Annotated in this window: 54 protein-coding genes and 15 pseudogenes (2 of these 69 cut by a window edge); 31 read left to right on the forward strand and 38 right to left on the reverse strand. The window is 70.0% G+C overall.

The features are described from left to right. Positions 1–1,166, reverse strand: the 5' portion of a protein-coding gene (locus LP418_RS17830; RefSeq protein ID WP_257953077.1) for a lipase family protein. The gene continues 28 nt to the left of window position 1, outside the view; 1,166 of the gene's 1,194 nt are visible here — the first part of the coding sequence; it begins with the start codon at positions 1,164–1,166; its stop codon lies beyond the left edge, outside the window. A 175-nt stretch (positions 1,167–1,341) separates the two neighbouring features. Continuing rightward, positions 1,342–2,390, reverse strand: a pseudogene (trpS, locus tag LP418_RS17835) (tryptophan--tRNA ligase). 76 nt (positions 2,391–2,466) lie between these two features. Here trpS and LP418_RS17840 point away from each other — a divergent pair. From LP418_RS17840 to LP418_RS17860, 5 genes are all read left to right on the forward strand, one after another. Further along, positions 2,467–2,961, forward strand: coding sequence for a 2'-5' RNA ligase family protein (locus tag LP418_RS17840; protein WP_257953078.1), 495 nt, complete (start codon positions 2,467–2,469; stop codon positions 2,959–2,961). Continuing rightward, complete coding sequence (locus tag LP418_RS17845; protein WP_257953079.1) at positions 2,961–4,001, forward strand: YihY/virulence factor BrkB family protein; 1,041 nt, start codon at positions 2,961–2,963, stop codon at positions 3,999–4,001. Before LP418_RS17840 ends, LP418_RS17845 begins: the two co-directional genes overlap by 1 nt. Positions 4,002–4,009: 8 nt before the next feature. Further along, positions 4,010–4,255 (forward strand): SCO4848 family membrane protein, encoded by a 246-nt coding sequence (locus LP418_RS17850; protein WP_257953080.1) that lies wholly within the window; start codon positions 4,010–4,012, stop codon positions 4,253–4,255. 228 nt (positions 4,256–4,483) lie between these two features. After that, positions 4,484–4,774: a hypothetical protein gene (locus LP418_RS17855; protein ID WP_257953081.1), complete on the forward strand. Its 291-nt coding sequence runs from the start codon at positions 4,484–4,486 to the stop codon at positions 4,772–4,774. After that, positions 4,750–5,541, forward strand: coding sequence for a hypothetical protein (locus tag LP418_RS17860; protein ID WP_257953082.1), 792 nt, complete (start codon positions 4,750–4,752; stop codon positions 5,539–5,541). The genes LP418_RS17855 and LP418_RS17860 overlap by 25 nt, the downstream gene beginning before the upstream one ends. Before the next feature lie 46 nt (positions 5,542–5,587). On the opposite strand, the pseudogene LP418_RS17865 reads toward LP418_RS17860, so the two are convergent. From LP418_RS17865 to LP418_RS17875, 3 genes and pseudogenes are all read right to left on the reverse strand, one after another. Then, a pseudogene (locus LP418_RS17865) lies at positions 5,588–6,332 on the reverse strand (succinate dehydrogenase/fumarate reductase iron-sulfur subunit). Positions 6,333–6,346: 14 nt separating this feature from the next. Beyond that, positions 6,347–8,314: a fumarate reductase/succinate dehydrogenase flavoprotein subunit gene (locus LP418_RS17870; protein ID WP_257957081.1), complete on the reverse strand. Its 1,968-nt coding sequence runs from the start codon at positions 8,312–8,314 to the stop codon at positions 6,347–6,349. A gap of 72 nt (positions 8,315–8,386) precedes the next feature. Beyond that, a complete protein-coding gene (locus LP418_RS17875) occupies positions 8,387–9,142 on the reverse strand; it encodes a succinate dehydrogenase cytochrome b subunit (RefSeq protein WP_257953083.1) in 756 nt (251 codons plus the stop codon). A gap of 184 nt (positions 9,143–9,326) precedes the next feature. Here LP418_RS17875 and LP418_RS17880 point away from each other — a divergent pair, with 184 nt between their 5' ends. From LP418_RS17880 to LP418_RS17900, 5 genes and pseudogenes are all read left to right on the forward strand, one after another. Beyond that, on the forward strand, positions 9,327–9,668 hold the full coding sequence (locus LP418_RS17880; protein WP_257953084.1) for a hypothetical protein: 342 nt from the start codon (positions 9,327–9,329) through the stop codon (positions 9,666–9,668). 11 nt (positions 9,669–9,679) lie between these two features. Next, positions 9,680–10,045 carry a hypothetical protein gene (locus tag LP418_RS17885; RefSeq protein ID WP_257953085.1) on the forward strand — a complete coding sequence of 122 codons (366 nt, stop codon included), beginning with the start codon at positions 9,680–9,682 and terminating at the stop codon, positions 10,043–10,045. Positions 10,046–10,112: 67 nt separating this feature from the next. Continuing rightward, positions 10,113–11,210: pseudogene (locus tag LP418_RS17890) on the forward strand (FAD-dependent oxidoreductase); the annotation flags it as partial. An 85-nt stretch (positions 11,211–11,295) separates the two neighbouring features. Then, positions 11,296–11,799 (forward strand): annotated as a pseudogene (locus LP418_RS17895) (fumarate reductase/succinate dehydrogenase flavoprotein subunit); the annotation flags it as partial. Positions 11,800–11,897: 98 nt separating this feature from the next. Next, a complete protein-coding gene (locus LP418_RS17900; protein WP_257953086.1) occupies positions 11,898–12,677 on the forward strand; it encodes a succinate dehydrogenase/fumarate reductase iron-sulfur subunit in 780 nt (259 codons plus the stop codon). Here LP418_RS17900 and LP418_RS17905 read toward each other — a convergent pair. Then, positions 12,653–13,732, reverse strand: a complete 1,080-nt coding sequence (locus tag LP418_RS17905) for a glycosyltransferase (protein WP_257953087.1) — start codon at positions 13,730–13,732, stop codon at positions 12,653–12,655. The genes LP418_RS17900 and LP418_RS17905 overlap by 25 nt on opposite strands. Before the next feature lie 69 nt (positions 13,733–13,801). After that, entirely contained in the window at positions 13,802–15,097 is a 1,296-nt protein-coding gene (locus LP418_RS17910; RefSeq protein WP_257953088.1) for a cyclic nucleotide-binding domain-containing protein, read from the reverse strand. 554 nt (positions 15,098–15,651) lie between these two features. Here LP418_RS17910 and LP418_RS17915 point away from each other — a divergent pair. The 10 genes and pseudogenes from LP418_RS17915 (at position 15,652) to LP418_RS17960 (ending at position 23,061) form a co-directional block, all read left to right on the forward strand. Then, complete coding sequence (locus LP418_RS17915) at positions 15,652–15,879, forward strand: hypothetical protein (protein WP_257953089.1); 228 nt, start codon at positions 15,652–15,654, stop codon at positions 15,877–15,879. A 58-nt stretch (positions 15,880–15,937) separates the two neighbouring features. Next, positions 15,938–16,195 (forward strand): hypothetical protein, encoded by a 258-nt coding sequence (locus LP418_RS17920; RefSeq protein ID WP_257953090.1) that lies wholly within the window; start codon positions 15,938–15,940, stop codon positions 16,193–16,195. A gap of 202 nt (positions 16,196–16,397) precedes the next feature. Beyond that, a pseudogene (locus tag LP418_RS17925) lies at positions 16,398–17,165 on the forward strand (methylmalonyl-CoA mutase family protein); the annotation flags it as partial. Positions 17,166–17,244: 79 nt separating this feature from the next. Beyond that, positions 17,245–17,691 (forward strand): annotated as a pseudogene (locus LP418_RS17930) (methylmalonyl-CoA mutase family protein); the annotation flags it as partial. 79 nt (positions 17,692–17,770) lie between these two features. Continuing rightward, positions 17,771–18,175, forward strand: a complete 405-nt coding sequence (locus LP418_RS17935; RefSeq protein WP_257953091.1) for a hypothetical protein — start codon at positions 17,771–17,773, stop codon at positions 18,173–18,175. Beyond that, positions 18,172–20,340 carry a methylmalonyl-CoA mutase gene (scpA, locus tag LP418_RS17940; RefSeq protein WP_257953092.1) on the forward strand — a complete coding sequence of 723 codons (2,169 nt, stop codon included), beginning with the start codon at positions 18,172–18,174 and terminating at the stop codon, positions 20,338–20,340. The genes LP418_RS17935 and scpA overlap by 4 nt, the downstream gene beginning before the upstream one ends. After that, positions 20,330–21,298 (forward strand): annotated as a pseudogene (gene meaB, locus LP418_RS33770) (methylmalonyl Co-A mutase-associated GTPase MeaB). The gene scpA and the pseudogene meaB overlap by 11 nt, the downstream one beginning before the upstream one ends. 41 nt (positions 21,299–21,339) lie before the next feature. Next, positions 21,340–21,777, forward strand: coding sequence for a hypothetical protein (locus LP418_RS17950; RefSeq protein ID WP_257953093.1), 438 nt, complete (start codon positions 21,340–21,342; stop codon positions 21,775–21,777). Between the two features lie 55 nt (positions 21,778–21,832). Continuing rightward, positions 21,833–22,294 (forward strand): annotated as a pseudogene (locus tag LP418_RS17955) (M20/M25/M40 family metallo-hydrolase); the annotation flags it as partial. Between the two features lie 38 nt (positions 22,295–22,332). After that, complete coding sequence (locus LP418_RS17960; protein ID WP_257953094.1) at positions 22,333–23,061, forward strand: M20/M25/M40 family metallo-hydrolase; 729 nt, start codon at positions 22,333–22,335, stop codon at positions 23,059–23,061. On the opposite strand, the gene LP418_RS17965 is transcribed toward LP418_RS17960, so the two are convergent. From LP418_RS17965 to LP418_RS17985, 6 genes and pseudogenes are all read right to left on the reverse strand, one after another. Next, a complete protein-coding gene (locus LP418_RS17965; protein ID WP_257953095.1) occupies positions 23,046–23,459 on the reverse strand; it encodes an ABC transporter permease in 414 nt (137 codons plus the stop codon). The genes LP418_RS17960 and LP418_RS17965 overlap by 16 nt on opposite strands. A gap of 67 nt (positions 23,460–23,526) precedes the next feature. Beyond that, positions 23,527–24,009, reverse strand: a pseudogene (locus LP418_RS33775) (ABC transporter permease subunit); the annotation flags it as partial. A gap of 334 nt (positions 24,010–24,343) precedes the next feature. Beyond that, a complete protein-coding gene (locus LP418_RS17970) occupies positions 24,344–24,781 on the reverse strand; it encodes an ABC transporter permease (protein WP_257953096.1) in 438 nt (145 codons plus the stop codon). Then, positions 24,682–25,443: an ABC transporter permease subunit gene (locus LP418_RS17975; protein ID WP_257953097.1), complete on the reverse strand. Its 762-nt coding sequence runs from the start codon at positions 25,441–25,443 to the stop codon at positions 24,682–24,684. Before LP418_RS17975 ends, LP418_RS17970 begins: the two co-directional genes overlap by 100 nt. A gap of 138 nt (positions 25,444–25,581) precedes the next feature. Continuing rightward, a complete protein-coding gene (locus tag LP418_RS17980) occupies positions 25,582–27,096 on the reverse strand; it encodes an ABC transporter ATP-binding protein (RefSeq protein WP_257953098.1) in 1,515 nt (504 codons plus the stop codon). 116 nt (positions 27,097–27,212) lie between these two features. Next, positions 27,213–28,307: a BMP family lipoprotein gene (locus LP418_RS17985; protein ID WP_257953099.1), complete on the reverse strand. Its 1,095-nt coding sequence runs from the start codon at positions 28,305–28,307 to the stop codon at positions 27,213–27,215. Positions 28,308–28,490: 183 nt separating this feature from the next. On the opposite strand from LP418_RS17985, the pseudogene LP418_RS17990 reads away from it, so the two are divergent. Continuing rightward, positions 28,491–28,854 (forward strand): annotated as a pseudogene (locus LP418_RS17990) (cytidine deaminase). 1 nt (position 28,855) lies between these two features. After that, positions 28,856–30,151, forward strand: a pseudogene (locus LP418_RS17995) (thymidine phosphorylase). On the opposite strand, the gene LP418_RS18000 reads toward LP418_RS17995, so the two are convergent. Together LP418_RS18000 and LP418_RS18005 are read right to left on the reverse strand one after the other, a co-directional pair. Then, positions 30,121–30,975 (reverse strand): hypothetical protein, encoded by an 855-nt coding sequence (locus tag LP418_RS18000; protein ID WP_257953100.1) that lies wholly within the window; start codon positions 30,973–30,975, stop codon positions 30,121–30,123. The pseudogene LP418_RS17995 and the gene LP418_RS18000 overlap by 31 nt on opposite strands. 56 nt (positions 30,976–31,031) lie before the next feature. Continuing rightward, positions 31,032–31,241, reverse strand: coding sequence for a hypothetical protein (locus LP418_RS18005; RefSeq protein ID WP_257953101.1), 210 nt, complete (start codon positions 31,239–31,241; stop codon positions 31,032–31,034). Here LP418_RS18005 and LP418_RS18010 point away from each other — a divergent pair. Further along, a complete protein-coding gene (locus tag LP418_RS18010) occupies positions 31,240–31,374 on the forward strand; it encodes a hypothetical protein (protein ID WP_257953102.1) in 135 nt (44 codons plus the stop codon). The two genes, LP418_RS18005 and LP418_RS18010, sit on opposite strands and share 2 nt — an antisense overlap. A gap of 48 nt (positions 31,375–31,422) precedes the next feature. Here the strand turns inward: LP418_RS18010 and LP418_RS18015 are convergent, their stop codons facing one another. Beyond that, positions 31,423–31,875, reverse strand: a complete 453-nt coding sequence (locus LP418_RS18015) for a MaoC family dehydratase (protein ID WP_257953103.1) — start codon at positions 31,873–31,875, stop codon at positions 31,423–31,425. 18 nt (positions 31,876–31,893) lie between these two features. Here LP418_RS18015 and LP418_RS18020 point away from each other — a divergent pair, with 18 nt between their 5' ends. Further along, complete coding sequence (locus LP418_RS18020) at positions 31,894–32,973, forward strand: adenosine deaminase (RefSeq protein ID WP_257953104.1); 1,080 nt, start codon at positions 31,894–31,896, stop codon at positions 32,971–32,973. A 15-nt stretch (positions 32,974–32,988) separates the two neighbouring features. On the opposite strand, the gene LP418_RS18025 is transcribed toward LP418_RS18020, so the two are convergent. Next, the gene (locus LP418_RS18025; RefSeq protein ID WP_257953105.1) at positions 32,989–33,525 is read right to left on the reverse strand and encodes a hypothetical protein; all 537 of its coding nucleotides are present in this window, start codon (positions 33,523–33,525) and stop codon (positions 32,989–32,991) included. After that, a complete protein-coding gene (locus LP418_RS18030) occupies positions 33,522–34,109 on the reverse strand; it encodes an ATP-binding protein (protein WP_336276096.1) in 588 nt (195 codons plus the stop codon). Before LP418_RS18030 ends, LP418_RS18025 begins: the two co-directional genes overlap by 4 nt. Before the next feature lie 124 nt (positions 34,110–34,233). Between LP418_RS18030 and LP418_RS18035 the strand changes: the two genes are divergently transcribed. Both LP418_RS18035 and LP418_RS18040 read left to right on the forward strand, forming a co-directional pair. Next, the gene (locus LP418_RS18035; protein ID WP_257953107.1) at positions 34,234–35,493 is read left to right on the forward strand and encodes a substrate-binding domain-containing protein; all 1,260 of its coding nucleotides are present in this window, start codon (positions 34,234–34,236) and stop codon (positions 35,491–35,493) included. Then, positions 35,456–35,929 (forward strand): hypothetical protein, encoded by a 474-nt coding sequence (locus tag LP418_RS18040; protein ID WP_257953108.1) that lies wholly within the window; start codon positions 35,456–35,458, stop codon positions 35,927–35,929. Before LP418_RS18035 ends, LP418_RS18040 begins: the two co-directional genes overlap by 38 nt. Before the next feature lie 28 nt (positions 35,930–35,957). Here the strand turns inward: LP418_RS18040 and LP418_RS18045 are convergent, their stop codons facing one another. The 6 genes from LP418_RS18045 to deoC form a co-directional block, all read right to left on the reverse strand. After that, positions 35,958–36,401 carry an aldehyde dehydrogenase family protein gene (locus LP418_RS18045; RefSeq protein WP_257957082.1) on the reverse strand — a complete coding sequence of 148 codons (444 nt, stop codon included), beginning with the start codon at positions 36,399–36,401 and terminating at the stop codon, positions 35,958–35,960. Continuing rightward, entirely contained in the window at positions 36,287–36,820 is a 534-nt protein-coding gene (locus tag LP418_RS18050) for an aldehyde dehydrogenase family protein (protein WP_257953109.1), read from the reverse strand. Before LP418_RS18050 ends, LP418_RS18045 begins: the two co-directional genes overlap by 115 nt. Further along, positions 36,820–37,110, reverse strand: a complete 291-nt coding sequence (locus tag LP418_RS29935) for an aldehyde dehydrogenase family protein (protein ID WP_272496346.1) — start codon at positions 37,108–37,110, stop codon at positions 36,820–36,822. Before LP418_RS29935 ends, LP418_RS18050 begins: the two co-directional genes overlap by 1 nt. A 118-nt stretch (positions 37,111–37,228) precedes the next feature. Further along, positions 37,229–37,771 (reverse strand): aldehyde dehydrogenase family protein, encoded by a 543-nt coding sequence (locus LP418_RS29940; protein WP_272496277.1) that lies wholly within the window; start codon positions 37,769–37,771, stop codon positions 37,229–37,231. Beyond that, complete coding sequence (locus tag LP418_RS18060; protein WP_257953110.1) at positions 37,771–38,286, reverse strand: aldehyde dehydrogenase family protein; 516 nt, start codon at positions 38,284–38,286, stop codon at positions 37,771–37,773. The genes LP418_RS29940 and LP418_RS18060 overlap by 1 nt, the downstream gene beginning before the upstream one ends. A gap of 11 nt (positions 38,287–38,297) precedes the next feature. Then, a complete protein-coding gene (gene deoC, locus LP418_RS18065) occupies positions 38,298–39,263 on the reverse strand; it encodes a deoxyribose-phosphate aldolase (RefSeq protein WP_257953111.1) in 966 nt (321 codons plus the stop codon). Between the two features lie 229 nt (positions 39,264–39,492). On the opposite strand from deoC, the gene LP418_RS18070 reads away from it, so the two are divergent. Further along, positions 39,493–39,903, forward strand: a complete 411-nt coding sequence (locus tag LP418_RS18070; RefSeq protein WP_257953112.1) for a hypothetical protein — start codon at positions 39,493–39,495, stop codon at positions 39,901–39,903. Position 39,904: 1 nt separating this feature from the next. Here the strand turns inward: LP418_RS18070 and LP418_RS18075 are convergent, their stop codons facing one another. Further along, positions 39,905–41,476, reverse strand: coding sequence for a phospho-sugar mutase (locus tag LP418_RS18075; protein ID WP_442940279.1), 1,572 nt, complete (start codon positions 41,474–41,476; stop codon positions 39,905–39,907). Then, complete coding sequence (locus LP418_RS33780) at positions 41,439–41,576, reverse strand: hypothetical protein (protein ID WP_442939942.1); 138 nt, start codon at positions 41,574–41,576, stop codon at positions 41,439–41,441. Before LP418_RS33780 ends, LP418_RS18075 begins: the two co-directional genes overlap by 38 nt. Positions 41,577–41,613: 37 nt before the next feature. Between LP418_RS33780 and LP418_RS18080 the strand changes: the two genes are divergently transcribed. Beyond that, complete coding sequence (locus LP418_RS18080; protein WP_257953113.1) at positions 41,614–42,144, forward strand: SRPBCC family protein; 531 nt, start codon at positions 41,614–41,616, stop codon at positions 42,142–42,144. On the opposite strand, the gene LP418_RS18085 is transcribed toward LP418_RS18080, so the two are convergent. From LP418_RS18085 to LP418_RS18140, 11 genes and pseudogenes are all read right to left on the reverse strand, one after another. Beyond that, positions 42,051–42,620, reverse strand: a complete 570-nt coding sequence (locus LP418_RS18085) for an aldo/keto reductase (RefSeq protein WP_257953114.1) — start codon at positions 42,618–42,620, stop codon at positions 42,051–42,053. The two genes, LP418_RS18080 and LP418_RS18085, sit on opposite strands and share 94 nt — an antisense overlap. A 67-nt stretch (positions 42,621–42,687) precedes the next feature. Beyond that, a pseudogene (locus LP418_RS18090) lies at positions 42,688–42,897 on the reverse strand (aldo/keto reductase); the annotation flags it as partial. A gap of 147 nt (positions 42,898–43,044) precedes the next feature. Next, a complete protein-coding gene (locus LP418_RS18095) occupies positions 43,045–43,425 on the reverse strand; it encodes a MerR family transcriptional regulator (protein ID WP_272496278.1) in 381 nt (126 codons plus the stop codon). 4 nt (positions 43,426–43,429) lie between these two features. Continuing rightward, the gene (locus tag LP418_RS18100) at positions 43,430–44,272 is read right to left on the reverse strand and encodes an NAD-dependent epimerase/dehydratase family protein (RefSeq protein ID WP_257953115.1); all 843 of its coding nucleotides are present in this window, start codon (positions 44,270–44,272) and stop codon (positions 43,430–43,432) included. Positions 44,273–44,298: 26 nt separating this feature from the next. Beyond that, a pseudogene (locus LP418_RS33785) lies at positions 44,299–45,092 on the reverse strand (purine-nucleoside phosphorylase). A 10-nt stretch (positions 45,093–45,102) separates the two neighbouring features. After that, positions 45,103–45,531 carry a lysophospholipid acyltransferase family protein gene (locus LP418_RS18115; protein ID WP_257953117.1) on the reverse strand — a complete coding sequence of 143 codons (429 nt, stop codon included), beginning with the start codon at positions 45,529–45,531 and terminating at the stop codon, positions 45,103–45,105. Positions 45,532–45,780: 249 nt separating this feature from the next. Then, the gene (locus LP418_RS18120) at positions 45,781–48,573 is read right to left on the reverse strand and encodes a lactate racemase domain-containing protein (RefSeq protein ID WP_257957085.1); all 2,793 of its coding nucleotides are present in this window, start codon (positions 48,571–48,573) and stop codon (positions 45,781–45,783) included. After that, on the reverse strand, positions 48,492–49,796 hold the full coding sequence (locus LP418_RS18125; protein WP_336276098.1) for a haloacid dehalogenase-like hydrolase: 1,305 nt from the start codon (positions 49,794–49,796) through the stop codon (positions 48,492–48,494). Before LP418_RS18125 ends, LP418_RS18120 begins: the two co-directional genes overlap by 82 nt. Further along, positions 49,687–51,023 (reverse strand): annotated as a pseudogene (locus tag LP418_RS18130) (SDR family oxidoreductase). Before LP418_RS18130 ends, LP418_RS18125 begins: the two are co-directional and overlap by 110 nt. 171 nt (positions 51,024–51,194) lie before the next feature. Beyond that, complete coding sequence (locus tag LP418_RS18135; protein WP_257953118.1) at positions 51,195–52,283, reverse strand: YncE family protein; 1,089 nt, start codon at positions 52,281–52,283, stop codon at positions 51,195–51,197. Continuing rightward, the gene (locus tag LP418_RS18140) at positions 52,262–52,522 is read right to left on the reverse strand and encodes a hypothetical protein (RefSeq protein WP_257953119.1); all 261 of its coding nucleotides are present in this window, start codon (positions 52,520–52,522) and stop codon (positions 52,262–52,264) included. Before LP418_RS18140 ends, LP418_RS18135 begins: the two co-directional genes overlap by 22 nt. A 178-nt stretch (positions 52,523–52,700) precedes the next feature. Here LP418_RS18140 and LP418_RS18145 point away from each other — a divergent pair, with 178 nt between their 5' ends. Beyond that, complete coding sequence (locus tag LP418_RS18145; RefSeq protein WP_257953120.1) at positions 52,701–53,033, forward strand: NUDIX hydrolase; 333 nt, start codon at positions 52,701–52,703, stop codon at positions 53,031–53,033. 7 nt (positions 53,034–53,040) lie between these two features. Here the strand turns inward: LP418_RS18145 and LP418_RS18150 are convergent, their stop codons facing one another. Further along, positions 53,041–53,493, reverse strand: a complete 453-nt coding sequence (locus LP418_RS18150) for a gamma-glutamylcyclotransferase (RefSeq protein ID WP_257953121.1) — start codon at positions 53,491–53,493, stop codon at positions 53,041–53,043. Positions 53,494–53,538: 45 nt separating this feature from the next. Between LP418_RS18150 and lpdA the strand changes: the two genes are divergently transcribed. Together lpdA and LP418_RS18160 are read left to right on the forward strand one after the other, a co-directional pair. After that, on the forward strand, positions 53,539–54,942 hold the full coding sequence (gene lpdA, locus LP418_RS18155; protein WP_257953122.1) for a dihydrolipoyl dehydrogenase: 1,404 nt from the start codon (positions 53,539–53,541) through the stop codon (positions 54,940–54,942). Further along, positions 54,942–55,816, forward strand: a pseudogene (locus tag LP418_RS18160) (NAD(P)H-quinone dehydrogenase); it runs 517 nt beyond the window's last position. The gene lpdA and the pseudogene LP418_RS18160 overlap by 1 nt, the downstream one beginning before the upstream one ends.

Raw genomic sequence — 55,816 nt, forward strand, 5'->3', positions numbered from 1 at the left:
GGCAGGCCGGCGAAGCGGTTCTCGAAGAACATCGCCGCCTCGGCGATGACGGGTGTGTAGCCGCCGACATGGCCCGGCATCACATTGGGTGTGAAGCGCACGTTGGCGCCCTTGCCGCACCACGACTTCGCCATCGTCTTGCCCACGGCGAACGGGATGACGTCGTCGAGCGCGGAGTGGAGCACGAGCACCGGCATGCTCGGCTTGATGGTGCCGATCCGCTGGTCGGCGATGATGCCGGCGAACTGCGGCAGCGCCATCAGGTCGGACATGCCCTTGCCGTTGTAGCTCAGGGTCTCCGACTTCACGAACGAGTGTCCGAACAGGTCGAACACGCAGTCCTGCTCGACTTGCTGCATGGTCTTGACGCCCTCGGCGTTGAGGTAGGGCACCGTGTCGACGTCGTAGCTGGCGGCGAGACCGCGCAGGGCGAAGAAGGCGAAGGCGGAGTAGAGGCCACCGTCGAGGCCCACGGCCACGGCGTTGAGGTCGGCAGGAACGGCTCCGACCACGGCACCCTTGATCCGAAGCTCAGGGGCGTAGGTCGCGGCGAGCTCGGCGGCCGAGGCCGCGGCGCCACCGCCCTGCGAGTAGCCCTCGAGGCCCACGGGGCTGGTCGAGGAGAGACCGGTGCCCGAGATCCGCTGGGCGGCCCGGATGACGTCGAGGACGGCCCGGCCCTGTGAGACGCGGTCCATGTAGGTGTGGATGCCGGCGGTGCCGAGACCCTCGTAGTCGGTCAGGGCCACGGCGTAGCCCCGGGTTGAGCAGTGCCCGGATGCCAGCTGCTTCGTACTCAGAAGCCCTCGCTGTACTGCCGCGAGGGGGCGCAGACGTCGCCCATGCCCCGGGTGCCGGCCGCGTAGCCGATCACCGGGCGCGAGCCGAAGCCGATCCAGCTGGTCTTGGGGACCAGGGACGACACCGGAGACGGCGATCGCCTTGCCGGCGCGGTTGGTGGTCTTGTAGAGCACCCGCTTGGCGTTGGTGACCGGGCTGGTGGCGTCGAGCGGGTCGAGCAGGAAGCTCATGGGCTCCGTGCGGATCACCGCCCCGTTGGTGGCCGGCAGCGTGGCGGGCGCCTCGTAGAACGCCGGACGCGGCGCCTCCTCGACGACGGCGTGGGCCGTCGTCGGTGCGGAGACGACCACGATGGCCGACGCCATGAGTGTGGTGATGGACGCAACCAGTGTGCGTGCGCGTTTCATTCTTGTGTGCCCTCCCAAGCAACGTCCCCCGCGCCGGTCCTCCCGGCTGCGGTGATGTTACTCACGAGTTAGCGCACAACGCCATACTCATGAACAAAAAATCTACGCGAGCGTAGGTTTTGTCCGGGCTCGCTCAGGTGTAGACCATGCCCATCCGCTCGCGCACCTCGTCGAGGGTCGCCTCGGCAACCTCGTTGGCGCGGGCGTTGCCGGCACGCAGGATGTCCGAGACGTACGCCGGATCCTGCTCGAGCTCCAGCCGGCGGGCGCGCACCGGCGCGAGCTCGGTGTTGATCGCCTCGGTGAGCCGCTTCTTCAGTGCGCCACCGCCGCCGTCGCCGATCTCCTCGGCGACCAGCTCAGGCGCGGTGCCCTCGCACAGCGAGATGAGCAGCAGCAGGTTGGCGACCTCGGGGCGGGCGACCGGGTCGTAGGTGATCACCCGGTCGCTGTCGGTCTTGGCGCCCTTGAGCTTCTTGGCCGTCTCGTCGGCGGTCATCCGCAGCTCGATGACGTTGCCCTTGGACTTGCTCATCTTGGTGCCGTCGAGACCCGGGATGTTGGTTGCCTCCGACAGCAGCGCGTCGGGCTCGGGGAAGGTTGCGCCGTAGCGCTCGTTGAAGCGGCGCGCCACGACGCGGGTCTGCTCCGTGGGGGAGCTGGTCGCGGCCCACGGGCACGACGTTGGCCTTGCAGAAGAGGATGTCGGCCGCCCGGGTGCACGGGATAGGTGAGGAGCAGACCGCCGATGCTGGTGATGCCGGCGGTCTTGGCCTCGTCCTTGACCGTGGGGTTGCGCTGCAGCTCGGCGACGCTGACGAGGCTGAGGAACGGCAGCATCAGCTGGTTGAGCGCCGGCACGGCGGAGTGCGTGAAGATCGTGGCGCGCTCGGGATCGAGGCCGGCCGCGATGTTGTCGAGCGTCAGGCTGCGCACGCTGCCCCGGATGTCGCCGAGCATCTCCCGGTCGGTGATGACTCGGTAGTCGGCGATCAGCTGCCAGATCTCGGCGCCGCTGCGCTGGAGCCTGACGCGGTTCCTGATCGAGCCGAAGTAGTGGCCGATGTGCAGGGCGCCGGTCGGGCGGTCACCCGTCAGCATCCGCAAGCTCTCGGGATTCTCCTCCAGTCGCTTCTCGATCGCGGCGCTTCGCGCCGGGGCTGCCTGATAGGAGTCGCTCACGAGGAGCGATCCTACAAACCGCCTGCCCCGCTCCGCGAACCAGTTCGGTAGGGTCTCGGCGTGCCGACCATCGGAGTTGCCGTCGCGATTCCGGAGCCCCTGGGCCACCGAGCTCCGGGACTACCGGACCTCCGTCGGCGACCTCACGGCCACGCACATCCCCACGCACATCACCTTGATCCCGCCGGTGGACGTCTCGGCCGCGGACCCGGCAGTTGTCGAGTCACACCCGGCGGCCGTCGCACCCACGATCGAGGCGTTCCGCATCCACCTCCGCGGCACCGGCACCTTCCGGCCCGTCTCGCCGGTCGTCTTCGTCGCTGTGGTCGAGGGGATCTCCCAGTGCGAGCAGCTGGCCCGGGCGGTGCGCAGCGGGCCGCTGGACGTCGACCTCGGCTTCCCCTACCACCCGCACGTCACGATTGCCCATCACCTCGCCGACGCCCAGCTCGACCGGGCGTTCCGCGAGCTGGCCGACTTCGAGTGCGAGTTCGCGGCCGACCACTTCGCCCTCTACGTCCACGACGACGGCGCCGGCTGGCAACCCACCCGCGAGTTCGCGCTGCTCTGATGTCCATCGTCCAGACCGCGAAGCAGCGCTTGGGCGCGCTCCGGGAGCGACGGCCGTTCGTCGACCACGTGGTCCGGACGTTCCTGCACTACGGCAGCGTCAACGGCAACGGGCTCGCCGGTGCGGTGACGTTCTTCGGCTTCCTGTCCTTCTTCCCGATCATGGCGCTGGCGTTCTTCGTGGTCGGCCGGGTCTCACAGGTCTACGACGCCCGGGACCAGCTGATCGACGCCATCAACGGGGTCCTCCCGGGCATGGTCAGCGCCGACGGGGCCGGCGGGACGATCTCGCTCGAACAGGTGCAGAGCGCCGCCGCCGCGGCCGCAGGCATCGGGGTCGTCGGCGTCCTCTACTCCGGCCTCGGCTGGCTCTCGGGCATGCGCGAGGCCCTGATGGCCGTCTTCGAGATGCCGAAGCGGGAGAAGCCCAACTTCGTCGTCGGCAAGGTCAAGGACCTCCTGAGCCTCGCGACGATCGGCCCGGTGCTGATCGTCAGCGTGGCGATCGCCGGCGCGGTGACCGGTTTCTCCGACGCCATCCTCGACTGGGTGGGGCTCGACTCCGAGCTCGGCTGGGCGCTCGGGATCCTCGCTGTCGTCATCGGGCTGCTGGCCAACATGCTGCTGTTCTTCGTCATGTTCAAGCTGCTCGCCGATCCGCACACCCCGACCCGCTCCCTGTGGTCGGGCGCCCTGCTCGGCGCCCTCGGCTTCGAGGTGCTCAAGCAGCTCTCGACCTACCTGATGTCCACCACCAAGGAGCAGCCCGCCTTCCGGGCGTTCGGCATCGCGCTGATCCTCGTCGTGTGGATCAACTACTTCTCCCGCGTGGTCATGTACGCCGCGGCGTGGGCGCACACGTCTGCCTCGGCCCGTGCCCTGCTCACGGTCCCGCCCGCGGAGGGGCTCGTCCACGGGCCGCAGGTCTCGCTCGCGGCCGCCTCTCCTGCTCCTGCGCCGTCCTCGACCAAGGGCGCCTTTGCGGCGGGCGCGGGCGTGATGCTCGCGCTGGTCGCCGTACTCCGACGAAAGAAGAAGTGAAGATGCAGATGCAGCGCAAGCACGGACTGTTCCTGCTCGGCGTCGCCGTGTGGAACTTCATCACGTGGGGGATGTTCACCAAGAACCTCTACGCCGCGCACAGCGCCGGTGAGGACCGCCCGGCCGGCTACTGGATCGCGCACACCGTGCTGATCGTGATCAACCCGGTCCCGGGTGGCGTCTTCGCGGCCCTGGGGTGCGAAGGTGCTCCGCTCCCCGCGAGCTCCCCAGCGGTGAGTGAGCCACATTCCTGACGAGGATTTTGTGGGTGTGCCACCCGTGGTCGGCGTGGCCACATGCGATTCTGCCCAGTAGCGGTGAGTGAGCCACATTCCTGACGAGGATTTTGTGGGTGTGCCACCGCCGAGGGGAGTACCGGAGGCTGGCCGCAACGCGTGCACAGGGGCTGTTGGGCGGCCTCCATCCACAGGCATCGGGGGTACGGCGACGCGCTGGCCGGCGAATCGTGGCGCAATCGATCCATGTTCGTCGTCCCCGACATCTTCCGCTCACGTCCGTTCTCCCGCGGTGAGGCGCTCGAGGCCGGGATCACCGCCCGGGTGCTCGAAGGCGTCCAGTTCACGCGCCTGCACGACGGGGTCTACTGCCATCGTGACCACGTGCTCACGTTCGCCGATCGGATCGAGGCCGCGAGGTCGGCGCTGCCCGCGGAAGCGAGGACGACTGGCATCACGAGGATCCGGGGAGCTCGGCCCTGGACTACGGTCCGTCCGAGCCGCTGCACTTCGTGGTGGCGGTCGACCACCACCTGACGATCCCGGGGATCTTCCTGCATCGCACGGTGTCGATGCCCTCCGCTGGCGACGAAGGGGTGGATGTCGAGGCAGCTTTCGTCGCCTACTGCGCAGAGGCAAGGGTGATCGACGCGATCAAGGTGGGCTCGATGCTGCTGCACCTCGAGCAGCTGGACCTCGAGGCGTTGCAGAGGCTGCTGGTCGAACAGCCCCGGCGTCGCGGCGTGCTCGAGGCGCGGTGGGTGCTGGAGCACTCGGAGGGTCGCTGCCGGTCGTTGCCCGAGGCAGAGCTGCTCACGCTGGTGCGTTTCAGTGGGCTGCCCGAGCCAGACGTGAATCCCGAGCTCAGGACCGACGACGGAACGTTGGTGATCCCGGACCTGTGGTGGGCACCGTGGCGTCAGGCGGTCGAGTACGAGGGCGGCCACCACCGGGAGGACCGCAGCCAGTACATCGCGGACATCGATCGCTACCTGATCTTCCGGCGGATTCAGGCGGCATACCTCCAGATCACCAAGGAGCGCCTGAGACGACCCCGGGTGGCGATCAGGCTCGTCTTCCGGGCTCTCGCCGAGGCCGGCTACGAGGGGCCCGAGCCTGAGTTCGGGGAGCTCTGGGGAAGCCTCTTCCGTCCGCTTCGAGACGTCGTACGCCCTGCGGCCGCTGATCCAGCGGTGCGTAGACCACATTCCTCGGCCGGAAATGTGGCTGACGCACCGCTGTGGGCGTGCGGACGTGTGGGCGTGGGGGCAGGTGGAGCGGCGGGCGGACGAGCGCCCGAATGACCGCTGGCCCGCCCGGACGAGTCGTCCGGACGGGCCAGCGAAGTGCTCAGTGACCGTGGGCCAGCGCGGTGCGCAGGTCCTTGTTCAGCTGCGAGATCACGTCGAGCGGGATCTCCTTGGGGCAGGCGGCGGTGCACTCGCCGATGTTGGTGCAACCACCGAAGCCCTCGTGGTCGTGCTGGGCGACCATGTTGACGACGCGGGAGTCGCGCTCGGGCTGGCCCCGGGGGAGCTCGCCGAGGTGGGTGATCTTGGCACCCATGAACAGCGAGGCCGAGCCGTTGGGGCAGGCCGCCACGCAGGCGCCACAGCCGATGCAGGTGGCCACGCTGAAGGCGCGCATCGCGTCGTCGCGGGGGACCGGCACGGAGTGGGCCTCGGGCGCGGAACCCGTGTTGACCGAGATGTAGCCACCCTGCTGGATGATCCGGTCGAAGGCGCTGCGGTCGACGACGAGGTCCTTGATCACCGGGAAAGCGGTGGCGCGCCACGGCTCGATGGTGATGGTCTCGCCGTCGGTGAAGGAACGCATGTGCAGCTGGCACGTGGTGGTGACCTCGGGACCGTGCGCGTCACCGTTGATCATCAGGCCACACATGCCGCAGATGCCCTCGCGACAGTCGGAGTCGAACGCGATCGGGTCCTCGCCCTTCGCGTTCAGCTGCTCGTTGAGGACGTCGAGCATCTCCGGGGAACGACATGTCCGGGGACACGTCGTCGAGCTGGTAGGTATGCATCGCGCCGGCCGAGACGGCATCGGGCTGACGCCAGATCTTGAGCGTCAGGCTCATGTTGCTGTTGCTGCTCACTTGTAGCTCCGCTGCTTCATCTCGATGGCTGTGTAGGTGAGTTCTTCCTTGTGCAGGACTGGCGCTTCACCGTCACCGGCGAACTCCCACGCTGCGACGTACGCGAAGAGGTCGTCGTGGCGCAGGGCCTCGCCGTCCTCGGTCTGCGACTCGCCACGGAAGTGGCCGCCGCAGGACTCGCGGCGGTTGAGGGCGTCGATGCACATGAGCTCACCGAGCTCGATGAAGTCGGCGACCCGACCGGCCTTCTCGAGCGACTGGTTGAGCGACTCGTTGGTGCCGAGCACCTTCACGTTGCGCCAGAAGTCGTCCTTGAGGGTGCGGATGAGGTCGATGGCCTTCTTCAGGCCGTCCTCGGTCCGCTCCATGCCGCAGTACTCCCACATGATGTTGCCGAGCTCGCGGTGGTAGGAGTCGACGCTGCGGGTGCCGTTGACGTTGAGGAAGTGGTTGATCCGCTCCTCGACCGAGGTACGGGCCTCCACGACGGCCGGGTGCGACTCGTCGACCTTCTCGAACGGCCCGTCCGCGAGGTAGTCGCGGATGGTGTGCGGCAGCACGAAGTAGCCGTCGGCCGGGCCCTGCATCAGCGCCGAGGCGCCGAGACGGTTGGCGCCGTGGTCGGAGAAGTTGGCCTCACCGGTCACGAACAGGCCGGGGATCGTCGACATCAGGTCGTAGTCGACCCACACGCCGCCCATGACGTAGTGCACGGCGGGGTAGATGCGCATCGGCATCTCGTAGGGGTTCTCACCCGTGATCCGCTCGTACATGTCCGGGAGGTTGTCGTACTTCTCCTCGATGCCGTCACGACCCGGGCGCTCGATGGCGGCGGCGAAGTCGAGGTAGACACCGCGACGGACACCGTCGACCTTCGGGCCGACACCGCGGCCCTCGTCGCAGACGTGCTTGGCCGCACGCGACGCGATGTCGCAGGGGACCAGGTTGCCGAAGGACGGGTAGATCCGCTCCGGGTAGTAGTCGCGGTCCTCCTCGGCGATGTCGCGCGGGTCCTTGTCGCAGTCGGCCTCGTTCTTCGGCACCCAGATGCGGCCGTCGTTGCGGAGCGACTCGCTCATCAGCGTCAGCTTGGACTGGTGCGAACCGGAGACCGGGATGCAGGTCGGGTGGATCTGCGTGTAGCAGGGGTTGGCCATGTAGGCGCCCTTGCGGTGCGCACGCCACGCGGCGGTGACGTTGCAGCCCATCGCGTTGGTGGAGAGGTAGAAGACGTTGCCGTAGCCGCCGCTGGCGAGCACGACGGTGTCGGCGAGGTGCGTCTCGATCGCGCCGGTGACCATGTCGCGGGCGATGATGCCGCGGGCCTTGCCGTCGACGACGATCAGCTCCAGCATCTCGTGCCGGGTGAAGGTCTCGACCGTGCCGGCCGCGACACGGCGCTCGAGGGCCCGGTAGGCGCCGATCAGCAGCTGCTGGCCGGTCTGGCCACGGGCGTAGAACGTCCGCGACACCTGTACGCCGCCGAACGAGCGGTTGTCCAGCAGACCGCCGTACTCCCGGGCGAACGGGACGCCCCGGGCGACGCACTGGTCGATGATGTTGGTGCTGACCTCGGCCGGGCGGTAGACGTTGGACTCGCGCGAGCGGTAGTCGCCGCCCTTGACCGTGTCGTAGAAGAGGCGGTGGACGGAGTCGCCGTCCTCCTTGTAGTTCTTCGCGGCGTTGATGCCGCCCTGCGCGGCGATCGAGTGGGCACGACGCGGGGAGTCCCGGTAGCAGAAGGACTTCACGTTGTAGCCGGCCTCGCCGAGCGTGGCGGCGGCCGAGGCGCCAGCCGGGCCGGTGCCGACGATGATGATGTCGAGCTTGCGGCGGTTGGACGGGTTGACGAGGCGAGCCTCGAACTTGCGGTCCTGCCAGCGGTCGGCGATGGGGCCGGTCGGGGCCTTGGCGTCGACGAGCGGGTCGCCCGGGGTGTAGTAACCCGCGGCGTCGTCGGTCATCTCCGCGGGCGTGTCCTGCGAGGGTTCGGCCGTCGTCGTGGTGTCCGGCATTTCGTAGTTCATGGAGATCCCTTACTTCGAGATGACGCCGGCGAGGACGAAGATCGGCACCAGCGAGAAGCCGACCGAGATGACCAGCGCCGTGGCGAAGGCGATCTTCTTCCACGTCGCGCGGGCCTTGGCGTTGCCCGTGAGGCCGAGGGTCTGCGCGGCGCTCCAGACGCCGTGGTGCAGGTGCGCGCCGAGGGCGAGCATGGCGACGAGGTAGATCACCGTGAGCCACCACGTGTCGAACGTGTCGACCAGCAGGTTGTAGGGGTCGTTGGTCGGACCGCCCTGCACGTTGACCTTGCCGATGGTGAAGTTCAGGAGGTGCCAGATGATGAACAGCAGCAGCGTGACGCCGCCCCAGCGCATCAGCCGGCTCGCGAAGATCGCGCCCGTGTGCTTCTTCATGACGTACGGCGTGGTGCGGGCGCGCTTCGCGCGGCGCCACAACATGACGGCGGCGTAGACGTGCACGATCAGAGCGCCGAGCAGCACGACGCGGATGATCCAGAGCAACCCCTCGTGGGGCAGCATCGGCTCACCGAAGGTGCGCAGGTGGTGGGCGTACTCGTTGAAGGCGTCATGGCCGGCGAAGGCCTTGAGATTTCCGTACATGTGCATCAGCACGAAGCCGATGAAGATGAGGCCGGAAATAGCCATCAGGAGCTTGAGCGCGATGGTCGAGCGCGATGCACGCGCCCCTTTGACCAGAGACGTGGTTGACACGTCCAGCACCGTACCGCGCTGAGGACCCCTCGATGGACGTTGGGCCTGTGACATATGTCCGGTTACCGGTCGGTCTGTCGGGCGCGCCCCCTTCCCCCTGACGTGTGACACAAGCCATAGTCGGTCCCGTTGTCCACCACGGAGGAGACTGCGCCTTGACCAATGCAGGGACCGATACCGGAGTGACAGGACCCACGCGAGCCAGCATCGACGCTCGCACGCTGCGGACGGACCGGTGGTGGATCGCGCCGCTGACGACGTTCGCGGTGTTCAGCGCCTTCGTCGTCTACGCGACGGTGCGCGCGTTCATGGGCCGCGACTACTACTCCTCGCCCTATCTCTCGCCGTTCTACTCGCCCTGTCTGGGCGACTGCGTCGAGGGCGCCTCCGACTTCGGGCAGCCGTTCAAGGCCTTCCCGCTGTCGGCCGCGCTGATCATCCTGATCTTCCCGCTGGGCTTCCGGATGACCTGCTACTACTACCGCAAGGCCTACTACCGGGCCTTCTGGCTCTCGCCGCCCGCCTGCGCGGTCGCCGAGCCGCACAAGGCCTACTCCGGCGAGACCAGGGCTGCCGCTGATCCTGCAGAACGTGCACCGCTACTTCTGGTACGCCGCCGTGCTGGTCGCCCTCATCCTGTCCTTCGACGTCGTGCTGGCCTTCCGCAACGCCGAGCACGAGTGGGGCCACATGGGCCCGGGCACGCTGCTGATGCTGATCAACGTCGTCTTCATCTGGCTCTACACGCTCTCGTGCCACTCGTGTCGGCACACCGTGGGCGGGCGACTACGGCACTTCTCCAAGCACCCGGTCCGCTACAAGCTCTGGACCCGGGTCTCGAAGCTGAACGCCGACCACGGCAAGTACGCGTGGTACTCCCTGTTCTCCGTCGCCCCGGTCGACCTCTACATCTGGTTGCTGGCGACGGGCACGATCACCGACGTGAGGTTCTTCTAGAGACATGGCTGACACGACACGACACCCCATGACCGGCAACGAGATGTCCGGCTTCGCCGAAGGCGGTATGGAACGCCACACCTATGACGTCGTCGTGGTCGGCGCCGGCGGGGCCGGGCTCCGCGCGGCGATCGCGGCGCACGACTCGGGCGCCCGGGTGGCGATCGTCTGCAAGTCGCTGCTGGGCAAGGCGCACACGGTGATGGCCGAGGGTGGCATCGCTGCCTCGATGGGCAACGTCTATCCCGAGGACAACTGGGAAGTGCACTTCCGCGACACCATGCGCGGCGGGAAGATGCTCAACAACTGGCGGATGGCGCAGCTGCACGCGCAGGAGGCCCCCGAGCGGGTGCAGGAGCTCGAGGACTGGGGCGCGCTCTTCGACCGCACCGAGGACGGGCTGATCAGCCAGCGCGACTTCGGCGGCCACAAGTACGCCCGGCTCGCCCACGTCGGCGACCGGACCGGCCTCGAGATGATCCGCACGCTGCAGCAGCGCGCGGTCGCGCTCGGCATCGACGTCTTCATGGAGTGCACGGTCACCGACCTGTTCAAGGCCGACGGGAAGATCGCCGGCGCCTTTGCCTACTGGCGCGAGTCCGGCCGGTTCATCGTCTTCGACGCCCCCAGCGTCATCCTCGCCACCGGCGGCATCGGCAAGTCCTTCAAGGTCACCTCCAACTCCCGGGAGTACACCGGCGACGGCCACGCCCTCGCGATGCGGGCGGGCGCCAGCCTGATCAACATGGAGTTCGTGCAGTTCCACCCGACGGGCATGGTCTGGCCGCCCTCGGTCAAGGGCCTGCTGGTGACGGAGTCGGTGCGCGGCGACGGCGGCATCCTGAAGAACTCCGAGGGCAAGCGCTTCATGTTCGACTACATCCCGGACTTCTTCAAGGCCGAGACCGCCGACTCCATCGAGGAGGCGGACCGCTGGTACGACGACAAGAAGAACAACCGCCGACCACCCGAGCTGCTGCCGCGCGACGAGGTCGCGCGCGCCATCAACTCCGAGATCAAGGCCGGGCGAGGCACTCCGCACGGCGGCATCTACCTCGACATCGCGTCGCGCCGTACGCCTGAGTTCATCCGCAAGCGGCTGCCGTCGATGTACCACCAGTTCAAGGAGCTCGCCGACGTCGACATCACCGCCGAGCCGATGGAGATCGGCCCGACCTGCCACTACGTCATGGGCGGGGTCGAGGTCGACGCGGACACCCGTGAGAGCGCGGTCACCGGCCCTGTATGCCGTGGGCGAGTGCTCGGGCGGCATGCACGGCTCGAACCGGCTGGGTGGCAACTCGCTCGGCGACCTGCTGGTCTTCGGCAAGCGAGCCGGCGAGGCCGCGACGGACTACGCGAACTCGCTCGGCGACGCTCGACCGAAGGTCGACGAGGCCGACGTGAGGTCCGCGCAGACGAGCGCGCTCGCGCCGTTCGAGGTCGAGGGCGGGGAGAACCCCTACACGATCCAGTCCGACCTGCAGCAGTCGATGAACGACCCGGTCGGCATCATCCGCACGGCCTCCGAGCTCGAGGAGTCGCTCAGCGAGATCGAGGCCTTCAAGGTGCGGGCGCGGACGATGGTGGTCGAGGGACACCGGCAGTACAACCCGGGCTGGCACCTCGCGCTCGACCTGCGCAACATGCTGATCGTCAGCGAGTGCATCGCCAAGGCCGCCCTCGCCCGCGAGGAGTCGCGGGGCGGTCACACCCACGACGACTTCCCCGGACCGAACGCCGAATGGGGCACGAAGAACCTCGTGGTCAACCTCAACGGCACCGGTGACGGCGTGGATCTGCACGAGAAGCCGTTGCCCGAGATGCCCGACGAGCTGAAGGGGTACTTCGCATGACCAATTACCTGTTGAAGCTGAGGATCTGGCGCGGGGACAAGGACGGCGGCGAGATCAAGGACTATCCCGTCGAGGTCTCGGAGGGCGAGGTCGTGCTCGACGCGATCCACCGCGTGCAGGGCACGCAGGCCGGCGACCCGGCGGTGCGCTGGAACTGCAAGGCCGGCAAGTGCGGCTCGTGCAGCGCCGAGGTCAACGGCAAGCCGCGGCTGATGTGCATGTGCCGGCTCTCGGACTTCGAGGAGGACGAGGTCATCACGGTCACCCCGATGCGCAGCTTCCCGGTGATCCGCGACACGGTCACCGACGTGTCCTTCAACTACGAGAAGGCCAAGGAGTTGCCGGCCTTCGCGCCCCCGCCGCGCGACGCGGACGGCAAGCGCCGGATGCAGCAGATCGACGTCGAGCGCGGGCAGGAGTTCCGCAAGTGCATCGAGTGCTTCCTGTGCCAGAACACGTGTCACGTGGTGCGCGACCACGAGGACAACAAGGAGGCCTTCGCCGGGCCGCGCTTCTTCCTGCGCTACGCCGAGCTCGACATGCACCCGCTCGACACCCACGACCGGCGTGAGCTGGCCCGGGGCGCGGCCGGGCTGGGGATGTGCAACATCACCAAGTGCTGCACCGAGGTCTGTCCCGAGGGCATCAAGATCACCGACAACGCGATCATCCCGCTGAAGGAGCGCGTGGTGGACCGCAAGTACGACCCGCTCGTCTGGCTCGGCAACAAGATCGGGTTGCGGAGCAAGGACTACGAAGGGCGCACCGAGGTCTGAGCCATGGCCTGCACCTCGCGCAGCAGCGGCGCGTAGTGCTCGGAGACGAGCTCGCCGCAAGCATCGCTCCACGACCGCGTGCTGAGCTCGCGTCCGCGCGCCCCCCCATGAGCGCGCGGGTGGCGATCGCCGGCGACTGACTCGACCGCGCGGCGCAGACCGGCCGGGGCCTGCGAGTCGTAGAGCAGGCCGGTCTCCGGGGCGCGTACGACGCCGGGCGCACCGCCGGCCCGAGGCGCGACCACGGGCAGGCCGGCCGCGGCCGCCTCGCGCAGCGCGTGGCAGCACGACTCCTCCTCGCCGGGGTGGACGAGCAGGTCGAGGGAGGCGAGCGCGGCGGCGAGGTCGCCCGTGGTGAGGGCGCCGGTGAACTTCGCACGGGGAGGTGGCGCTCGAGCCAGACCCGCTGCAGGTCCCTCTCCGATCACCACGAAGCGGATCCCGGCCACGTCTGCGAGCTCCGCCAGTCGGCGTACGCCGTGACGCTTGTGGAGGCTGCCCGCGTAGCCGATCACGACCTGCCGGCCGTCCTTCGAGCGCGCGCGCGACCACTTGTCGTGCAACCACTGGTCGCGGAGGTCGGGGTTGAAGGCGCGGGTGTCGACGCCGGGCTCCCAGACGGGCGCCTCGACGCCGAGCTCGGCCAGCCGGTCGGCGAGGAATGCGGACGTCGCCACGACCCGGTCGGCACGGGGGGCGAGCAGCGGGATCGAGTGCTGTACGACGAGGGTGGGCACGCCAAGGCGATGCGCGTGCTTGAGCGCCTTGCGGCCCAGCGTGGCCGGCGAGGTCACGTGCACGAGGTCGGGCTCGAACTTCTCCAGCGCCTCGCGGACCCGGCGTCCGGGCTTGTCGAGCGGGCGGATCCGGGCGACGCGGCTGCGGCGGTAGGTGCCGAGCCCCGGACCGGGCGCGACGATCAGGACCTCGTGGCCGGCGTCGATGAGGTGGTCGGCGACCTGCTTGAGCGTGGTCGTCGTGCCGTCGACGGCGGGATAGAACTTCTCGGTGACGAGAGCGATCCGACGGGTCTCCATGCCGACAGGATCGATCACGTGTGCCGCGGTCCGGCGTCGGTGAGGCCAACTGTCGCGAAACGTCCGGCGAAGACAGCGACCGGCCGCTCAGACGGCGAGTCGGCGGGTGGCGACATTGTCGGCCGCGAGCCGCGCCCCGCTGTGTCCCGTGACCGCACGCAGGAAGTCGTCGCGGTCGATGACCCGGACGACGGTGTCCTCCGGGGCGGTGATCGTGGCTGTTCTCGGCACATCGCGAAGCAGCCCGATCTCACCGAAGAACTCCCCGGGCCCTTCGGCACGCAGTGCGCGCAGACCCTGCGTCACCTGGACCCGACCGCTCTCGATGATGAAGAAGAGGCTGGCGGCGTCCCCCTCACGCACGATTGTCTCTCCCGCACCGAATCGCAGCGACTCGGCGGCGCGTGCCAGCGTCTCGACGGCCCCCAGCGGGAGCGGGGCGAAGATGTCGATGGCTTCGAGGAGGTGGAGGTTGGCAGGCGCGACCAACGTCGAGTCCGGGCGTCTCATGCTCGGCAACAGGGATCCTGCGATGAGGGCGACGGGCATCGCCGGGGCCAACAGTGCAGCTCGCAAGCCCAACCACTCGATCAGGAACGGCATCGCGAGGGCACCCATCGCCATCGTCACGATGAAGCACGCCTCCAAGGTGCCGAACACCCGCCCGAGCAGCTCATCCGGCACCACCCGTTGCACGATCGTGTCGAGGTTGACGTCGACGAAGGCGTTGCCGAGCCCGAGCATGATCATCGCCACGACGCAGCTGAAGGGAGTCGGCCACGCCGTCACCATGGCCAGTGGAAGCGACCAGAGCGCGACGCCGACGATCAGGTCCGAGCTCAACCTGCCGCGCGAAGAGCGTGAGATGGCCACCATGCCCCCGGCGAGGGCGCCGAGCCCCAACGCGGTCTGGAGGTAGCCGAAGCCTCGCGGCCCGGTGCCCATGAGCGAGTCCGCCATCACCAGCACGAAGACGGTGGAGGCTCCGGAGACCACGGTCTGGGCGCAGGTCGCGGTGGCGATGAGCACCGGGCGTCGATCGCCGACGATCGTGTGGAACCCCGCCGAGATCTCCGCCCGATGGCTGCTGACGCGTTGGACCGCCTCCGGGGGCCGACCCGGTGCCGAGAGACGTGCCGGGAACGCCATCGACCAGAGGAAGGTCGTCACGTTGGCCGGGAGCACGATCTCGACGCTGGCGACCCCGAGGAGGGCAGCGGCCAGCGCTGGGCCGGCGAAGAAGGCCGGGGCGGTGATGGTGCTGGCGACTCCGTTGGCCGCGCTCAGCTCCTCCGGTCGCCGGGCGAGGCCCGGGAGCAGTGATCGCTGAGCGACCATGAACGGCGTGCCCGGGAGGGCCGCGAGAGTGGCGAGGACGAACACCGGTGCCGCAGGCGTGTCGAGGAACAGGCACAGCGCGGCAGCACCGACCAGGAGCGCACGCGCCCGGGTCCGCCAGGATCATCAGTCGCTTGCGCGACATCCGGTCAGCGAGTGCCGATGCGGACGGAGCGGTGACGGCCATCAGTGCATAGCGCACGGCCAGCCAGATGCCGACGACCTTGGCGCCGCCCTCGCCGTACGCCCAGACCGCGATGGCTGTGGCGTACGCCCAATCGCCGACTGACGAGCCGAGGAAGGCCAGCTCCACCCGGCTCAGGTCACGGTTGCCCGCCACTCGCCCCAGCGAACGGCGCAGTTCGTGGAGCGGCCCCGCCGGGGCGGGCCTCGCGAGTCATGGTCAGGGACGCTAACCGGGGCTGGTGACCGTGGTGTGCCGCCAGTGCAGACATCACCGATCTGGGTGATGGTGCCCCCGCGGACGCGGAGGATCCTGAAGGGTGGATCTCGGGTGAGTCCGTCCCGATGGAGGCACCCCATGCGAAACCTGATTCGCCTCGCGCTTGCGGGGAGGCATCGCGGCTTCCCTGATCGGAGTGGCCGCGCTCTCCGCTGCTCAGCCCGCGGGCAACGTTCCCGCACACCACCACTACGTCAACGTCGACGGCAAGATGGTGGAGGTGGGCCCGAACGTCTGCGACATGCCGTCGCTGCAGCACGCGTTCAACCAGTTCCATGCCCACGTCCACGTCGGAGAACCCGGCACGTTCGCGATGGACCACGACCACAACCGGACGGACATCGCCGCGGTCCGCCCCTGCTGAGAGCAGGCACTGGCACAGCGGAACGGATCTGTCCGCTGGAGCACCTAGCGTGGGCGCCATGGAGATGAAGCTCGAGCTGATCATGGTGCCCGTGACCGACGTCGACGAGGCCAAGGCGTTCTACGAGAAGGTCGGCTTCGTCGTCGACCACGACCAGACCGTGAGTGACGAGATCCGGTTCGTCCAGCTGACCCCACAGGGCTCGGCCTGCTCGATCGCGATCGGGCGCGGCCTCACCCAGATGGAGCCCGGCTCCCCTGGACAACCTGCAGATCGTGGTGGCGGACGCCGATGCGACGCACGCCGACCCGGTTGAGCGCGGCATCGAGGTGAGCGACGTGCAGGACCTCGCGTGGGGTCGCTTCGTCCGGTTCGCCGACCCGGACGGCAACCGGTGGGCGCTGCAGCAGCTGCCCGACTGGTCGGCAGCCGCGACCGGGTGATCCGTGGGCAAGTGAGAGGTATGCCATAGGTCCACCGGAGGCGCGGTCGGGTGGGTCGGGCCTATTGTGCCCACCATGACCGACGTCCCCGCCAAGCTCGAGGGTGGCCTCTCCGAGCCCGCAGAGCTGGAGCCCGAACAGGGTTCGCTCCGACTGGCATCGCCCGATGACGAATACGACGCCACAGCTCGGGAGGCGGCCACGGCCGCGGTCCTGCGCAAGGCGCGCAAGCTGACCGACGACGACCCGGACTCCGCAGTGTGGGCCAAGCTCACCCGGACCACCCTCGACGGGATCGAGGTCGCCCCGATCGGTTCCGCCGCCGACCTCGACGACTCGGTGACGCAAGGTCGCCCGACCCGGGCCACCGACTGGGACATCCGCGCGCACATCAGCGGTCCCGACGGGGCGCTGGCCAACGAGGCCATGCTGATCGACCTCGACAACGGCGCGACCTCGCTCTGGGTCGAGCTCGGCGCCGGTCTCACCGCCGACGACCTCCCGCGTGCCCTGCAGGGCGTGCTCCTCGACCTCGCCCCGGTGGTCCTGTCCGGTACGTCGACCGCCGCCGCGCAGGCCATCGTCACGCTCGCCGACGACACCGGCGTCGACCTGCACCCCGGCACCAACCTCGGCGCCGACCCGCTCGCGGGCGACCTCGTCGAGATCGCCACCATCGCCCGCCAGCACGGCGTTCTCGGTGTCGTCGCGTCCGGGCTGCCCGTGCACGAGCAGGGCGCCAGCGACGCCCGGGAGCTCGGCGTCGTCATCGCGGCGGGCATCACCGCGCTGCGCACGCTGACCGAGGCCGGCTTCACCGCCGACGAGGCCGCGGCCGTCATCGAGTTCCGCCTCGCCGTCACCGACGAGCAGTTCCCCTCCATCGCCAAGCTCCGCGCAGCAGCGCCGGCTCTGGGCCCGCGTGCTGGAGGCCTCCGAGGTTTCGACAGGCTCAGCCGACGGTTCGCCGCAGATGCGCCAGCACGCCGTCACCTCCCGTCCGCAGATGAGCAAGTACGACCCCCGGGTCAACATGCTCCGCGGCACCGTCGCGGCCTTCGCCGCCGGCGCCGGTGGTGCCGAGTCCGTCACCGTCATCCCGTTCGACGAGCCGCTCGGACTGCCCGACGCGCTCGGCCGTCGGGTCGCCCGCAACACCTCCTCGCTGCTCATCTCCGAGTCGCACGTCGCCCGCGTCGCCGACCCCGCCGGTGGCTCCTACGCCGTCGAGAAGCTGACCGACGACCTCGCGATCGCTGGCTGGGCCGAGCTCCAGAAGATCGAGGCCGCCGGGGGCCCGGCCGCCGACACCGGCCTCCCCGCCCGCATCGCCGCGGTCGCGGCTGCTCGCGACGAGCAGGTGGCGCTGCGCAAGCGGCCGCTGACCGGCGTCAGCGAGTTCCCCAACCTCGGTGAGTCGCTCCCCGAGCGCGTCGCGTCCACGATCGGTGACGACGTGCGCCGCTACGGCCACGCGTTCCGAGGAGCTCCGCGGCGAGCCGGCGAGCACGCCGGTCTTCCTCGCCACCATGGGCACCGTCGCCGCGCACACGGCGCGAGCGACCTTCGCCACCAACCTGTTCGCCGCCGGGGGAGTCGCCGTCGTGGCGGCGGGCCCGACTGACGGTGTCGAGTCGGTGCTGGCGGCGTACAACGGCGAAAAGGTCGTCTGCCCGGCCGGGCCGGATGCGGCGTACGCCGAGTGGGGCACCGCTCTCGCCACGGCCCTGCGCGACGCAGGGGCCACGCACGTGATCATCGCCGGGAAGCCGATCGACGGGGTCGACGACTCCTGCGCGATGGGCGTCAACGCGCTGACCTTCCTGACCACGACGAGGGAGAAGCTGGCATGAGCATCCCGAACTTCGCCGAGATTCCGTTGGTTCCGGCACGGTCGCAGAGCGACCAGCTCAACCAGCCGGACGCGGGTGGGGAGGCATGGGCGTCCCCCGAGGGCATCGACATCCTCCCGACCTACGGACCCGAGCACCTCGAGGGCCTCGACGCCCTCGACACGTGGCCCGGCATCGCGCCGTTCCTGCGCGGGCCCTATCCGACGATGTACACCACGCAGCCGTGGACGATCCGGCAGTACGCCGGTTTCTCGACCGCCGAGGAGTCCAACGCGTTCTACCGGCGCAACCTCGCGGCCGGCCAGAAGGGCCTGAGCGTCGCCTTCGACCTCGCGACCCACCGTGGCTACGACTCCGACCACCCGCGGGTGCGCGGCGACGTCGGCATGGCCGGTGTCGCGATCGACTCGATCTACGACACCCGCACGCTCTTCGACGGCATCCCGCTCGACGAGATGTCGGTGTCGATGACCATGAACGGCGCGGTCCTGCCGGTGCTCGCGCTCTACATCGCGGCGGCCGAGGAGCAGGGGGTGAAGCCGGAGCAGCTCGCGGGGACGATCCAGAACGACATCCTCAAGGAGTTCATGGTCCGCAACACCTACATCTACCCGCCCGCGCCGAGCATGCGGATCATCAGCGACATCTTCGCCTTCACCTCGCAGAAGATGCCGCGCTTCAACTCGATCTCGATCTCCGGCTACCACATCCGGGAGGCCGGAGCCACGGCCGACCCGGAGCTCGCCTACACGTTGGCAGACGGTGTGGAGTACATCCGAGCCGGCCCGGGCACCGGCATGACCATCGACCAGTTCGCGCCCCGCCTGTCCTTCTTCTGGGCCATCGGCATGAACTTCTACATGGAGATCGCCAAGATGCGCGCGGCCCGTGCGCTGTGGGCGCGACTGGTGCGCGAGTTCGACCCGAAGAACCCCAAGTCGCTCTCGCTGCGCACGCACTCGCAGACCTCCGGCTGGTCGCTGACCGCGCAGGACGTCTTCAACAACGTCGGCCGCACCTGCATCGAGGCGATGGCCGCGACCCGGGGCCACACCCAGTCGCTGCACACCAACGCCCTCGACGAGGCGATCGCGCTGCCGACCGACTTCTCCGCGCGCATCGCCCGCAACACCCAGCTGCTGCTGCAGCAGGAGTCGCGGACGACCGAGATCATCGACCCGTGGGCCGGTTCCTACTACGTCGAGCGGCTCACGCACGACCTCGCCGAGCGGGCCCGGGCGCACATCCTCGAGGCCGAGCAGGCCGGCGGCATGGCCAAGGCCATCGAGCAGGGCATCCCCAAGATGCGCATCGAGGAGGCCGCGGCCCGCACGCAGGCCCGCATCGACGCCGGCTCACAGAAGGTCATCGGCGTCAACACCTACCGCCTGCCCGTCGAGGACAAGCTCGACGTGCTGCGCGTCGACAACGACGACGTCTACAAGCAGCAGGTCGCCAAGCTGGAGCGGCTGCGCGCCGAGCGCAACGACGATGACGTACGGCGATCGCTGGACGCTCTGACGAAGTCGGCCGAGGCCGGTCCGGTCGGAGGTGGCTCCCTCGAGGGCAACCTGCTCGCGCTCGCGGTCGACGCCGCGCGTGCCAAGGCCACCGTCGGCGAGATCTCCGACGCGCTGGAGAAGGTCTACGGCCGCCACCGGGCCGTGATCCGTACGATCAGCGGCGTGTACCGCGACGAGGCCAACAACGCTGCCGACGGCAAGGTCGCCGAGGTCCTCGCGGCCACCGACGAGTTCGAGGCCGAGGAGGGGCGCCGCCCGCGCATCCCGGTCGCCAAGATGGGCCGGGACGGCCACGACCGCGGCCAGAAGGTCGTCGTCACCGCCTTCGCCGACCTCGGCTTCGACGTCGACGTGGGCCCGCTGTTCTCGACGCCCGAGGAGGTCGCCCAGCAGGCGATCGACGCCGACGTGCACATCGTCGGGGTCTCCTCGCTGGCCGCCGGCCACCTGACGCTGCTGCCTGCCCTCAAGCAGGCGCTGGCCGACCGGGGCCGCGCGGACATCATGATCGTCATCGGCGGCGTGATCCCGCCCGACGACGTGCAGACGCTCAAGGACATGGGTGCCGCCGCGGTGTTCCTGCCCGGCACGGTGATCGCCGACTCGGCGCTCGACCTGCTGGCGCGACTCCGTGACGCCTGACGTCCCCACCCTCGTCGAGGGCATCCGCGCCCGCCAGCGGGCCGCGGTGTCCCGGGCGATCACGCTCGTCGAGTCGTCCAAGCCCGAGCACCGGGTGCTCGCGCGCGAGCTGCTGGCTGAGCTGGTGGGCAGCGAGACGGCGGTCCGGGTCGGCATCTCGGGCGTCCCCGGCGTCGGCAAGTCGACCTTCATCGAGGCCCCGGGGCTCGCGGCTGACGGCCGCCGGTCATCGCGTCGGGGTGCTCGCCGTCGACCCGTCGTCCGTGCGCACGGGCGGATCGGTGCTGGGTGACAAGACCCGGATGGCACGCCTGTCGGTCGATCCCAACGCGTTCATCCGGCCCTCGCCGAGCGCCGGCACGCTCGGCGGTGTCGCCCGCGCGACCACGCAGGCGATGCTGGTGCTCGAGGCCGCGGGCTACGACGTCGTGCTCGTCGAGACCGTCGGCGTGGGCCAGTCCGAGGTCACCGTCGCCGGCATGGTCGACACGTTCCTCTTCCTCACCCTCGCCCGCACCGGTGACCAGCTGCAGGGCATCAAGAAGGGGATCCTCGAGATCGCCGACGTCATCACCGTCAACAAGGCGGACGGCGACCGCGAGCAGGAGGCCCGGGGGCTGCCCGCGAGCTCGCCGGTGCGCTGCGCCTCGTGCGCGGACACGGCGAGTGGGCGCCCCCGGTCGTGACCTGTTCAGCCCTCAACGACGTCGGCGTCGACGACGTGTGGGCGCGGGTCGAGGCGCACCGCGAGCACCTCGGCAAGGACGGCCTCGCCCACAAGCGGGCCGGCCAGCAGCTCGACTTCACCCGGGCGCTGGTGCGCGACGAGCTCGACCAGCGGCTGCGGCGCTCGCCCGGCGTCGCGGCGATCCGCGACGACGTACGCAAGGCCGTCCTGACCGGCGAGCTGGCCGCTCCGATGGCCGCCGACCGGATCCTCGCGGCGTACGACTCCTGATTCCGCCACGGAAGTCCCGACCGGCCACTACGCTGCCGCTCGTGAGTGAAACTCGGCGAACTCTCCGTGTGCTGGCCGTCGGCCCGGCCGGCCTCGTGCTCCTCTCCGGTTGCGGTTCCGACGAACCGAAGGCGAGCGTGCCGACCGAGACCACGACGGCCGAGGCTGCGATCAAGCAGGGAGCCATCCGGCTCACCGCGCCGGCCAACGAGGACGAGCTGGCGCGCAAGTCGGGCGGGGGCGGCACCTTCAAGGTCAAGCTGCGCAAGGGCGGACTCGTCTACGTCTACGTCGTCTGCGACGGTTCGGCGCCGGTGACCGTGTCGGTCGACGCGGCGTCGCGAGACGACGACGTGCGCGCGACCTGCGACAAGCTGGTCGAGAAGAGTGAGTTCCCCACTGATCGGGACGAGCCGCTGACGGTCCAGATCACCGCGGCGGAGTCCGTCACCCGGCAGGCCCCGGTCACCCGCAGCTGACCCGGCGCGGAATGGTCCCGAGCCACGCCGTGGCCTCAACTAGGCTGGACGGACCATGTCCGACACCCCCGCAGGCGACTCGCCGACCACGCTCATCACCACAGTCGTCGACAAGTACGCCGACCAGCTGATCGACTTCCGACGTGACCTGCATGCCCATCCGGAGCTGGCGTGGACGGAGTCACGCACCACCGGCAAGGTGATCGACGCACTCGCCGACACCGACTGGAAGCTCACCGCGATCGCGGGGGGCGGGCTGATCGGCGAGATCGGATCGGGCGAGCGGCTCGTCGCGTTGCGAGCCGACCTCGATGCGCTGCCGGTGGAGGACCAGACCAAGGACCCGTGGGTCAGCACCGTGCCCGGCGTGGCCCACGCCTGCGGCCACGACGTGCACACCGCGGGCCTCGTCGGCGCCGCGCTGGCCATCGACCGTGTGCACGGCAGCGGCCTGCTGCCCGGCCGCGTCCGGCTGCTCTTCCAGCCGGCCGAGGAGATCATGCCGGGGGGAGCGCTGCACCTGATCCGGAGCCGGTGCCCTCGACGACGTGCACCGTGGTCTTCGGCCTGCACTGCGACCCCAGCCTCGACGTCGGTCGCCTCGGCCTGCGCGAGGGGCCGCTCACCGGAGCCGCCGACTCTCTCTTCGTCCGGCTCGGTGGCAAGGGCGGGCACACCAGTCGCCCGCACCTCACCGAGGACCTCACCTTCGCGCTCGGCAAGCTGATCACCGAGCTGCCCGCCATCCTCAGCCGCCGCCTCGACCCGCGCGCCGGCGTCAGCCCGGTGTGGGGCATGGTCCGGGCTGGTGCGGCCGCCAACGTCATCCCCGGCCGGGGCACGCTCGCCGGCACGGTGCGCATGCTCGACGCGGTCGCGTGGGCGGACGCGGAACACATCGTCCGCACTCTCGTGGGACAGATCGTGGCGCCGTACGGCGTCTCGGCCGAAGTCACCTATCAACGAGGTGTGCCGCCCGTGGTCAACGACGCTGACGCGACCGCGGTGCTGGCCGGCGCCGTCGAGCGGGTGCTCGGCGTCCACGGACACGTCTCCACCACGCAGAGCCCGGGGGGCGAGGACTTCGGGTGGTACCTCGACCGGATCCCCGGGTCGATGGCGCGCCTCGGCACCCGCACCCCCGGCGGGGCGACCTACGACCTGCACCGGGGGCAACCTGCGGGTGGACGAGCGCGCGACCGGCATCGGCGCGCGGGTGCTCGCCGAGGCCGCCGTGGCGGCGCTGACCGCTTGAGCGGCCAGCGCCTCTATTCCTTCTGGTAGGGGATGCCGTCGGCCGCGGGCGGTCGCGATCGACCGACCGAGCCGGCGACGGCGACGATGGTGATGACGTAGGGCAGCATCAGCATGAACTGGCTGGGCAACGGCTCCCGCGCCCCGAGGACGCCGAGCACGCCCCGGAGGTTGGACGCGAAGCCGAAGAGCAGCGCCGCCGGGGTCGCGCGGATGGGGTCCCACTTGCCGAAGATGACGGCGGCGAGGGCGATGTAGCCGGCACCACCGGTCATCTCGCGGTTGAACTGCGGCACCGACACCAGCGTGTAGAACGCGCCGCCCATGCCGGCGATCGCGCCCGCGAGCAGGATGGTGCGGTAGCGGGTCCGGTTGACCTTGACGCCGACGGTGTCGGCGGCCTTCGGGTGCTCGCCGACGGCGCGCACGCGCAGGCCCCCAGCGGGTGCGGTAGAGCGCGAACGTGACCAGCGCGACCGCGATGTAGAGCAGGTAGACGATCATGGTCTGGCGGAAGAAGATCGGCCCGACGAGGCGGGATGTCGCCGAGCACCGGGATCGGCACCCGCGGGAAACGCGGCGGCGAGTTGAGGGTGGCGGCGTTGGGGGCCAGCACTGGCTGAACAAGAAGCTCGTCAGGCCGATGATGAGCACGTTGAGCACGACGCCGACGATCACCCGGTCGACGAGGTAGGTGATGGCGAAGACACCCAGCATCAGCGCCACCGGGGCGCCCGCCAGCATGGCCGCGACCAGCCCTGCCCGGGGCGAGCCGGTCGAGGAGCCCACGATCGCGGCGGCGAAGGCCCCGAGCAGGAGCTGGCCGTCGATGGCGATGTTGACCACGCCCGCGCGCTCCCCGAGGACGCCGCCGAGGGCGCCGAACACCAGCGGCACGGCCGGGGCCAGCGAGCCCGCCAGCAGCCCGACCACCGGCAGCGAACCTCCCGAGGCCTCCTCGGTGAGGAAGCCCAGCATCCACGCCACCGCGAAGGCCACCACGATCCAGCCGGGGGTGGGACGCCCGGCGAGGTAGCGGCGCAGCGCCTCGGCGGTCAGCAGCGCGCAGACCGCGGTGAGCAGCCGGGCCGTGGGAACCGACGGGAGCGACACCTCGGGGAGCTGGAAGAAGTCGGACTCGGACGCCGGGCGGAACGTCGCGTCCCCGGCCTCGCCCCCGCAGCAGCACCGGGGCCGCGAGGGCCGCGGTGAGCACGGCGAAGATGACCAGCGTCTTGCGACTCACCACGGTCACCACGGCGACGACCGGACCGGCCGTGTGCGGTGTCGGGGGTCAGAGCGGCGGTGGTGCTCACTTCGCCTCCTTGGCGGGGAGTCGGAAGATCGCGCGCACCGGGGGCGGCGCGGCGATGAACAGGACGATGAGGGACTGCACGACCAGCACGATGTCGACCGGGATGCCTTCTGAGGCCTGCATGGCGAAGCCGCCGGCCTTGAAGGCGCCGAAGAGGATGCCCGCACCCGGGATGCCCAGTGGTCGGGACCTGCCGAGCAGCGCCACGGTGATGGCATCGAAGCCGATGCCGGCGTCGAGGTCGGTCGTGACTCCGCTGGTGACCGTGCCCGGGACTCGGTTGGCGCCGGCGAGGCCGACGAGCGCGCCGGCGATCAGCATCACCACGGTGTAGGTCATGCCGACGTTGATGCCCGAGGCGCGGGCGGCGTGGGGGTTGTCCCCGACAGCACGGATGCGGTAGCCGAGGGTCGAACGGTTGAGCAGCCACCACACGATGGCGACCGCGATGAGCGCGAGCACGAAGCCGAGGTGCAGGTTGAACTGGTCGCCCAGCACCTTCGGCATGACCGCCGACTCCTTGGCCGGCGACGACTTCGGGGTTGGCCGAACCGGGAGCCTGCAGGAGGCTCTTGCGCGACAGCGCGAAGAAGACGAGGTAGTAGCCGACGTAGTTGAGCATGATCGTCACGATCACCTCGTGGGCGCCCGTGCGGGCCTTCAGCAGACCCAGCGATCCCGGCCCACATGGCGCCGGCGACCATGCCGGCGAGGATCGCCAGCGGCAGGTGCACGATGAGCGGCAGGTCGAACTTGAACGCGACCCAGCCGGACGCGGCACCGGCGAGCAGCATCTGGCCGCGGCCGCCGATGTTGAAGAGCGCGGCCCGGAAGGCCAGCCCGACACCGAGCCCGGCAGCGATCAGCGGCCCTGCGAACTTCAGCGTCTCCGTCAGCGGCCGGATCTGGCCGGCGAAGGTGTCGACGCGGTCGTTGTAGACCGAGCCCCGGAACAGTGCGGTGTAGGCACCCCAGATGGCGTCCCACGTGGCCCGGAAGAAGTCGCCCGGACGAGCGAAGACGTAGGACGCGGAGGCCCGGACGTCCTCGTCGGTGAGCGCGATCATCAGCGACCCGACGACCACCGCGAGGAACACCGCTAGGAAGCCGGCCAGCGCGTTGCCGGAGGCGATCTCGCGCAGCAGCGACTCCGAGCGGGTCGGGCCTTCCGGGTGGTGTCTGCGTCTTCGTGCTGGTGCGGGTCTCGGGGGCGGGCTTGGGGGTCTCGGTGCCGCTCACGCGACCACATCCTTCGGGCGCTCGCCGGTCATCATCAGTCCGAGTGTCTCGCGGGGTGTGTCGCCGGGCACGATGCCGATCACCTGCCCGCGGTAGAGCACCATGATCCGGTCGGCGAGGGCGACGACCTCGTCGAGCTCGGTCGACACGACGAGCACGGGGATCCCGCTGTCTCGGGTGGCCACGACCTGTTTGTGGATGAACTCGATCGAGCCCACGTCGACGCCGCGCGTCGGCTGGGCAGCGACGAGCAGGCGCAGGTCTCGCGACAGCTCGCGAGCCACCACGACCTTCTGCTGGTTGCCGCCGGAGAGCTTGCCGGCTTGCGTGTGGATGCCCGGCGCACGGACGTCGTACTCCTTGAGCTTCTTCTCCGCGAACTCGTCGAGCGCGGCCTTCTTGAGGGAGCCCCGGCTGACGAAGGGCGACTTGAAGCTGCGGTTGAGCATGAGGTTCTCGGCGATCGTGAAGCCGCCCACGAGACCGTCGACCTGTCGGTCCTCGGGGATGAAGCCGACACCCGCGTCGAGGATGCTGCGCACCGACCGGCCGATCAGCTGCTTGCCGTCGAGGGTGATCGAGCCCTCGACATGGTCCTCGAGGCCGAGCAGGGCCTCGGTCAGCTCGGTCTGGCCGTTGCCCCGGACGCCCGCGACGGCGAGCACCTCGCCGGCCTTGATCGTGAAGCTGATGCCGTCGAGGTGGACTCGGCCCAGCGCGTCGACCACGCGGAGGTCCTTGACCACGAGCGCGTCCTCCCCGAGCTTCGGCGCGTCCTTGTGCACCGTCAGCTCGACCGGGCGGCCGACCATCAGCGCGGCCAGCTCGGCGTTGGTGGCGGTGGGCTCTGCCTCACCGACCACGGCGCCGCGGCGGATCACCGTGATCCGGTCGGCGATCGCGCGCACCTCGCGCAGCTTGTGGGTGATGAAGACGATCGCCTTCCCGGCTTCCTTGAGCTGGCGCATGATCTCCATCAGCTCGTCGGTCTCCTGCGGCGTCAGCACCGCGGTCGGCTCGTCGAACACCAGCACCTGTGCGTCCCGCGAGAGCGCCTTGATGATCTCGACCCGCTGCTGTACGCCGACGGGCAGCTCTTCGACGACGGCGTCCGGGTTGACGTGGAACCCGAAGCGGGAGGAGATCTCCAGCACGCGCTCGCGGGCGGCGTCGACGTCGAGGGTGCCGGCGAAGCCGGTCGACTCGTTGCCGAGCATGACGTTCTCCGCGACGGTGAAGACCGGGATGAGCATGAAGTGCTGGTGCACCATGCCGATGCCGGCGGCCATCGCATCACCGGGGCCGGCGAAGTGCTGGACCACTCCGTCGAGCTCGATCTCGCCCTCGTCGGCCCGGTAGAGGCCGTAGAGGACGTTCATCAAGGTGGACTTGCCGGCACCGTTCTCACCGAGCAGGCAGTGCACCTCACCGGGCAGCACGTCGAGCGAGATCCGGTCGTTGGCCACCAAGGAACCGAACCGCTTGGTGATGTTGCGAAGAACAAGCTTCATGGGACCGCATCCTATTCACGCGATGTGTCGTGGGACACGCAAAGGGGGCCGACTTGGCAGCCGGCCCCCACGCGTGGAGCAACATCCCTGACTTCACCGTGAAATCAGGATTTTCGTCACGGAGCGAGGTAGGACGTGACCTCGATCGAGCCGTCGATGATGCCGGCCTTGACCGTGTCCAGCTTGCCCCGGAGCTCCGGGGAGACCTTGTCCTCGAAGTTGTGGAACGGGGCGATGCCGACGCCGTCGTTCTCCAGCGTGCCGACGTAGGCCTCGAAGTCGAAGTCGTCCCGGCCCGCGGCCATGATGGCCTCGTAGGTCGAGACCTTCATGTTCTTCAGGATCGACGTCAGGATCACGTCCTGCGTGTTCGGGTCGGTCTCGTAGACGTCAGCGTCGACGCCGAGCATCGCGACGTCCTTGCCGGAGTCCTCGATCGCGGTCAGCGCGCCCCGGTAGATCGGGCCACCCACGGGCAGGATCACGTCAGCGTCCCGGTCGAGGATGCGGCGAGCCGTGCTGGTGGCCGCCTCGTTGGCCTCGAAGCCACCGGTGAAGGAGCCGGTCTTGCCGTTCCAGCCGACGACCTTGATGTCCTTGCCGTTCTCCTCGGCGTAGTAGTCGGCGCCCTGCTTGAAGCCGTCCATGAAGATCGTGACGGTCGGGAACTCCATGCCGCCGTAGGTGCCGACGACACCGGTCTTGGTGTAGTCCGCGGCCGCGTAGCCGGCCGGGAAGGCCGCCTCGGCGGTGTTGTAGAGCAGCGGCTTGACGTTGTCGACGTCCTTGGTGCCGTCGAAGTCGTTGTCGGCGGCGTCGTCGATGAGGACGTACTCGATCTCCGGGTTGGCCTTGGCCGACTCGACGGTGGCCGCCGAGAGCGCGAAGCCGACGGTCACGATCGCGTCGCAGCCCTCCGCGACGAGGCTCTCCGTGTTGGGGCCGTAGTCGTTCTCGCTGTTGGACTCGACGTCGATCAGATCGACACCCAGCTCGTCAGCGGCCTGCTTGGCGCCTTCGTAACCGAGCTGGTTGAAGGACTTGTCGTCGAACCCGCCTGCGTCGGAGACGATGCACGGGGTGAAGTCGGGGGCCGAGGCCTCCGTCCCGGTGCCGTTCTCCTCCTCGGGCGCGTCGCCACATGCGGCCGGGGTCGCGGTCGCCAGCAGCGCCGCGATGCCGCCCACGACGGCCTTCTTCGTCTTCCTCACAGATGCCTCCAAATTCAGTGGTCCACGGGATGGGACCGCACACCGGGTGAATGATGCCCGCAAGAAGTCCGGTGTGGAAGGCAATACACAAATCCGGTGCCGGTTTGAGACCTGACCGTTCCTCGATACGCCATAGTGAGGCCGGTGGACTGGACCGAACTTCGTGCCGAGGCCGTGAGCGCCATGCGACGCGCCTATGCGCCCTACTCCCACTACCCCGTCGGGGCGGCCGCCCTCGTGGACGACGGCCGGCTCGTCGTCGGCTGCAACGTCGAGAATGCGGCGTACGGCGCCACGCTCTGCGCGGAGTGCGGGCTGGTCTCCGAGCTGCACGTCACGGGAGGCGGCCGCCTGACACACTTCGTGTGCGTCAACGGCAACGGCGACGTGATCATGCCGTGCAGGGCGCTGCCGGCAGCTGTTGTGGGAGCACGGTGGCGCCGACATGCTGATCGAGACCCCCCGGGGCGTGCGCCCCATGGCCGAGATGCTGCCCCGGGCATTCGGCCCCGACGACTTGTTGACCGACCAACCGAAGGACGTGTGAATTGGCCACCCACGATGCAGTCGAGGTCATCAGCGCCAAGCGCGACAAGGGCGAGCTGAGCGACAGTCAGATCGACTGGGTGATCGATGCCTACACACGTGGTGACGTGGCCGACGAGCAGATGTCGGCACTCGCGATGGCGATCCTCCTGAACGGGATGGTGCCGCGCGAGATCGCGCTGGACCGCGGCGATGATCGCCTCGGGTGAGCGGATGGACTTCTCGAGCCTGTCGCGCCCGACCGCGGACAAGCACTCCACCGGCGGGGTCGGCGACAAGATCACCCTGCCGCTCGCGCCGCTCGTGGCGGCGTGCGGAGTCGCCGTACCCCAGCTGTCGGGTCGCGGCCTCGGCCACACCGGCGGCACCCTCGACAAGCTCGAGTCGATCCCGGGGTGGCGAGCGGCGCTGTCCAACGAGGAGATGTTCGCCCAGCTCGAGTCCGTCGGCGCGGTCATCTGCGCGGCCGGTGACGGACTCGCGCCCGCGGACAAGAAGCTCTATGCCCTGCGCGACGTGACCGGCACGGTCGAGGCGATCCCGTTGATCGCCAGCTCGATCATGTCCAAGAAGATCGCCGAGGGGACCGGGGCGCTCGTGCTCGACGTCAAGGTCGGCACCGGCGCGTTCATGAAGGACGTCGCGAGGGCGCGCGAGCTCGCCGAGACGATGGTCGACCCGGGCAAGGACGCCGGCGTGCACACGGTGGCGCTGCTGACCGACATGAGCACCCCGCTCGGCCTGACCGCGGGCAACGCGATCGAGGTGGCCGAGTCCGTCGAGGTGCTGGCCGGGGGAGGACCTGCCGACGTCGTCGAGCTGACCCTCGCCCCGGCCCGGGAGATGCTCGCGGGTGCCGGTGTGACCGACGTCGACCCGGCCGAGAAGCTGGCAGACGGCTCGGCGATGGACGCCCGGGCAGGACATGATCCGCGCCCGGGGCGGCGACCCCCGATGCCACGCTGCCCGTGGCCGGGGAGTCGCACGTCGTCACTGCGCCGGCGCGCGGCACGCTCACCCGCCTCGACGCCATGGCCGTCGGCCCGGCCGCCCGGCGCCCGGGCGCCGGCCGCGCCCGCAAGGAGGACCCGGTGCAGGACGGCGCCGGCGTCGTCTGGCACGCCCGGCCGGGCGACACAGTGACCGAGGGGCAACCGCTCTTCACGCTGCTGACCGACGAGCCCGAGCGCTTCGACCGTGCCCCGGCCTCGCTCGAGGGCGGCTACACGGTGTCCTCCGACGACGGCGGGGCCGAGGTGTTCACACCTCAGGACCTGATCTCGGACCGCATCAGCTGAACGCCGCAGTCCACACGCCTGCCGGGCAGGGCGTGTGGACTGTCACTGCGCCCGGCTACTTGTTCGGCCAGTTCCCGGGGTTGTTCATGTTGTCGCTGGACGATTCGCTGATCTTGGGCCACTGGTTGTTGGCCAACCCATCGAAGCCGGCCGTCAGCAGCTCCCAGCTCTCCGAGGCCCAGGGTGATCTGGTTCTTCCAGAACGTTCCCAGCAGGATGGCGACGTCACCGATCTTCTGGATGATCAGGGCGAAGGCATCGGCGATGGTCGAGATCCACGCACCGAGAGCCTTGCCCACGTCGGCGCAGCTTCCGATGACGGAGATCGCCTGCGTCGCGTAGTCGAGGAAGTTGGTGATGAGGTCCAGCCACAGCTGCAGGATCTGGTCGGCCCCGTCGCGGGTCAGGTCGCCACCGGACTGCAGGTTGTTGGCCAAGGCCAGCAACGCGTCGTTCTGCTCGCCCGCCACGGTCGCGTAGGAGTTGTACGCCGCGCCCTCCCACGTGTTGCCGAGGTTGGTGATGTCCTGCATCAGCGTGTTCTGCTGGTAGAGCGTGGACTTGGCGGCGATGAACTTCTTGGAGTAGTCGATCAGCTCGACGGGGTTGCCGGTCAAGTCGCTCACTGCGTCAGTGACCTTCTGGGCGACTTCGTTAACGCCTTTCTGGATCTCCGGCTGGAGCTCGTCATTCCACTTCTTGATCGCCTTCTCCGCCTCGGACTCGCCCGGCACCGGGCGCCCCAGACCGGCGATGACGCCGCTCGCGGCATCCTCGAGCTTGCCGGCTGCCCAGTTGGCCTTGTCGACGATGTCGCCGATCATGGTTCCGGTCTTGTCGTCGATGTCGTCGACGAGGTCCCAGAACGTCTGCAGGTCCGTCAGTCATGGTGGTAACCCGTCTCGTCGATGAGCTTGTCGAGCTGCGAGGCCTCGGTTGCGGCAGTCGCGTCGGTCTCGTCGTAGTCGTTTGCCGTGGAGACCAGCGCCTTGTCGAGGTAGTTGAAGCTGTACGCCGCGTCGGTCAAGCAGTTCGAGATGTCGCTGGTCCATTCGTTGTACATCTCCTCCACGCCCTCACCGCCGGCCATGAAGCCGAAGGACGATCCTTGGCCGGACAACGCGGTCATCGAGATCGTCGTGGACGCCGACGCCGACACCGCTGCAGCACAGGTCGAGGCGGGCCTGTCGGCTGCGGCATCGGCTGCGGACGACACCTTCTGACACGTCTGGCCGGTGTGTCGGCGCGCCCCGCTCCAGCCACCCTGCCTGTCAGCTGAGCAGCAGCACCACGAGCTCGGCCACGCAGGCGGGCTTGTCGACACCCTCGATCTCGAGGGTGTGCTTGATGATCAGCTGCTTGCCGGTGGGGAGATCCGTGACGTCGCCGAACGAGACGTGCGAGCGCAGTCGCGAGCCGACCGGGACCGGGTGCGGGAAGCGCACCTTGTTCAGCCCGTAGTTGAGGCGTGCGCCCGGGGTCTCGAGCGCGAAGGACTGCTGGTTGAAGTAGGGCAGCAGGCTGACCGTCAGGAAGCCGTGGGCGATCGTCGCGCCGAACGGGCCTTCCTTGGCGCGCTCCTCGTCGACGTGGATCCACTGGTGGTCACCGGTCGCGTCGGCGAACTGGTTGATCCGCTCCTGCTCGACCAGCAACCAGTCGGTGGTGCCGATCTCGGAATTGGCCGCAGCGGCGACCTCGTCAAGCGTGGTGAAAGTGCGCATGGCTGGAAGGATAGGCACATGTCAGTCCCCACCCGCGACGATGTCCGCCGCGCACCGAAGGTCCTCCTGCACGATCACCTCGACGGTGGCCTGCGACCGCAGACGATCATCGACCTCGCGGCTGACTGTGCCCACGAGCTGCCGGCCTCGGACGCGGAGAGCCCGGCGCGGTGGTTCGTCGAGTCCGCCGACTCCGGCTCGCTCGAGCGCTATCTCGAGACCTTCGACCACACGGTCGCCGTGATGCAGACCGGGCCGGCCATCACCCGGGTCGCGCGCGAGTGCGTGGAGGACATGGTCGCCGACGGGGTGGTCTACGCCGAGGTGCGCTACGCCCCCGAGCAGCACGTCGAGCAGGGGCTGACCCTCGACGAGGTGGTCGCCGCCGTACAGGAAGGCTTCGACCGGGGCACTGCCGCCGCGGGTGGTCGTGTCGTCGTACGCCAGCTCCTGACCGCCATGCGTCACCGGGCCCGCTCCATGGAGATCGCGCAGCTGGCGATCGCCCGGCGCGACCGCGGGGTCGCCGGGTTCGACATCGCGGGCGCGGAGGCGGGCTTCCCTCCCACCCGTCACCCGGACGCGTTCGAATACCTCCAGCGCGAGAACGCGCACTTCACGATCCACGCCGGCGAGGCCTTCGGCCTGCCGTCGATCTGGCAGGCCATCCAGTGGTGCGGGGCCGCGCGGCTCGGGCACGGCGTGCGGATCGTCGACGACATCACCGTCAACGACGACGGTTCCGTGGAGCTCGGTCGGCTCGCGGCGTACGTCCGGGACAGCCGCATCCCGCTCGAGATGTGCCCCCGCTCCAACATCCAGACCGGGGCCGCCGCATCGATCGCCGAGCACCCGATCGGGCTGCTGACCGGGCTGCGGTTCCGTGTCACCGTCAACACCGACAACCGGTTGATGAGTCAGACCACGATGACCGACGAGATGTCCGGGCTGGTCGAGGCCTTCGGCTACACGCTGGAGGACCTGCGGTGGTTCACCATCAACGCGATGAAGTCGGCGTTCCTGCCCTTCGACGAACGTCTCGCGATCATCAACGACGTGATCAAGCCGGGTTATGCGGCGCTGATCAGCGAACGCTGATCACGAACCGGGGGCTCACGCCAGCCGGCGAGCAACAGCCGGCCGGCGACCCACTCGTCGCGGGTGATCCGCACGACCCGGCCCGAGCTCGGCTCGTAGGCGCGGACCGCGTCGTCGAGGGGTTCGATGACCAGCACCACGTGGCGCGGTAGCCAGCGGCTTCCGACATAGGCGGGGACGACGGCACCGGCGGCGAGACTGGTGGTCATGGCCGACCCGGGCGTGCCCGGGCCGGAAGCGGGCCGCGACGACGCGACCGCGACCCGTGCGGCGACCGACCCGGCGGACCAGCGCCCACGGGGGAGTGCCGATCGCGCGCAGCCGGGGTGTCTGGATGGCGCCGCTGGCATCGACCGGTCCGGTGATGCGCCGGTGCATGGCCCGCACCTCGCGGTCGAACTCGTCGTCGCCCCCGGCCAGCAGCCGGCGGGCGTAGCCGTCGTTGCGCAGGGCCTCGGCCATCACCGCGACCGCTGCCCCGCAGCTGCGCCGGTCGGGTTGCTGGAAGCGGCGCCCCAGCACCGGGCGGCCGGTGTCGGACAGGTTGCTCATGCCGGGCTGCGGTCGGCGGTCAGACGAGCGAAGGCCACGTCAGGCGTGGCCACGTCGCAGCCCAGCTCGACGGCGTGCGCCACCACTCGCTGCTGGTCGCGCATCAGGGCGAGCCCCCGCCGGACCAGCATCAACGGGGGCTTGCGCCGCTCACGCAGATCGCGGCTCAGGCGCCGCCAGAACGTCACGACGGGTCGTTGGGTGATGCAGTAGGCCGCTTCGAGCAGCCCGGCACGACGGCAGTCGGGGACGATCTCCGGCGCGAAGATGCCCTCGGCGACGAAGACGGGCGAGCGCGCGAGGTCGAGTGTCTGGGAGCCGCATCGGCCGTTCTGCGAGATCTCGTAGACGGGCACCTCGGTCGCACCGTCGCGGCACAGGGCGGTGAGGGCCGCGAGTGCGTCGTCGTGCAGCCACGAGTCGGGGTGGTCCCAGTCCACGAGGCCGGCGTTGGCGCCGGCCGCGATCGTCGGCAGGCTGGGATCGTCGCCGTCCTTGTAGAAGTCGTCGAGCCTCAGCACCGGGAGGCCGAGACGCTCAGCCAATCGAGACTTGCCTGCCCCACTGGGTCCGGCAAGGACGATGACTCAGGCGCGCACGGTGGCCAGTGTCTCAGGCCGCGATGACTTTGGGGATTCCGGGTTCCGGGGGCACCATCAGCACCTATCGTCAGCCCAGCAATTCCCCCAGCCTTTGAGAGGCAGCACCATGTTCGGCTCCCACGCCACCAGCACCCCCGAGCCGACCGACCTCGAGTCGGCCGACCCCGGATCCGGGAACACCCGTCTCGCTGTCATCGGCGTGGTGCTGGCACTCGTCGTCGCCTCCGGTTGGTTCGTCGTGTCGCTGTTCGGCGACGACGGATCCGCCGCCGCCGACTGCACTGCGGCCGATGTCACCACGGTGACCATGGCCGTGGCGCCCGCGATGGCCGACCCGGTCGACGAGGCGGTCGACGCGATGGGGGAGAGCGCGCAGTGTATCGAGCTGGAGGTCACGACCGCGACGGTGGCCGAGGTCTCAGCCGCTCAGGACGAGGTCGACGAGGGTGAGGTGAACGCGCTCCCCGATCTGTGGGTGCCGGACTCCCCGGCCCGGCAGCTCGTGCTGAGCGATGCCGGCCTCACCGGCAAGGCGATCGTGCCCGCGCTGGCGACCACCCCGGTGGGACTCGCGAGCGGTTCCGAAGATCCGCGTGCCCCGCACCCGCTCGAGGCGCTCAGCTCGCCGCGGCTGGTGAAGAACGACCCGAAGGAGAACGGCGCCTCGGCGCTCGCCATGGTGGCGCCCTTCTCGGAGGCCGCCGAGGGCATCGGCGACATCGCCACCGCACAGCGCTCGATCGTCCCGGTCGCCCAGCGGTTCGGCGCCAAGGTCGCAGCCGGTCGGCTCCGCCCGATCACCATCGACACCATCCCCGGCGGCAGCAAGCGGCTGATCCCGGTCACCGAGCGCGACTTCCTGATCGCCAAGCGCGGCAACGACGCCCTCACCCGGGTGGAGCCCGGCACGGGTGTCGCCGTGCTCAACTTCCCGCTGGTGCAGCCCAATGCCGGCGAGGGCGGTATCGGCGTCGGCACCGGTTCGCTCGACGTCGCCGGTCGCACCGGCGAGCGGCTCGCGCAGTGGTTCACCACCGAGGAGGGCCTCGCCGCGATCGCCGGGGACCAGCTCCGGGCGCCGGACGGTGGCCCGCTGCCGGACGACGAGAGCGTCACCACCAGCAAGCAGCTGCCCGCGGCCGAGTCCAGCCGGGTCAGGGCCACGATGGAGAGCTGGTTCACCCTGACGGTGCCGTCCAGCATCCCGGCGGTCCTCGATGTCTCCGGCGCCATGAGCGCCTCCGTCGGCGGCACCACCCGACTCTCCCTCGCCACCGGTGGCGCCCCGGCCGCGCTCTGGCGCGCTGCCCGACCACGCTCGGGTCGGCATGTGGCAATTCTCCAACGATATCGGCGACGCCGGTGAGGACTGGCGAGAGGCCGCACCGCTGCGCCGCCTCGACGCCCCCATCGGTGACGAGAAGACCCGGGTCGACCTGATCCGCCAGCAGATCTCCGGCGCTCCAGCCTATGCGGGCGGTTCCACGGGTCTGTACGAGAGCGTCCCGGCCGCCTACCGGCTGGCGACCCGCGAGTACAACCCCGCCTACGTCAACAGCGTGGCCGTCTTCTCCGGTGGCGTGAACAACACCGGCTCCCTCACGCTCACCGAGCTCGTCAGCGAGCTGGAGTCGCTGCACGACCCGGATCGTCCCGTGCTCCTCGTGATGATCGGGATCGGCGGCGGCGCCGACCGGGCGGCACTCACGCAGATGGCCGCGGCCACCGATGGTCGCGTGTTCGAGGCGAACACTCCCGACGGCCTGCTGACGGTGCTGGCGCAGAGCCTGCTCAGCCGCTGAGGTTGGACCGGGCGGCGCCCGATCGGGATCAGATCCCGATCGGGTGCCACACCGTCTTGGTCTCGAGCCAGTGGGTCAGCCGGTCGATGCCGGGCGTGGCCAACCAGTCGACGGGAGCCTCGGGGGCCCGCCGGACCCGCTTGAGGTTGTCGGCCGCCGCGATCTCGAGCGAGGTGGCGAGCTCGGGGTCGGTGACCCCGGTCAGGTCGATGCCGTTGACGTCCATGTGCGAGGCCAGCCGGGGCGCGATCTCCGCGACGGAGCCGGTGAGCATGTTGACCACGCCGCCGGGCAGGTCGGAGGTCGCCATCACCTCGCCCGGGGTGATCGAGGTCAGCGGGTGTGCCTCGCTGGCGATCACGACGCAGGTGTTGCCGGTGACGATGACCGGCGCGACGACACTGACCGGGCCCGGGAGCGGACCGCTCGGGGCGACGACTGCGACGACGCCGGTCGGCTCGGGCGAGGAGATGTTGAAGTAGGGCCCCGCGACCGGGTTGGCGGAGCTGACCACCGGGTGATCTTGTCCGCCCATCCGGCGTACCAGACCAGACGGTCGATGGCGGCGTCGACGAAGGTGTTGGCCTTCGCGGCCGTGACGCCCTCGGAGGCGCGCAGCTCGGCGACGAACTGGTCGCGCCGGCCCTCGAGCACCTCGGCGATGCGGTAGATGACCTGACTGCGGTTGTAGGCGGTCTTCGAGGACCAGCCGCCGAACGCCTGCCGGGCCGCGATGACCGCGTCGCGGGCGTCCTTGCGGCTGGCCTGCGCGGCGTTGGCCATCAGGTTGCCCTTGGCGTCGTTGACGACATAGGACCGCCCCGACTCCGAGCGGGGGAACTGGCCGCCGATGTAGAGCTTGTAGGTCTTCTTCACGTCGATGCGAGCCATCACTCGGTTCCCTTCAGGTATGCCGCAAGGCCGGGCAGGCCGCCCTCGCGACCGAAGCCGGACTCCTTGTAGCCACCGAACGGCGACGTGGGGTCGAACTTGTTGAACGTGTTTGCCCACACCACGCCGGCGCGCAGCTGGTTGGCCATCCAGAGGATGCGCGAGCCCTTGTCGGTCCACACGCCGGCAGAGAGGCCGAAGGGCGTGTTGTTGGCCTTCTCGACCGCTTCCTTCGGGGTGCGGAAGGTGATCACGGACAGCACCGGACCGAAGATCTCCTCGCGGGCGATGCGGTGGGCTCAGGTGACGCCGGTGAACAGCGTCGGCGGGAACCAGAAGCCGTTCTTCGGCAGGTCACAGGCCGGGGACCAGCGCTCGCCGCCCTCCGACTCGCCGATGTCGGACAGCTCATGCGGATCTTCGCCAGCTGCTCTGCAGGAGTTGATGGCACCGACGTCGGTGTTCTTGTCGAGGCGGGTCGCCCACGCGCAGCGTGGACATCCGGCGCTTGAGCCGCTCGAGCACCTCGTCGGCGACCGACTCCTGCACGAGCAGGCGCGAGCCGGCGCAGCAGACGTGGCCCCGGTTGAAGAAGATGCCGTTGACGATGCCCTCGACGGCCCGGTCGATCGGGGCGTCGTCGAAGACGATGTTGGCGGCCTTGCCGCCGAGCTCGAGGGTGACCTTCTTCTTCGTGCCCGCCACCGCCCGGGCGATGGCCTTGCCGACCTCGGTGGAGCCGGTGAAGGCCACCTTGTCGACGTCGGGGTGGGCCACGATCGCTCGGCCGGTCGCTCCGGCACCGGTGACGATGTTGACGACGCCGGGCGGCAGGTCGGCCTGCTGGCAGATCTCGGCGAAGAGCAGCGCCGTGAGCGGCGTCGTCTCGGCCGGCTTGAGCACGACGGTGTTGCCGGCCGCCGGGGCGGGCGCGATCTTCCACGCGAGCATCAGCAGCGGGAAGTTCCACGGGATGACTGGCCGGCCACGCCGAGCGACTTCGGGTCGGGGCCGAGGCCGGCGTAGGACAGCTTGTCCGCCCAGCCGGCGTAGTAGAAGAAGTGCGCCGCGACGACCGGGATGTCGACGTCGCGCGACTCCTTGATCGGCTTGCCGTTGTCGATCGACTCGAGGACGGCGAGCTCGCGCCCGCGCTCCCGGATGATCCGGGCGATGCGGTAGAGGTACTTCGCGCGCTCGCTGCCGGGCATCCGGCCCCACACGCGGGAGTGGGCGCGACGGGCGGCCCTGACCGCGAGGTCCACATCCGACTCGTCGGCCTCCGCGACCTCGGCGAGCACCTCCTCGGTGGAGGGACTGATCGTCTTGAAGCTCTTGCCGTGCCCGTCGACGAACTCACCGTCGATGAAGAGGCCGTAGGACGCCTTGATGTCGACGATCGACCGCGACTCGGGAGCGGGTGCGTATTCGAAGAAGGGGGTGGCCTTCTCGGGAACCTTGACCATGTGCGTGTCCCTCAGTCCGGGGTGAAGTAGTCGGGGCCGGAGTAGCGGCCGGTGAGCATCTTGGTGCGCTGCATCAGCAGGTCGTTGAGCAGCGTGGAGGCGCCGAAGCGGAACCAGTCCGGGTCGAGCCAGTCGGGGCCGGCGACCTCGTTGACCATCACGAGGTACTTGATGGCGTCCTTGGTGGTCTTGATCCCGCCGGCGGGCTTCACGCCGATCATCTGGCCGGTCTGCTCGCGGAAGTCGCGGACCGCCTCGAGCATGATCAGGGTGACCGGCAGCGTGGCCGCGGGCTGCACCTTGCCGGTGGAGGTCTTGATGAAGTGGCCGCCGGCCATCATGGCCAGCCAGCTCGCACGCCGGACGTTGTCGTAGGTCTGCAGCTCGCCGGTCTCGAAGATGACCTTGAGGTGGGCAGGTCCGCAGGCCTCCTTGACGGCCACGATCTCGTCGTGGACCTCGAGGTAGCGACCGGACAGGAACGCGCCCCGGTCGATCACCATGTCGATCTCGTCGGCCCCGGCCTCGACGGCGTCACGGGTGTCGGCCAGCTTGATGTCGAGGGCCGCCCGACCGCTCGGGAACGCGGTGGCGACGGCCGCGACCTTGACTCCGGAGCTGCCGAGGGTGGCCTTCGCGGTGGCGACCATGTCGGGATAGACGCAGACGGCCGCGGTCATCGGGCACGTCGGGTCGGCAGGGTCGGGGTGCATGGCCTTCGACGCCAGCGCTCGCACCTTCCCGTGGGTGTCGGCACCCTCGAGCGTGGTGAGGTCGACCATGCGGATCGCGAGGTCGATGGCGAAGCTCTTGGCGGTCGTCTTGATCGACCGGGTGGCCGAGCCCGCGGCCCGCGCCTCCGCCCCGACTCGGTCGACGCCGGGCAAGCCGTGCAGGAAGCGGCGCAGGGATGACTCCGACGAGGTGATGTCGTCGAAGACTCCCGCACTCGCCGTTGAGGCAGAAGTTGTCGTCACCGAGCCAGCATAGGGTTGGGAGGGGCAGCCGGGGCAAACAAGAGGAGTGCAATGCCGGAGGAGAAGAGCGACGAGATTCGGTTCCGACCCACGAGTGGTCGGACCCCGGGCAGCGTCGCCGTGATCGGTGGTGTGGTGGTCCTCGCGATCGCCGTCGCGGACCCGGGTTCGGTGCCGGCTCCACTGGCCGCCGTGGTCGCGCTGTTCGCGGTCCCGGCACTGGGCGTCGATGCTCTGGCCGCGGGTCTCGCTCACGGCCGACGACCCGGTGCTGCGCACGATGGTCGAGCGCCAGCGGCTGCCGCTGGCGGCGATCGAGGAGCTCGCCGTACGCCGGGTGATGGCCGTGAAGGTGGGCGAGAAGCGCTATGTCTCGAGTGCCCTCGGCCGGCCGTTGCGCAAGGCCCCGGGGATCGGGGTGCCCAAGGACGACAAGCCGACCGGTGAGGTCGACTACGTCGACCACGTCGAGCAGCAGATCCGCGACCGGATGGAGCAGGCGCGCGCGGCGGCGGGCGTCGGCCTCCTCTCGGACGAGCAGCTGGCCCCGGCGCAGGGCGTACGCCGCGAGCCGGCGTGGTTGCCGATCGGGCTGATCTCCGTGACGGTGCTCGCCCTGATCGTCTCGGTCCTGCTCTGACTCAGAGGCCCGCGGCCACCTTGATGTCGCCCTTGATGGCGTCGAGGCGGCCGGCGGCGGCGATCCGTGCGGCGTCGACGCCGTCCTCGGGGTCGACGCCGATGACGACCTCGAGGTAGCACTTCACCTTGGGCTCGGTGCCGCTCGGCCGGACGATCACCCGAGCGCCGTCGGCCAACGCGAACCGGAGCCCGTCGGTCGGCGGGAGGGCGTCGCTGCCCGGGGAGAGGTCGTCGATGCGCTCGACCGCCAGCCCGCCGAGACTGGCGGGCGGCGTCTCGCGCAGCCGTTGCATGGTGGCCGGGATCTCGGCCGGGTCGTCGAAGCGCACGGAGAGCTGGTCCGTCGCGTGCAGGCCGTGCTCGGCCGCGATGTCGTCGAGGAGGTCGTTGAGCGTTCTGCCATCGGCCTTGGCGGCGGCGGCGATCTCGCACATCAGCAGCAACGCCGAGACGCCGTCCTTGTCCTTGACGTGGTCGGGATCGACGCAGTAGCCGAGCGCCTCCTCGTAGCCGAACGCGAGGCCCGGTGCTCGGCTGATCCACTTGAAACCGGTCAGCGTCTCCTCGTGCGGCTGGCCGGCGGCCTCCGCCATCTTGCCCAGCAGGCTCGAGGAGACGATCGAGTTGGCGTAGGTGCCCTCGTGCCCGAGGGCGAGCAGGTGGTGGCCGAGGAGTGCGCCGACCTCATCGCCCCGCAGCATCCGCCAGCCGTGGGGGCCGCCCGGCACGGCCACGGCGCACCGGTCGGCGTCGGGGTCGTTGGCGACCACGATGTCGGCCTTCTTCTCGGCCGCGAGCGCCATGGCGAGGTCCATCGCGCCGGGCTCCTCCGGGTTGGGGAACGCCACGGTCGGGAACTCGGGGTCCGGCTCCTCCTGCTGCGCGACCACGTGCGGTGCGCTGAAGCCGGCGGTCTCGAGGACTCGGATCACCGAGTCGCCGCCGACGCCGTGCAACGGCGTGTAGACGATGGTGAGGTCGCGCGGGCCGTCACCGGCGAGGCCGGCCACCCGGTCGAGGTAGCGGTCGACGATCTCCTCCTCGACGGTGATCCCGGCGCTGCCGCGTGGCACGTCGGCCATGGCCCCGACTGCCGCGATCCGCTCGGCGATCTCGATGTCGAACGGCGGCACGATCTGGCTGCCGTCGCCCGGGTAGACCTTGTAGCCGTTGTCCTGCGGCGGGTTGTGGCTCGCGGTCACCATCACCCCGGCCGCGCAGCCGAGCTCTCGGATCGCGAACGCGAGCAGCGGCGTGGGCAGCGGCCGCGGCATCACCAGCGCCTTGAACCCCGCACCGGTCATCACCTCGGCGGTGTCGCGAGCGAAGGCATCGCTGTTGTGGCGGGCGTCGAAGCCGATGACGACGCTGCCGCCTGCGTGACCGGTGTCCTTGAGGTACGCCGCCAGCCCGGCCGCAGCACGGGTCACCACGATGCGGTTCATCCTGTTCGACCCCGCGCCCAGTGCGCCGCGCAGTCCCGCCGTACCGAACTCGAGGGTGCCCGCGAAGCGGTCGGCGAGATCCGCGTCGTCACCGCCGGCATCGACCGCCGCGATCGCCTGCTCCAGCTCGGCCTTCGTCTGCGGGTCCGGGTCCTCCGCGGCCCGGGCACGTGCGCGGGCCAGCAGGTCGGCGGCAGTCTTCTCGGCCGGGGGTGGTGTCGGTCATGGGGTGACGCTATCTCCCGCTCGACTAGCGTGGCAGCGTGCGCGCCTTCCACTTCGAGTCGACGTGGGAGGTGGTCGCGCCACTGGCCGACGTGCACGCCGTGCTGGTCGACCCGGAGCACTATCCCGACTGGTGGCCGCAGGTGCTGGCCGTGGCCAAGATCGACGACGAGACCGCCCGCGTGCTGTGCCGGTCGACGCTGCCCTACACGCTCGACCCGGTCCTCGGGGCCGTGCACCGTGAGCCGACGCTGCTGGAGACGACGATCTCCGGCGACCCGGCCGGGTCTGTTCGTTGGCGGCTCACGGCGATCCCCGGCGGCACCCGGCTCGACTACGAGCAGGAGGTCGACGTCACCGCGCGTCCCGGCCCTCCCGGCGCGCCCGCTCGGGCCGGTGCTGCGGTGGAACCACGACCGGATGATGGCCGGGTGCCGCGACGGGCTCGTGCGGGCGCTGGCCACGGAGCGGTGACTCAGGCGTCGATGCTCGACATGTCGCCGTACCGCGCTCCGACCACGGCGTCGCGGGGGACGGCCGCATCCAGTCCGCGAGGTCGTCGGCGGTGAGGTCGACGTCGAGGGCGCCGACGTTCTCCTCGAGATACTTCACGCGCTTCGTGCCGGGGATCGGCACGACGTCGTCGCCCCCGGGCGAGCACCCACGCGAGCGCCAGCTGGCCGGGTGTGCAGTGCTTGTCCTCGGCGATCCGACGGACCTTGTCGACGAGCACGAGGTTGGCGTCGAGCGCCTCGCCGTTGAGCCGCGGGAAGTAGGCGCTGGTGCGGGAGTCGCCCGGCTCGAGGGTGCCCCGGGTGATCGCGCCGGTGAGGATGCCGCGGCCGAGCGGGGAGTAGGGCACGAGGCCGATCCCCAGCTCGCGGATGACGGGAAGGATCTCGTCCTCGAGGTCGCGGGTGAAGAGGGAGTATTCCGTCTGGAGCGCCGTGATCTGGTGGGTGGCGTTGGCCCGGCGGATCGTGTCGGCTGCCGCCTCGGACAGCCCGAGGTGGCGCACCTTGCCGGCCGCGACCAGCTCGCCCATGGCCCCCGACAGTCTCCTCGATCGGGACCGACCGGTCGACGCGGTGCTGGTAGTAGAGGTCGATGTGGTCGACGCCGAGGCGCTGGAGCGAGGCGTCGCAGGCGGACCGGACGTAGTCCGGACTGCCGTTGATGCCGACCCGGGTGCCGTCGGGATTGCGCTCGTTGCCGAACTTCGTCGCCAGCTGCACCTCGTCGCGCCGGCCGGCGATGGCCTTGCCGACGAGCCCCTCGTTGGTGAAGGGGCCGTACATGTCGGCGGTGTCGAGGAAGGTCACGCCGAGGTCGAGGGCACGGTGGATGGTGTCGATGCCCTGCTGCTCGTCGGCCGAGCCGTAGAACTCCGCTCATCCCCATGCAACCGAGGCCGAGCGCGGAGACGGTCAGGTCACGAAGCTGTCGCTGTGGTGTCGTCATGCTTCGAGTCAACGCCTTGGAGCGCGCTCGAAGTCAAGCCCTCGTAGAGGTCGATCTTGTAGTCGATGGCGCCCGAGGTTGGAACGCACCTCGGCGAGCTGTCGCAGCACCCGCTCCCGGTGCGCCCTGAGCAGGTCGAGGCGTTCGGTCTCGTTGCCGCTGCCTGCGCGGACGAGGGCGGCGTACAGCTTCACGTCGCGGATCGGCATCCCCGTCGCGCGGAGCTTGGCGATCAGCGTGATCCAGCTCAGGTCGGACTCGTCGTAGGCCCGATGTCCCGACGCGGACCGGCGGACCGGTGCGCGCATCAACCCGTCGCGCTCGTAGTAGCGCAGGGTGTGCGCCGTGAGTCCGGTCTGCTCGGCGGCCTCGGCGATGGTCAGGCTCATGGCGTCAGTGTCCGCCTTCGAGTGCACTCGAAGTCAAGCCCTGGTTGCCGAGCGCGGGACGGTAGAACTCCTCGCCGGCGAACGGTCCGCCCACGTGCGCCGCCTCGGCGTCATCGACATCTCGTACGGCGACGTGGTCGGCGTACGCCTCGGCATCGTCGACGGGGTCGTAGCCGAGCCGGCGGCCGGGCTCGAGGTCCCACCAGGCGGGGGTGTTGTTGCTGATGCCGTAGAGCACCGCGAAACCGGGCGACGAGGCAGTGAGGGCCGCCTCGACCATCCGCACGCAGTCTTCGTGCGAGAGCCACGTGGACAGGGCGCGAGTGGTGCCGGGCTCGTCGAGGAACGACCCGATGCGACAGGCGATCGCGTCGATCGAGTGGCGGTCGGCATACAACCGCATCAGCGCCTCGGCAGCGACCTTGCCGACGCCGTAGAACGTGTCGGGTCGTGGGAGGGCGTCGTCGGAGATGACGCCCTCGGCCGTGGAGGCGCGCGGTGTGCGGCCGACGGCGTGGTTGGAGCTGGCGTAGACGAAGCGGCTGACCCGGTGCGCGACGCAGGCGTCGAGCAGGGCGGCCGTGGTGATCACGTGCGATGTCAGCGAGGTGGGCAGGTCGGCCTCGCCGGGGTGGCCCGCGAGGTGCACGACTGCGTCGAGACGCTCGTCGGCGAAGACCGCCTGCACCGCCCGGGCGTCGCTGCAGTCGGCGGTGTGCCGGGGCCCGGTGAACCCGTCGGGCTCGGGCACGAGGTCGAGGCCGACGACATCGTGACCCCGGTCGCCGAGCCCGAGGGTGACGACGCGGCCGATGGAGCCGGCCGCGCCGGTGACGAGGATGCGCATGCGCGCCAGCCTAGGAGACTCCCGGGTCAGATCCGCGGGACGATCTGGCCGAGCAGGTCGCCCATCCGGCTGGCTGCGGCCCTGCCGGCCTCGAGCACCTCTTCGTGGTTGAGGGGTTCGCCGGTGATGCCGGCGGCGAGGTTGGTGACCGGGCTGATGCCGAGCACCTCCATGCCCGCTTCGCGGGCGGCGATCGCCTCGAGCGTGGTGCTCATCCCGACGAGGTGCCCGCCGATGGCGCGAGCCATGCCGATCTCGGCGGGGGTCTCGTAGTGCGGCCCGGGGAACTGGACGTAGACGCCCTCGTCGAGCGTCGGGTCGATCTCCTTGCACAGGGCGCGCAGGCGGGGGAGTAGAGGTCGGTGAGGTCGACGAAGTTGGCGCCCTCGATCGGGCTGGTCGCCGTCAGGTTGATGTGGTCGGAGATCAGCACCGGCTGGCCGGGCTGGAAGGTCTCCTTGAGCCCGCCGCAGCCGTTGGTGAGCACGATGGTCGAGCAGCCCGCGGCCGCGGCGGTGCGGATCGGGTGCACGACGGCGGCGACGCCCTTGCCCTCGTAGAAGTGCGTGCGGCTCAGGAAGACCAGCACGTTCTTCTCACCGACCTTGATGCTGCGGATCTTGCCCGCGTGGCCGGCGACGCCGGCGGCGTGGAAGCCGGGCAGGTCGGTGGTGTCGATCTCCGCGGTGGGTGCGCCGAGCGCGTCGACGGCGGGCAGCCAGCCGGACCCGAGGACGAGGGCGACGTCGTGGCGGGTGACGCCGGTGAGCTGGGCGAGCGTCTTGGCCGCCTCGTGGGCGAGGATCTGGTGGTCGTTCACGGCGCAGAGCCTAGTGCTGCCAGACCCGCCGTGGCCCCTTCTCCGGAGTGGCGACCTCGGCCGTCTGGTCCCAGACCCGACGCCACTGGGCAGTGGCGGGTCCGGACGGGTCGGGAGTGCTGCCGGACGCGGCGCGGCGCCGGGCCTCCCACCACGTGCTCTGCTCCTCGTCGAGCAGGGCGGCGACAGCGTCGCGGATCCCGGGCGCGAACTCGCGGGGCGACTCGTCGACGCCGGGGCGCAGCGGCTCGCCGAAGCGGACCGTCAGGCGGCGACGGCCCGGGCTGGGCCAGCCCCGGCCGCGCGGCATGGCGGCGAACGTGCCGCGGTGCGCGATCGGCACCACCGGGACTCGGTGGTGGGTGGCCGGGTAGGCCGCGCCGTACTGGAACCTCCCGACGTAGCCGTCGACCGAGCGGGTTCCCTCGGGGAAGATCACCGGGGCTCCAGCCGTCGGTCAGCACCTCGCCCGGCGTGGTCGCCATGGTGCCGCCGCGGCGCTCGATCGGGAACGTGTTGAAGACGATCGACGAGCCGACGGCCCGCCACCAGTGTCGAAGAAGTAGTCGGCCGCCGCCGCGACTGCGGGTCCTGCGCCGCCACTCCTTGGGCAACGACAACAGGATCAGCGGGGTGTCGAGGTGGCTGGCGTGGTTGGCCACGAAGATCACCGGACCCTCGAGCCCGGTCAGCACGTCGATGCCCTCCACGTGGGTGCGCACCTGCGAGGCGGAACAGCGGCTCCCGGGGCGCCCTTCTGCACGGCCTCCCGGGCGATCTTCGCCGGTCGCCGCCGCGCCCAGTCGGTGCGGAAGACGGTGGACTGCTGCGCCGGCACGAAGGGCTCGGCCGAGCGGGGCACCCGGGAGCGACGGCCCCAGCGCCAGCCGTCCGCCATCCGCCGTACGTCGGAAGCGCCGTCCTTCAGCCGGGCCATCACGTCACGTCCGCGATCAGGTGGGGCGGGTTGTGGAGGTAGGAGATCGACGGGCTGGTGCCGACCGTGCTCGATGCCATCTCGAGGGCGTCCGACAGCGACGAGGCGGCGCGGAAGCCGAGCCCGGATGCCACCTTCCGGTCGGCGCCGACCCAGATGACGTCGGCGACGTGGTCCATCGCATGCGCCGCCCAGTACCACATGTAGAACGGGTGGACGCCGTGGTAGGCGTGCGAGGTGCGGTAGAGGTGGACGTACCACGGGTCCTCGGCGAACTGCTTCTCGTACTTCTCCGCGATCACCGCCGGATCGGTCGACTCGGCGAGGATCTCCTCGTAGAAGTCGACGTAGCTCGGATGGTGCAGCTGGTTGAAGCCCTCGTTGAGCGGGTGGTAGAGGATCACGGCGCCACCACGGCGTACGACCGGCTGCCCGCGGTAGGAGTTGAAGAAGTAGCCCAGCCCCATGCAGGTCGCGAGGATCGGGTTCATCGACGAGTTGACGTTGTAGGGACCGAGGTAGGGCACGCCCATCACCAGCACGTCGGTCTGCCCCTGCACCTCGACCAGCTGCTGGCGGTGCACCATCTCGATGGTCCGCTCGTGCACGGCCTCGACCTCTCCGGCATTGATCCCCGTCAGTCCGTACGGCGAACGCAGGTCGTGGAAGAGCTTGTGCCGCAGCCTCCGGGGAGCCGCGCCGAGCGCTCGGCGTACGGCAAGCATCGAGGCCCTGGTCGCGCACCGACCACTCCCACTCGCGCTTGAGCAGGAAGTCGTAGGGGGCGCCGAAGACGTCGTTGTTCAGCGTCGTCTCGATCTGGAAGATGTCGAGGTGGTCCTTGAGCAGGCGCCCCATCCGCCGGGCGGAGTGGTGCAGGTGGCTCTTGGTGTGGTCCATGAAGGAGTGCGAGTGGACCATCGTCTTGGGGTTGTGGTGGTGCCGCAGCGACTTGTAGGACGCCGGGCCGATGGGCACCGACTTGTGGCCACCGTCCATCGCGACGAGGTTGACGTTGACGTAGACCAGCAGGTCGGACTCGGCGGCCCGGCGGTTGATCTCGACGTCCTCGCCCTTGTCGGTCATCCCGATGTGCAGCAGGTCGTCGCGGTCCTCGGCGTCGTGGTTGTAGAGGTCGCCCTGCGGGAAGAAGGAGCGGAAGACGCGCTCGCCGACGATGTGCTTGAGCTCGGCCGGCGTCATCCGCCGGTGCAGCGCGTTGGCGGCGATGATCTTGACGTCGTCGACACCGGCGGCGGCCGCCAGCGTCAGCACCGCCTCGATGATCCGCTGCCGGATGTCGGGCGCCTTCATCGGCGGCAGCGGCAGCGAGATGTCGTCGAAGGCGATCGTCAGCCGCATCCCGGCCCGCAGCTTGGTGGGCAGCGGGTCGGCGTCGACGGGGTTGAGCAGCGCCTCGCGGATGGCGGTGTCGACGTCGTCGATCGCGGGCAGCGACTCCGGTGGGTAGATGACGCGGGTGCCCCGGGGGAAGTCCTCCAGCCGGAACCCGAGGCCCTCGTGGACCACCAGCGGCGGCGTGCGGTCATCCACCTCGAGCACGAATCCCGGACGGCTCATTGTCATCCCTTCCCCGGACGGGTCGAACGCGACCTTGACGCTGCCGAGTCGGCCGGCGCCGTGGGCGTGGTCGAGGGCCTCGCGCCAGCGGTGCAGCGGATAGCTGGCGACGCCCTTGGCGAGCTGGCTGACCGCGTCTCCGGCCACCAGCTCGGTGGCGATGTCGAAGGCGCTGCGTCCTCCGGGCTCCTGTCGCGCGGACGAGTAGGAGCCGATCACCTCGAGCTCGCGGAACCACGCGGCGGACAGGTCGGCGGCGGCCGGCATGCCGGACAGCACGACGCGACCACCGGCCCCGGTCGTGTTGAGCGCCGTCTCCAGCGAGCCCTTGCTGCCGACCGCGTCGATGGCGATGTCGACCCCGCCCGGGAGGTACGGCGCCGAGTACTCCGGCATGACCGCGAAGGCACCGGTCGAGCGCCGGAGCCGGCGGAGCACCTCGCCCGGACCGACCACCTCGGTGGCGCCGAGCAGGAGCGCGAGCTCCCGCTGGTGGGCGTGCTTCGCGACGACGGTGATCTCGCCGGCGGAGGTCAGGCTGCGCAGGGCCAGCGTCGTCAGCAGGCCGACGGAGCCGGCGCCGCTCACGAGCACCCGGGCGTTGTCCTCGACCCGGGCGCGCAGCGCGGTGTGGACGGCACAGGCGATCGGCTCGATCAGGATCGCCTGCTCGTCGGAGAGTCCCTCGGGCACCACGTGCAGCTGGCTGCGGTGGGCGACGAGCATCTCGCCCCAGCCGCCGCCCGTGTCGGTGCAGAAGCCGGTCTGCAGCCCGGGGGAGAGGTGGCCGACCGTGATCCGGCTGCACCGGTTGGTCAGTCCTTCGGCGCAGGAGTCGCACGGCTCCACGCCGCGGGCAGCACACGTGAGCACCGGGTCGATCACCACGCGCGTCCCGGCCGGCAGGTCCTCGCAGTCGTCGAGCAGGTCGGCGACGACCTCGTGGCCGGGCACGAAGGGCATCGACACCAGCCCGGAGAAGTAGCGGCTGGTGCGACCGGACAGGGCGCCCGTGGTCGGAGCCGCAGACCCCGGACAGGCGCGTCTTCAGCCGCGCCCAACCGGGGGCGGTCGACCTTCGGCTCGTCGATCGTCACCGGGCGCAGTGGAGCGGCGTAGCCGGACAGGATCCCGGGGAGCCGGTCGCCGACGGCCCGCCCGGCCGGGTGGCGGGGGAGCGAGCGGTACATCTGCAGCGCCAGCATCATCGCCGTACTCCTGCTGGGTTCACGGGACGGGATGCGGCATCGGGACTCGCCCAGTCGACGATCGTCCAGTGCTGGCGGCGAGCGTGCCGCGACAGCGAGACGTCGGGACTGACCGCCACCGGCCGGCCGACCGCGGCCGGGAGGGGGAGGTCGGAGTGGCTGTCGGCATAGCCGTAGCTCTGCGCCGGTCGATGCCCTCGGTCGCGGCCCAGTGCCGCATCCACGCGGCGCGGGACTCGCCCACCAGCGGTGAGGCGGCCGGAAGCCGGTGCAGATGCCGCGGTCGTCGGCGGCCGGGTCGGCCGCCTCGATGTGGTCGAAGAGCGGCGCGATCGGCCGGGTGAGGGGACGGATGGCGCCGGTGATGAGGATCGTGGGGTGGCCTGCCGCGCGGTGCTCCCTGATGCGGCGTACGGCGCCGGGCGCGAGTCGCGACAGGACGTGGTCGGTGAGCACCTCGTCGACGACGGCGTCGAGATCGGCGAGGCGGGCGCCCTCGTACTCGCGGTAGATCGAGCGCAGGAAGGCGCTGCGCTCACGTCGCTCGGCTCGCACCGGGCCCGGCAGCCGGGCCGCGATCCGGCCGAGCTCGCCGACACGCTCGGCCGGCGACAGCTCCCGGAGCCGCATCCAGAGATAGGTCTCGATGACGTTGGACGAGAGCAGCGTGCCGTCCATGTCGAAGAACGCGGCGACCCGTCCCTCGGCGGCCTGCTTCACCGGCTTGAGCGTCCCGGTGTCCTGCTTGGCGCGACCGCGGCGGACGTCGTCGAGTGCCCGGATCGGTGCGGTGACCGCGGGGCAGTGGATGTCGCGGAGGTAGTGGTCCCAGTCGACCTCGTGGATGTCGAACCCGAACGCCACGCGATCATCGGGGTGCAGGCTCTCGAGCAGCGCGCGGGTGTGCGCGTCGTCGAAGCGCAGCTCGGCTTCGGCGTACTCCCGATAGAGGTCGAGGTAGCGGCGCAGGAACTCCAGCCGTCGGCCCTGCCGGTCGAGGTTGCGCGCGATCGACAGCGTGCGGGTGCTGCGCGGCGCGTGCCCGACGACGTAGTCGGCGACCTTGTGCGCGCTCGCTGGTGGACAGCAGTCGTTCGACGCTCTGCGCGCCGGGGAAGCGCCACTCCGGCAGGCGCGCCGACCCGCGGTCGCCGTTGGTGAAGGGGTGCTCGTCGAAGTAGGCGCGCACGCAGGCGTACAGGCGCCGGAAGGTCAGCGGGTTCCGCGCCCCGGAGACGACGTGGAAGTAGGCCGCGGCGCCGGCCTGCGGAGGGTTCGCGAGCACCGCCACGATCGCGGCGACGACGTGGTCGACCGGGACGATGTCGACGATGGTGTCGCCCGCCGCGGGGAACTCGGGGAGCTCGCCGCGGCCGTAGGCCGGGATCAGCGGCTCGGCCATCTTGAAGCCCTCGATCCAGCCGGGGTGCGGCCTCGTGAGGGCGGACTCGATGATGCTGGGGCGGACGATCGTCGTCGGCGCGGTGGCGCGCGCTCCTCGACGACGCGCTCGCCGAGGGCCTTGGTGAAGGTGTAGCAGTCGGTCCAGCCGAGCGACCTCGCGCGCTCGGTGCCGACGCGCACGAGCTCCTTCGTCACCCAGTCGCGACGGTCGGCCTCGGAGGCCGACGCCGCGGTGAGCAGGCCGGCGCGCCCGTGCTGGCGCTCCGCCTTCGACCGCAGCCCGGCCAGCACGTCGGCCGACCGGGACGCGTGCTCGACGACCCGGCGCTGCGCCATGCCCCACTCGGTCTCGGCGTCGACGTCGACCGTGTGCTCGACGGGCGCCTCGGGGATCGCGCCGCGACGGCGGCCGGCGACATAGGCCGTGGAGACGTGGACGTAGTGGACCTCCGGGCCGACCTCGGCGATCCGCTCGAGCAGCCCACGGGTGCCGAGCACGTTGGTGCGGAAGCCCTCGTCGACGGGCGGGTCGAAGGAGACATCACCGGCACAATGCACGACGGCGTCGAGGTCGTCGGGAAGCGGCGGTACGTCGCCCGGGTCGCCCTCCGGGACACGGATCCGTGACGACATGACGGCGTCGGTCCCGCCCGCGGCCTCGACGGTGGCCGCGAAGATCGGCTTGCCGATCAGGGACCTGATCCGGTCGGTGCCGGAGGTCGAGCCCTTCGGCCTCACGAGCAGGGTGAGGGCGGTGTCGGGAGTCTCGCTCAGCAAGAGCTCGAGCAGCGCCTCGCCCACGAAGCCGGTGACGCCCGTGAGCAGGAGGTGTCGACCGGCCAGTCGCTCAGCGATCCGCCCGGCGTCACTTTCCCCCGACCCGCTCGGAGGTTCCCGACACGGGGGCCTGTCTATCAGCCCGGCGTCAACGCGTCGACCGTCACGACGCCGAGGCGGACCCGCTGCGGGTGGTCACCGACCGCCGGGTAGGCGATCTCCTTCCCCGGTCTCGAAGTCGATGACCGCGACCGCGTCGCTGCCGCTGAGCGAGATCCAGCAGGTGTTCCCGGGCCCCTCGGTCGACCAGTAGGGCTTGAGGTAGTCGTGCCCGGTCGTGGTCCGGTCGAAGATCTTGTGGCGGGTGCTGGTCCGGCTGACCGGGGCGACGTAGTCGTCCATCGTGCCGGCGGCACACAGCGCCGTACCGGCCTCGTCGATCGCCAGCCCGTGGTGGGCCGAGTCGTTGACGTAGAGCTCGAGCGGCATGTCCGGCACCCGGTTGGGCAGCGGGAGCAGGCGGCGTACGGCGCCGGTGCGCGGCTCGGGCTTCGCGCCCGTCGAGTAGTCGACGACGCCGTTGAGGTCCTTGGCCCCGGTGTCGAACTCGACGATCCCGTGGAAGTAGGACACCCGGAAGTAGATGAAGCGCTCGCCCGGCGCGATCGCCATCGGCCGGACCGCCGAGCTCATGTCGGGATGGCCGGCCTCGGCGAGCTCCTTGCCCATGTCCCATCGCTTCGTCACCGCGAAGTCCTTGGTGCGCACGATCTCGAACCAGCGGTCGCCCTTCGCCTCGTCGTGCAGCGGACCCAGCTTCACCGGTCCGAGCGCGGTCGCGTCGCCGGGCGTGTAGACCTTGCCGATCGAGGCGTGGAAGACCCGTTTGCCGTCGGCGGAGTAGTTGTTCTCGTGCGGGGTCTCGCCCGACTCGAAGGAGCGAAGCCGATCGCCCATCGTGATCTTCCGGCCGTTGCGCAGGGTCTGGTCGACCATGGAGAACTCGATCACCCGGCGCTCCGTGGAGTCGCTCACCAAGAGGCGCCTGCCGCTGGGGGACAGGCCCATGTGGTCGGTGCGCTGCCCGTCCATCTGTTGCTCGCGGACGATCGCGTCGGGGTCGCCGGCGATCGCCTTGGCGATGTCGATCCACACGATGTCGGCGAAGCTCGGCCGGCTCACGGCCGGGTAGCGGCCGTCATTCGTCGTGAACATGTCGTCGACGAGCTGGTCGTGCCCCTCACCGGGACCCTGCTGGATGATCAGGTAGTAGGCCGGGTCCACCGGGTTGCTGCGGATGTCGGCGAGCTCCTGCTCCCGGTCGGGGACCGGTCGATGCCGCGCTTGAGCACCTTGTGCGTGTGGGCGTCGACGATCGTGGCCGTGCCGGCCCAGTTGTTGCCGACGAACATCACCTCGTGCAGCCGGTCGCCACCGGCTCGCGCCTCGCCCTCGGGCGCTGCCGCGGCGGCCGGTTGGACGAGCAGGGCGAGGGTCACGGCGATCAGGGTCGTACGGCGCATGGCACCTCAACGACGCGATGTCGGCTCGGGCTATGGGTGAGGATGACGGGCATGGAGTTCTACGAGTACGACACCCGCGTGGCGGCGTACGCCGTGATCGTCGACGGTGACCGGGTCCTGCTGTCCCGGTGGAACGGCGAGGGGCACGCCGACCCTGCCCGGTCGCTGCCGGGCGGCGGTGTGGACTCCGGAGGAGACGGCGTCGCAGGGCGTGGTCCGCGAGGTGCTGGAGGAGACGGGCTTCCACGTCGAGCCGACGGGGCTGCTGGAGATCGACTCGTTCGTCAAGGCTCCGGCCGAGCGCGTGATCGCGACGGACCGCTGGGTGCGACACCTGCGGATCATCTACTCCGCCCGCGTCACCGGCGGCGCGCTCGGGACCCTCGAGGTCGACGGCTCGACCGACTACGCCGACTGGGTGCCGATCTCCTCGGTGCCCGACCTGCCGCGCGTGCCGCTGGTCGATGTCGCGCTGGGTGCCCGGCTGGACCGGCGGCGCGAGTCGCCCTGAGTCGTCGTCAGGGGCCGTTGGAGCGGCAGGCGCGGCGCCGGAGCGCGGCGACGTAGTCGGCCGGTGCATCCGCCGCCTCGGCGGCGTCGGCCGAGACACCGAGGTAGAGCGCGGACGGCAGGCCACCCTCGTAGGCGTCCGGGACGTAGGCCCAGACGAGGACCTCGCCGCTCAGGGTGGACACCCGGACGCGGGTCTTGCGGTAGAGACCGGTGTCGGCGGAGTCCCAGCTGTCGAGGCCGGCCTCGTCCTCCGGTGTGACGTCGTAGATCGCGACGAAGACCTGCTCGATCGGGTCCTCGACGATGGTCGCGAGCGCGCCGTCCCAGCCGTGCTCCTCGCCGCCGAACGTCAACCGCCAGCCCCTGAGCCAGCCCGTGCTGCGCAGCGGCGAGTGGGGGCATCGTTCGCTCATACGGCCCGGGTCCGGGTTGGTCCCGTAGGCGGCATAGAGCGTCACGGGGCAAGGGTAGCCGGGTCCGGCCCGGCCGATAGGGTGTGGCCCGTGACCGACACGCATTTCGACACCCTTGTCCTCGGCGCCGGCCCCGGTGGCTACGTCGCCGCGATCCGCGCCTCACAGCTCGGCCAGAAGGTCGCCGTCGTGGAGGAGAAGTACTGGGGCGGTGTCTGCCTCAACGTCGGGTGCATCCCGTCCAAGGCGCTGCTGAAGAACGCCGAGCTGGCGCACACGCTCCAGCACGAGAAGGCGAAGTTCGGCATCGAGGGCGACGCCACGATGTCCTTCGGCCCGACGCACAAGCGCTCGCGCGACGTGAGCGCCGGCATCGTCAAGGGCGTCCACTTCCTGATGAAGAAGAACAAGATCACCGAGGTCGACGGCTGGGGCACCATCACCAGCCCCACGTCGGTCGACGTGAAGACGAAGGACGGCGCCACCACGCCGTACACCTTCGACAACCTGATCATCGCGGCCGGCGCGACCGTCCGCCTCGTGCCGGGCGTGACGCTCTCGGACAACGTCGTGACCTACGAGGAGCAGATCCTCAGCGACCAGCTCCCCGAGTCGATCATCATCGGCGGCTCCGGCGCGATCGGCGTCGAGTTCGCCTACGTCATGGCCAACTTCGGCGTCGACGTGACGATCGTGGAGTTCCTCGACCGGATGGTGCCGACCGAGGACGCCGACGTGTCCAAGGAGCTGGCCCGGCACTACAAGAAGCTCGGCGTGAAGGTGCTGACCAGCACCGCCGTGAAGAATGTCGAGGACACCGGCTCCGGCGTCAAGGTGACGGTCGCTCCGGCGGCCGGTGGCGACGAGCAGGTGCTCGAGGCCGGCAAGTTCTCGGCCGCCTTCGGCTTCGCCCCGCGCGTGGCGGGCTTCGGCCCGGAGAACATAGGCGTCGCCGTCTCCGACCGTGGCGCGATCGAGATCGACGACTACATGCGCACCAACGTCCCCAACGTCTACGCCATCGGTGACTGCACCGGCAAGATGATGCTCGCCCACGTCGCCGAGGCCATGGGCATCGTGGCGGCCGAGACCATCAGTGGCGCCGAGACGATGGCGATCAACTACGACATGGTCCCGCGCGCGACCTACTGCAACCCGCAGATCGGTTCCTTCGGCTACAGCGAGGCGCAGGCCAAGGAGAAGGGCTACGACGTCAAGACGGCGACCTTCCCCTTCACCGCCAACGGCAAGGCCATGGGCCTCGGCGAGGCGGTCGGCTTCGTGAAGGTCGTCGCCGACGCGGAGCACAACGAGATCATCGGCGCCCACATGATCGGACCCGGTGTCACCGAGCTGCTGCCGGTCCTGACGCTGGCCCAGCAGTGGGACCTCACTGCTGATGAGGTCGGGCGCAACGTGTTCGCGCACCCGACGCTCTCCGAAGCCGTCAAGGAAGCCATTCACGGCATCGCCGGCCACATGATCAACCTCTGATGCCCACCTCCTCCAACCGCGTCGTCATCATCGGCGGCGGCCCCGGCGGCTACGAAGCCGCTCACGTGGCAGCGCAGCTCAGGGGCCGAGGTCACCGTCGTCGACACCGACGGCATCGGGGGATCGGCGGTCCTCACCGACTGCGTCCCCAGCAAGACCCTGATCGCGACGGCCGAGCTGATGACCGAGGTGGCAGACTCGGCCGAGCTCGGCATCGACTTCGCCGACCACGAGGGCGACGCGGCGACGTCGATCAAGGTCGACCTCGGCAAGGTCAACGCTCGCGTCAAGCAGCTCGCGACAGACCAGTCCACCGACATCGCGGCCCGCCTCGAGCGCGACGGCGTGCGGGTCATCAAGGGCCGGGGTCGACTCGGCCCAGACCTCACGGTCACCGTCGGCGACGAGACCCTGCAGGCCGACTCGATCCTCATCTCCACCGGCGCCGCACCGCGCACCCTGCCGAGCGCGCAGCCCGACGGCGAGCGCATCCTCACACGGGAGCAGGTCTACGACCTGACCGAGGTGCCCGAGAAGCTCATCGTCGTCGGCTCCGGTGTCACCGGTCTCGAGTTCGCCAGCGCCTACCTCGCACTCGGCATCCCGGTCACCCCCGGTCAGCTCGCGGGACCGCGTGCTGCCCGGTGAGGACGCCGACGCCAGCGCCGTACTCGAGGAAGTGTCGATCCGCCGTGGCATGGAGGTGCTCGGGCAGTCGCGCATGGAGTCGGTGACACGGTCCGGAGACGTCGTCACGGTCCGGCTCACCGACGGCCGCGAGGTCACCGGCTCGCACTGCATCCTCGGCGCTCGGCTCGATCCCCAACACCGCCGACCTCGGACTCGAGGACGCCGGCGTCGAGACCGACGACGG

The sequence above is a fragment of the Nocardioides sp. B-3 genome (assembly GCF_024703895.1).
Lineage (GTDB): Bacteria > Actinomycetota > Actinomycetes > Propionibacteriales > Nocardioidaceae > Nocardioides.

Excerpts from the sequence above, each read along its gene's own strand:
- LP418_RS17845 (WP_257953079.1), top strand. The coding sequence starts at position 2,961 with ATGTCCATCGTCCAGACCGCGAAGCAGCGCTTGGGCGCGCTCCGGGAG.
- LP418_RS17850 (WP_257953080.1), top strand. The coding sequence starts at position 4,010 with ATGCAGCGCAAGCACGGACTGTTCCTGCTCGGCGTCGCCGTGTGGAAC.
- LP418_RS17855 (WP_257953081.1), top strand. The coding sequence starts at position 4,484 with ATGTTCGTCGTCCCCGACATCTTCCGCTCACGTCCGTTCTCCCGCGGT.
- LP418_RS17870 (WP_257957081.1), bottom strand. The coding sequence starts at position 8,314 with ATGACCGACGACGCCGCGGGTTACTACACCCCGGGCGACCCGCTCGTC.
- LP418_RS17875 (WP_257953083.1), bottom strand. The coding sequence starts at position 9,142 with ATGTCACAGGCCCAACGTCCATCGAGGGGTCCTCAGCGCGGTACGGTG.
- LP418_RS17900 (WP_257953086.1), top strand. The coding sequence starts at position 11,898 with ATGACCAATTACCTGTTGAAGCTGAGGATCTGGCGCGGGGACAAGGAC.
- LP418_RS17920 (WP_257953090.1), top strand. The coding sequence starts at position 15,938 with ATGGAGATGAAGCTCGAGCTGATCATGGTGCCCGTGACCGACGTCGAC.
- scpA (WP_257953092.1), top strand. The coding sequence starts at position 18,172 with ATGAGCATCCCGAACTTCGCCGAGATTCCGTTGGTTCCGGCACGGTCG.
- LP418_RS17980 (WP_257953098.1), bottom strand. The coding sequence starts at position 27,096 with ATGAAGCTTGTTCTTCGCAACATCACCAAGCGGTTCGGTTCCTTGGTG.
- LP418_RS18000 (WP_257953100.1), bottom strand. The coding sequence starts at position 30,975 with ATGATCGGCGACATCGTCGACAAGGCCAACTGGGCAGCCGGCAAGCTC.
- LP418_RS18010 (WP_257953102.1), top strand. The coding sequence starts at position 31,240 with ATGAAGCCGAAGGACGATCCTTGGCCGGACAACGCGGTCATCGAGATC.
- LP418_RS18005 (WP_257953101.1), bottom strand. The coding sequence starts at position 31,241 with ATGGCCGGCGGTGAGGGCGTGGAGGAGATGTACAACGAATGGACCAGC.
- LP418_RS18015 (WP_257953103.1), bottom strand. The coding sequence starts at position 31,875 with ATGCGCACTTTCACCACGCTTGACGAGGTCGCCGCTGCGGCCAATTCC.
- LP418_RS18020 (WP_257953104.1), top strand. The coding sequence starts at position 31,894 with ATGTCAGTCCCCACCCGCGACGATGTCCGCCGCGCACCGAAGGTCCTC.
- LP418_RS18025 (WP_257953105.1), bottom strand. The coding sequence starts at position 33,525 with ATGAGCAACCTGTCCGACACCGGCCGCCCGGTGCTGGGGCGCCGCTTC.
- LP418_RS18035 (WP_257953107.1), top strand. The coding sequence starts at position 34,234 with ATGTTCGGCTCCCACGCCACCAGCACCCCCGAGCCGACCGACCTCGAG.
- LP418_RS18040 (WP_257953108.1), top strand. The coding sequence starts at position 35,456 with ATGTGGCAATTCTCCAACGATATCGGCGACGCCGGTGAGGACTGGCGA.
- LP418_RS18050 (WP_257953109.1), bottom strand. The coding sequence starts at position 36,820 with ATGGCTCGCATCGACGTGAAGAAGACCTACAAGCTCTACATCGGCGGC.
- LP418_RS29940 (WP_272496277.1), bottom strand. The coding sequence starts at position 37,771 with ATGCTCGCGTGGAAGATCGCGCCCGCCCCGGCGGCCGGCAACACCGTC.
- LP418_RS18060 (WP_257953110.1), bottom strand. The coding sequence starts at position 38,286 with ATGGTCAAGGTTCCCGAGAAGGCCACCCCCTTCTTCGAATACGCACCC.
- LP418_RS18070 (WP_257953112.1), top strand. The coding sequence starts at position 39,493 with ATGCTCTGGCCGCGGGTCTCGCTCACGGCCGACGACCCGGTGCTGCGC.
- LP418_RS33780 (WP_442939942.1), bottom strand. The coding sequence starts at position 41,576 with ATGACCGACACCACCCCCGGCCGAGAAGACTGCCGCCGACCTGCTGGC.
- LP418_RS18085 (WP_257953114.1), bottom strand. The coding sequence starts at position 42,620 with ATGGGCGAGCTGGTCGCGGCCGGCAAGGTGCGCCACCTCGGGCTGTCC.
- LP418_RS18095 (WP_272496278.1), bottom strand. The coding sequence starts at position 43,425 with ATGAGCCTGACCATCGCCGAGGCCGCCGAGCAGACCGGACTCACGGCG.
- LP418_RS18100 (WP_257953115.1), bottom strand. The coding sequence starts at position 44,272 with ATGCGCATCCTCGTCACCGGCGCGGCCGGCTCCATCGGCCGCGTCGTC.
- LP418_RS18120 (WP_257957085.1), bottom strand. The coding sequence starts at position 48,573 with ATGCCCTTCGTGCCCGGCCACGAGGTCGTCGCCGACCTGCTCGACGAC.
- LP418_RS18140 (WP_257953119.1), bottom strand. The coding sequence starts at position 52,522 with ATGCGCCGTACGACCCTGATCGCCGTGACCCTCGCCCTGCTCGTCCAA.